The sequence below is a fragment of the Candidatus Zixiibacteriota bacterium genome, from assembly GCA_040752595.1.
Lineage (GTDB): Bacteria > Zixibacteria > MSB-5A5 > WJJR01 > WJJR01 > JACQFV01.
In genome coordinates this window covers 1-57,671 of the sequence record JBFMGX010000040.1, presented here as the reverse complement: position 1 = coordinate 57,671, position 57,671 = coordinate 1, and the positions used below count along the sequence as shown (strand labels likewise).

Genomic DNA, 57,671 nt, shown 5'->3' with positions numbered 1-57,671 from the left:
CCTCACCCGTTTCGGCCTGAAGGCCGAAACACCCTCTCCCGGAGGGAGAGGGTAGTGACTAACCTCTCCCCTTGGGAGAGGTCGATCCGGCCGGCGGCCGGATCGGGTGAGGGAGCGCCCCCGTTTTCCATTGACGGAGTTCGACGGTTTCGCGTACGTATGATTATGACAACACGAATCGCTGGCCGGCGATGGCTGGAGATGGGCGCGATGCTCGCCGTCCTATGGGTCGCTCTGATGGTCTCTTCCGCGGACGCGGTCGTTGTCGACGTCATGCGGATTGATGGGCCGATCGGCCCGGTGGCCGCGACGGCGGTCGAGAACGCCGTCGAAGACGCGGAGGAGTCGGGGGCCGAGGTCCTCATCGTGGAGTTGGACACACCGGGCGGGTTGATGGCGACCACGCATGACATCACGCAGGAGATCCTCAACGCCAATGTGCCGGTCGTCGTCTATGTGTCGCCGTCGGGGGCCAGCGCGACCTCGGCGGGCGTCTTCATCCTCGTGTCGGGGCACTTTGCCGTGATGGCGCCGGGGACCAATGCCGGCGCGGCGCATCCGGTCACGTTGGAAGGGAAGATGGACTCGACGATGTCGGAGAAGGCGGGCAATGACGCCGCCGCCAACATCCGGGCCATCGCGCACCGGCGGGGCCGCAACGCCAACTGGGCCGATCGGGCGGTGCGGAAATCCGAGTCGATCACCGCCGATGACGCCGTCGACTCCAACGTTGTCGACTTCATCGCCGCCAACATCTCCGATCTGCTTGACTCGCTCGATGGCCGCAAGGTGGCGCTCCCGCGCGGCGAAGTCACGCTGGCGACCAAGGGGGCACATATCAACCGCATCCTGCCGACCTGGCGGGAGAAGATCCTGACTGTGCTGACGAACCCCAATATCGCGTACATCCTGATGTCGATCGGCTGGATCGGGATTCTCATGGAACTGTACAATCCCGGCTCGATCTTCCCCGGCGTGATCGGGGCGATCTCGCTGATTCTGGGTTTCTACTCGCTGCAAACGTTGCCGATCAATTACGCCGGTCTGTCACTGATCGTCCTGGCGATCATTCTCTTCATCCTCGAACTCAAGATCGTCAGCCACGGGCTTCTGACCGTCGGAGGGGCCATCGCCATGATCATCGGCTCGCTAATGCTGATTGATTCGCCGGATCCGGCGGCGCGCATCTCATTCACCGTCATCCTTGCGGTGGTCGGCACGACCGTGGCCTTTTTCGTTTTTGCATTGGCGCTGGCCGTCAAGGCGCGTCTGCGTAAGCCCACCACCGGTGTGGAGGGGCTGATCGGGCAGTTCGGCACGGCGCGGGAGGCGTTCGAGACGGAGGGGATGGTCTATCTGCTGGGTGAGTACTGGAGCGCCCGCACATCCGCTCCCGTGGCTGCCGGAGGACGAATACAAGTGACAGGCAAGGAAGGAATGCTGCTGCTGGTCAAACCGGTCTTATAGGATGTTGATGTAGGTCAGGTGCCCTGTGCACCTGACAAAACCCGCTGGCCAAACCGGTCTCATAGGAGGGGATATGCAAGTGCCTGGTCTGGGAACACTGACCGTTGTCATCGTTGTCCTGATCATTCTGGCCAACGCGATTCGCATTCTCAAAGAGTATGAACGCGGCGTCATCTTTCGTCTGGGGCGCCTGATCGGCGCCAAGGGGCCGGGCCTGATCCTGCTCATCCCGATCATCGACAAGATGCAGCGCGTCGATCTGCGCACCGTCACCTTCGATGTGCCGCCGCAGGATGTGATCACGCGCGACAACGTCACCATCAAGGTCAACGCCGTCGTCTACTTCCGTGTCATCGATCCCAACATGGCGATCGTCAATGTCGCCAACTACATGATGGCGACCTCGCAGATTGCGCAGACGACCTTGCGCTCGATCCTCGGCCAGTTCGAGCTGGATGACCTCTTGTCCAATCGAGAGCACATCAACCAGAAGCTGCAGCACATCATCGACGAGCAGACCGAGCCGTGGGGGATCAAGGTCTCCGTGGTCGAGGTCAAGAACGTCGATCTCCCGGTCGAGATGCAGCGCGCCATCGCCCGTCAGGCCGAGGCCGAACGCGAACGCCGCGCCAAGGTCATCCACGCCGAAGGCGAATTCCAGGCCTCCGAAAAGCTGGCCCAAGCGGCGGAGATCATCGGCAAGAACCCGGCCGCCATCCAACTGCGCTATCTGCAGACCTTGACTGAGGTCGCCACCGAGAAGAACTCGACCACGATCTTCCCGGTGCCGATCGACCTCTTGACGCCGTTCGTGCGCGCGATGGAGCGGACGAACCCGTCGCGAGTTGATGCATAGGAGTGTGCCCGCGATCTGTGATCGCGGGCGGCCGGCGTGGCCCTGACGTTCGTCAGGGTGTGAAATCACTGACCAAGGTCAGTGCCACACGGAGATAGCACCATGGACTCAGCTCCAATCGCCGTCGTCCACGCCTTCATCGCCGCGATCAATGAGGGCGATGTGAACGGACTCTCCCGTTTAATGGCCGACGACCACACGTTCGTCGATTCGCTGGGCCATGTGGAGACCCGGCGCGACAAGATGACCGCCGGGTGGGCGACGTACTTCGGCATGTTTCCCGACTACAGGATCGAAGTCGAGACCATCTTTGAGCATGGGGACATGGTCGCGGTCTTCGGGCGCGCAGTCGGGACGTACAATGGGAAGCGCGGTTTGGTCCTGGCGAACCGGGTCGTTATGCCCGCTGCCTGGAAGGCCATCGTGGCGAACGGGAAGATCAGGCATTGGCAGGTCTACGCGGACTGGTCGGAAGGACTCAAAACAATCGAAGCAGACAACGCGCAGATGTAGCCCGTGCCACTGACGTTCGTCTGTGGTCGGTCTCGTAGGGTGCGTGCTTTGCACGCACCACTGCGCAGAGAAAGACCGTGCGTTTGGAGAACGCACCCTACGGGCTGACCAAGGTCAGGGCCACGAGACCGCGATCGGAGATCGCGGGCACGCAGGACAGAATACGGAGAACACGGTGAACAAGAAAGACGCTGCGGTATCATTCCTGCGCCTCGCGGCTTCCGGAAAGGCGCGTGGGGCATACGAGAAATACGTCCATCCCGATTTTCGGCACCACAACGTCTACTTTCGCGGCGATGGAGAATCGCTGCTGGTCGCGATGGAAGAGAATGCGCGGCAATGCCCCGACAAAGTCTTCGAGCCGATCCGCGCATTTGAAGATGGGGATTTCGTGATCGTGCACGGGAAGGTCCGGCTCACCCCCGGCGGCTCCGATTATGTCCTGATTCACATCTTCCGTTTTGCCGGCGACCTCATCATCGAAGAGTGGGAGGCCGCTTCAGAAGTGCCGAAGGATTCCCCGAATGAGAACGGGGCGTTTTGAAATCCCTGGTACAGCAACAGCAGATTCCTCACTTCGTTCGGAATGACTCATGAGAGTGCAATGGGGCGGGGTTTGTCACCCCGAACGAAGTGAGGGGTCTGCTATTCACTCCCATGCCGCGTATTGTTACGCCACGTCCGAGTGAACTGGGACTCCGGACGCCGAGTTCATGTGAGGCAATGAGTTGAGATACATCAGGCCGTGTCAGACTCGGACGCGCATATGGTTGGCCGATGTGACATTCACAACTCCTTAGCCCATCGCCCCTTACAAAGATTCCTCTTTCGGTCGAAAATTGCCGTTGACTTGTGGGGCGCTGCCCCTTGATTGCGGCCTTTTCCGGGGGGCGGGAAGCCACGATCAACCATAAGGGAGCCGGGAGATGGTGAAGACCAGAGACGACATTCTCGCCACCTTGGATGCCAACAAAGTCGGATACATTCGCCTGCTGTTCACCGACGTCCTCGGGCAGATGAAGGGGATGTCGATCACCCGCAGCGAAATCGAGGCGGTGCTTGATGAAGGGCAGGGATTCGACGGCTCCTCGGTCGAGGGGTATGTCCGCATCGAGGAATCGGACCTGATGGCGATTCCCGATCTGCGTTCGTTCCGGATCATCCCTTGGGAAGTCGCCGGCGAACGGGTCGCCTGCATGTTCTGCGACATCCAGAATCCCGATGGCACCCCGTTCGAGGGTGACCCGCGCCATGTGCTGAAGCGCGCCCTCGCCAAGGCGTCGGAGAAGGGATACACCTTCTACTGTGGACCGGAAATCGAGTACTTCTACTTCCGTGGACCCCGCGGCACCGAGTTGCTCGACAGCAATGGGTACTTCGACTACTCCACGGTCGATGAAGGAACCAAGCTGCGCAAGAAGGCGGTGGTTTCCCTCGAACAACTGGGAGTTCCGGTCGAATGCTCCCATCACGAAGTCGCGCCGTCACAGCACGAGATTGACCTGCGCTACCAGGAGGCGCTGGTCATGGCCGATTTCGCGATGCTTTACCGCTTCCTGATCAAGGAGCTGGCGCTGGCCTCCGGGGCCTACGCCTCGTTCATGCCCAAGCCGATCTTCGGGCAGAATGGCTCCGGGATGCACACCCACCAGTCGCTGTTCGCCGGTGGGCGCAATCTGTTCTTTGACGCCGCCGACCCCTACCATCTGTCCAAGCTGGCGCGCGGGTACATTGCCGGGATTCTCACGCACATCCGCGAGATCACACTGGTGCTCAATCAGTGGGTCAATTCCTACAAGCGGCTGGTCGTGGGGTACGAGGCGCCGGTGTATATCTCTTGGGGACGACGCAATCGTTCTTCGCTTGTGCGCGTCCCGATGTACCGGGTCGGCAAGGAGAAGGCCACCCGGATCGAGCTGCGCTCTCCCGATCCGGCCTGCAACCCCTACCTGGCATTTGCCTGCATGCTGACCTCCGGGTTGGCGGGCATCGACAAGGGGTACACTCTCCCCGACGCTGTGGAAGAGAACATCTTTCACATGGGCGACGAGGAACGCGCCCGGCGTCGGATCGCATCGCTGCCGTCCTCGCTGGCCGAGGCGTGCGATATTGCCGAGCAGTCGAGTCTGCTGCGGGAGGTCCTGGGCGAACACATCTTTCGCACGCTTCTGGCCAACAAGCGGCTGGAGTGGGACCGCTACCGCATGGCGGTCACCGATTTCGAGGTTCGCGAGTACCTGCCGCTGTTGTAACAGCCGTTGAGCTTTGCACGGGACTGACCGTGCGCACGGATTTGTCATCCCGAGTGAAGCGAGGGATCTGCTGTGTGGCAGGTAGAGTGAACAGCAGATCCTTCACTTCGTCCCTGCCCTTCGGGCACGGACTCGTTCAGGATGACATGGCTGAGCTTTGCTGCGAATCCAAACCCAGCCGCCGCCGGAGCACATGCACGTTTGTCTTTGGCGGCATTGCGTGCTATCATGGAGGATGATCGGTCCGCCGACCCATTGGTCCGTCGCGCAGACGGTTGACCGGATTCGCCGGGGGGTCGTTTCTGCCCTTGAGGTCACCGAGGCGCATCTGGCGCGGATCGAATCCCGCCAGCACCTGAACGCGTTCATCAGCACTACGCCCGATGAGGCCCGCACGACCGCGGCATCCATCGATGCCGCGCGGGCCGGTGGCGAGTCCCTCGGTCCACTGGCCGGTGTGCCGATCGCCATCAAGGACAACATCCTTGTCTCGGGGGTGCCCTGCACCTGCGGGTCGCGGATTCTGCGCGGCTGGATGCCGCCGTACGAGGCGACCGTGACCGAGCGGCTCCGGCGGGCAGGCGCGGTGATCGTCGGGAAGGCGAACTGCGATGAATTCGCCATGGGCTCGTCGACCGAAAACTCCGCGTATGGTCCCTCGCGGAATCCCCACGATCCCACACGAATCCCCGGTGGGTCTTCGGGCGGATCGGCGGTGGCGGTGGCCGACTTCCAGTCGATGGCAGCTTTGGGCTCCGACACAGGCGGTTCGGTACGTCAACCGGCCGGACACTGCGGCATCGTCGGGCTTAAGCCGACGTATGGTGCCGTGTCGCGGTGGGGATTGGTCGCGTTCGCGTCATCGCTGGATCAGATCGGTGTCTTCGGCCGCACCGTCGCCGATACCAAGTCGGTCTTTGATGTCATTCGCGGCCACGACCCACATGATTCGACCTCGATGCTTTTGCCACCTGAACGTCCGATCCCGGAGCGCCTGACCGTCGGAATGCCGAGGGAGTGTTTTGGGGATGGATTGGATGCGGATGTGCGGACGGCCGTAAAAGGGGCCGCCGATGCGCTGAGGCAGGCCGGTCACAGCATCGTCGAGGTTTCTCTCCCGCATTCGCAGTACACGATCGCGGCCTACTACATCATTTGTACCGCCGAGGCCTCGTCCAACCTGGCGCGCTATGACGGCGTCAAGTACGGCCATCGCACCGACACCGTCGATGACCTGTTTTCGATGTACCGCCGCACCCGGGCGGAGGGTTTCGGCGCCGAGGTCAAGCGGCGCATTCTCCTTGGGACTTATGTGCTTTCGGCGGGGTACTATGAGGCATATTATGGCACGGCGCAGAAGGTGCGCGCCAGAATCGCTGGCGACTTTGCCCGCGCGTTCGAAACGGTTGACTGTCTGTTGACGCCGACATCGCCCACGGTGGCGTTCCGTCTGGGGGAGAAGGTCGATGATCCGCTGGCGATGTATCTGTCGGACATCTATACGACATCGATCAACCTGGCCGGTTTGCCCGGAGTGTCGGTCCCATGCGGGACGTCATCGGCAGGATTGCCGATCGGTGCACAGATCATCGGCCGCCCGTTCGAGGAGCACATAATCCTGGCAACAGCGGAAGTGATCGAGCGGACAACGAGTCTGGTGGGTAAACAAGGGGCTTAAACCCCTTGTCCGCGTGACAACGTCGGCATGTGGCGGGCATGACTTCCAAACAGCGATACGAACCGGTCATTGGGTTGGAGGTGCACGCTCAGCTTCTGACCGATTCGAAGATCTTCTGCGGGTGTCGTTCCGCCTATGGCGGCGTGGCCAATGCGCAAACCTGCCCCGTTTGCCTCGGACTGCCGGGAGCGCTCCCAGTGCTCAATCGCCGGGCAGTCGAATACGCCACGCGCACGATTCTGGCGGTCGGCGGTCGAGTGAATCCACTATCGATCTTCGCGCGGAAGAACTACTTCTATCCCGATCTGCCCAAGGGATACCAAATCTCACAATATGATCGTCCACTGGGTGCAGGCGGCACGATTGCCATCACTGAGGATGGCAACGGGATTTCGATCGGACTCATCCGCATCCATGTCGAGGAAGACGCCGGCAAGTCATTTCATCCCGAGAACGCCGGGGATGAAGATACTACTCTGGTTGACATGAACCGCTGCGGCGTGCCGTTGATCGAGATCGTGAGCCGCCCCGACATCCGGTCCCCGCGTCAGGCCGGGCTGTATCTGACCCGGCTCCGTCAGATACTCGAATACCTCGAAGTGTGCAGCGGGAACATGGAGGAAGGGGCGCTGCGTTGCGACGCCAACGTCTCGGTGCGGCCGGTGGGCGAGAGCGCCTTCGGCACGCGCACGGAAGTCAAGAACATGAACTCGATCCGCGGCGTGGAGCGGGCGCTGGCATTCGAGATCGAACGGCAGACGCGGTTGCTGCAGTCCGGCGGCACGGTGGTTCAGGAAACGCTCCTTTGGGATGAGAAGGCGCAGACGGCACATCCCATGCGCAGCAAGGAAGAGTCTTCCGACTATCGCTATTTCCCGGAGCCTGATTTGTTGCCGTTGCGGATCGCGCCGGAATGGATTGAGTCGGTCCGCGCGTCCTTGCCGGAGATGCCGGAGGCGCGGGCACGACGGCTGGTGCAACAGTACGGGATCACCACCTACGATGCCTCGGTTCTGACGGACACCAGGGCGCTGGCGGAGTACTACGAAGCGACCGTGCGGCACTTCGCCGACGGCAAGAAGGCGGCGAATTGGATCATGACTGAGGTGCTGCGGGTCATCAAGGAACGTGGAATCGGCATCGGTGACTTCCCGGTCAAGCCGGAGGCACTGGCCGAATTGCTCGGAATGGTCGAGGCGGGCACGATTTCCGGCAAGATGGCCAAGGATATCTTTGAGCGGATGGTCGCTTCGGGGCAACGGGCCTCCGAGATCGTCAAGAGCGAAGGACTTGAGCAACTCTCGGACGATGGCGTTCTGATTGCGGTCATCGATGCTGTCATTGCCGACAACCCGGGGCAACTGGCGAAATACAAGGCGGGCAGGGCACAGCTCCTCGGTTTCTTTGTCGGTGAAACGATGAAACGCACGCAGGGACGCGCCAATCCGCAGCGGGTGAATGAACTGCTTCGGGAGCGGCTGGGTGCCCCGGGTGGCTGAGAAAGAATGAGCGACGGCACCGATCGCGATGCCGGTCCCCTGCGGGTCGGCGTGATGGTCTCGGGAAGCGGGACCAATCTCCAGGTGATCTTGGACCGGATCGCAGCCGGCAGCCTTGACGCTATCGTCACGATCGTGATTTCGAACAACCGCGATGCGTACGCGCTCGAACGCGCCCGTCAGGCCGGGGTGGAAGCGGTGCACTGGTCCGAGAAGAAGGCCGGATCGCCGGAAGCATTTGTCTCCGGGTTGCTCGACTTGCTCGCCTCCGCCCGCGTGCAGTTGCTGGTTCTCGCCGGGTACATGAAGCTGGTGCCACGTCCGGTCGTGGAGGAGTATGCGGGCCGGATCATCAACATCCATCCGGCGCTCCTGCCGAAGTTCGGTGGACCCGGATTCTACGGGATGCGGGTGCACGAGGCGGTCATCGCCGCCGGGGAAACCGAGAGCGGCGCCACCGTGCATTTCGTGGATCCGATCTACGATCATGGGGAGATCTTCTTGCAGCGCCGCGTCCCGGTTCACCCCGGCGATACGCCCGAGCAATTGCGCGACCGGGTCTTGGCCGTTGAGCATGAGTTGCTGCCCGACGCGATCGAGGCGTTCGCGCAGCAGCGCCGCCGGCAACGCTGATCGCGGCCGGATGTTGCCCTTGTCGTAAACCGAGCGCCACTCGTATCTTGCCGGCTCGGAGGTGTCATGAACCCTGTGGCTGCCGACCCCATGGATGCCCTGACCAAGACCGATCTCGGGACGGTGCCGGTCTATGCGCGCGGCAAGGTCCGCGACGTCTACGATCTGGGGACCGAGCTTCTGATTGTCGCCACCGACCGGTTGTCGGCCTTCGACGTGGTTCTGCCCACGCCGATCCCCGGCAAGGGGCGGGTCCTGACCCGGATGTCGCAGTTCTGGTTCGAACACACGCGCCCCATCGTGCCCAACCACCTGATCGGGACCGACGTGTCGGCGTATCCCGACCCATTGCCTCGCTACCGCTCCCAATTGGAGGGGCGGTCGATGCGCGTGAAGAAGTGTCGGCGTATCGACTATGAGTGCGTCGTGCGCGGCTACATCACCGGCTCTCTGATGAAAGAATACAACGAAATGCGTGCATCAGCCAGGAGCGGGGGTGTGCATCTCCACGGCTTTGACTTCCCAGACAATCTCGTCGAGGCACAGAAGCTCCACGAGCCGATTTTCACCCCGGCGACCAAAAGCGACGTTGGCCACGATGAGAACGTCTCTCTTAAACGCGTGGCCGATGACCTGGGGTCGGATCTGGCGGGGCGCTTGCGGGATGTCTCACTGGCACTGTACCAATCCTGCGCCGACTATGCCCGCGCGCGCGGGATCATCATTGCCGACACGAAGTTCGAGTTTGGGTTTGATGGCGACATGCTGACCTTGATCGACGAAATCTGCTCGCCGGATTCGTCGCGGTTCTGGCCGGTCGATGGGTATCACCCGGGCCGTGTACAGCCGAGCTTCGACAAGCAATACGTCCGGGACTACCTGCTGTCAATCCATTGGGACAAACGACCGCCGGGTCCAAAGCTCCCCGATGAGGTCGTGCGTAACACGGCGGCCAAGTACCGGGAAGTGCAGCGTCGACTCGTGGGCGAGTGACGGTTGATCGCAACGGCGTGTGAGGGTGAGTGTGATTCCCAATACTGAGACAAGCCACGCGGTGTCCCACGGCGGCACCACCGATGCCGATGGCCGGGTCCGCGTGCGTCGGTCGGTTCTCTCGGCCTACGACAAGAGCGGACTGGTTCCGTTGGCGCAGGCGCTGCACCGTTACGAAATCGAAATCGTCTCCACCGGGGGGACGCTGGCCGTACTGCGCGAGGCGGGGATTCCAGTCACCGCGGTCGAGTCGCTCACGGGATTCGGCTCGATGCTGGGCGGGCGGGTCAAGACGCTCCATCCGAATCTCATGGGCGGCATCCTGGCCCGCACGGCACGGGAGGAGGACCGCCGTGAGTTGGAGCAGGCCGGGATCGCACCGTTCGAGCTCGTCGTCGTCAACCTGTACCCTTTTGTGAAAGCGGCGGATGATCCGCATGCCACCTGGGACGAGGCCATCGAGTTGATCGACGTCGGCGGTCCGACCATGATCCGCGCTGCGGCGAAGAACCATGACTCGGTCGCGGTCGTCTGCGATCCCGACGACTACGACCCGCTGCTTCATGAACTGAGCGAACACAGCGGCAGCACGACGCTCGCGCTACGGGCGAGACTGGCGGCCAGGGCCTTCGCCGTCACAGCGGCCTACGATGCCCGGATCGCCACCTACCTGGCGGGGCAGACGTCGGCGCGTGGCCAAGGTGACTTCCCGGAGATTCTAATCCAGAGATTCGCCCGGATATCCATGCTGCGCTATGGCGAGAACCCTCATCAGCAGGCAGGGTTGTATGCGGCCGATGGCGCGGCCGTCTCGCTGGCGCGCGCGGAGGTCCTCGGCGGCAAGGAACTCTCCTACAACAACTACGGCGATCTCGATGCCGCCTGGCGTATGGCGGCCGATTTCACAGAGCCGTTTGCGGCGGTCTTCAAGCATGCCAGCCCTTGTGGGGCTGCCGCCGCCGGCAATCTCCGCGATGCCTATCTGGCGGCGTATGCGACCGACCCGGTCTCGGCCTATGGGTCGATCATTGGCCTCAATCGCACCGTGGATCTCGATTGCGCGCGCGCTTTGGACGAGACGCCGTTCATCGAGTGCGTCCTGGCGCCGAGATACGACGGTGACGCTCTGGAATTGCTGCTGCGAAAGAAGGCACGCCGGTATCTTCGCGTCCCAACGATGGACTTGAAGGCCGCAGCGAAGACCCGTTGTCGCGAGATTGTCGGTGGTCTGCTAATCCAGGATGAAGACTATGCCGAGTTGACCCCTTCTGATCTGCGCGTGGTGACAAAGTCGCAGCCGACGGCCGACCAAATCGCTTCGCTCCTGTTCGGTCGCAAAGTGGTCAAGCACGCCAAATCGAATGCCATCGTATTAATACAAGGGACAGCGGCCGTCGGAATCGGCGCCGGGCAGACGTCGCGTGTCGATGCCGTGCGTCAGGCCGTGGAGAGGGCGGGTGATCGCGCCGCCGGGGCGGTGCTGGCCTCCGATGCGTTCTTTCCGATGGCGGATGGCCTGGAGGTCGCCGCACGCGCCGGCATCTCGGCGGTCATTCAGCCCGGCGGATCAAAGCGCGACGCCGAGGTGATTGCGGCCGCCGATGCCTTCGGGATCGCGATGGTGTTTTCGGGTCTGCGCAATTTCCGGCATTGAAGGGCATCTGATGAGTTCACTCGAGGGCAAACACATCCTTCTCGGCATCTCAGGCGGGATCGCCGCCTACAAGTCGGCCTTCCTGTGCCGTCGTCTGAAGGAAGCCGGTGCCGATGTCTGGGTGTCGATGACGCGCAATGGGGCCCGCTTCATCACGCCGTTGACGATGGAGACGCTCTCCGAGCGCGAGGTCCTCATCGATATGTTCCCGGAGCAGCGGTACGTGGGCACGCGCCATATCGACATCGCGACGTGGACGGAGTTGGTCGTTGTGGCTCCGGCGACGGCCGACTTGATCGGGAAATACGCCGCCGGGCTCGCCGACGAACTGCTGACGACGCTTCTGATCTCCACGCCCGCGCCGGTCATGCTCGCGCCGGCGATGAATACGGAGATGTTCCGCCACGCCGCCGTGCAGGAGAATCTGGCGACCCTGCAACGGCGCGGTGTTATCATCATTGCTCCCGGCGTCGGCGAGTTGGCCTGCCATACATACGGTGTCGGACGCATGGCCGAGCCGCACGAGATCGTCGCCGCCATCGAGCGGTTCTTTGCGGCGTCGCGCGACTTGCAGGGCGTCCGCGTGCTGGTCACGGCAGGACCGACGGTGGAGCCGATCGATCCGGTGCGCGTGTTCACCAATCGGTCATCGGGGAAGATGGGATACGCCCTGGCCCGTGCCGCGGTGTCTCGCGGCGCCATTGTGACATTGATCTCCGGCCCGACGGCCTTGCCGCCGCCGGTCCACGTGGAGCTCGTCACGATCGAAACGGCCGAGGAGATGCTCCAGGCAACGCAGACACGTTTTGCCGACAGCGATGTCACCATCGCGGCCGCCGCGGTCAGCGACTGGCGCGTTGCCGCACCGGCACGGCAGAAGCTCAGCAAGGAATCCGGCCCGCCCCAACTCGTGCTGGAGCCGGCACCGGATGTCCTGGCGACGCTTGGTCGTGCAAAGAGGCCCGATCAGTATCTGGTGGGGTTTTCACTGGAGACCGATTCGGAGCGGTTGACATCGCCACGCAAACTGGACCAGAAGAACCTCGACCTGCTGGTTGCCAACAATCCCACCGCGCCGGGCTCTGAGTTCGGCGGCGACACGAATGAGGCGACCCTGATCACTCGCGCCGGGGAGGTCACTCCTCTTGGGCTGCTCACGAAGGAGACCCTGGCGCATCGGATACTTGATCGGATCGTGCAGTGGCGACAGACACAAGGACGTGCGTCGGCTGAGCGCTGATCGGCATCGCGGATCACAATGGCACCCATGGATGAAGCCACCGTATCAATCAGCCGTGCCTTGCGTCAACTCCTGGTGACCGAGCCGTCATTGGAGTTGTTCGGTTCGACGCGGCCGCCGGGCGCACGGACGCTCGACGAGTTGCATGACAGGATCCACACCTGCACGCGCTGTCCGCTTGGGTTCACGCGCACGAAGTTCGTCTTTGGCGTGGGGAATCCGCGCGCTGAGATCCTCTTCATTGGCGAGGCACCGGGGCGCGAAGAGGACCTGAAGGGCGAGCCGTTTGTCGGTCGCGCCGGGCAATTGCTGGACAAGATGCTGGCCGCCATCGATCTCACCCGGGACGATGTCTACATCGCCAACATTCTCAAGTGCCGGCCGCCGGAAAACCGCGATCCGCAGCCCGAAGAGTCGGGGGCGTGCCTGCCGCACCTGGCCGAGCAAATCCGGCTTTTGGCCCCGATGTACATCGTCGCCCTCGGCCGCATCGCCGCCCAGATCCTTCTCGACACAAAGACGCCGATCTCGAAACTGCGCGGGCGGTTCTATGACTTCGGGGCGGCGCGTCTGCTGGTGACATTTCATCCCGCGGCGCTCTTGCGCAACCCGGAATGGAAGCGGGATGCTTGGGAGGACTTGAAACTCCTGCGTCGGGACTATGATCGTGCCAAAGGGCGGCCTTCGCGCTTCTGACGGCCAACGTGGGCACGGCAGAAGCTTCTTCATATCGTGGGACAGTGGTCGACGCCCGGCAACATTCTGCGCGTAGAGGATTCTGATGGAACATGCGGTCATTCTCGCTGGCGGTCACGGAGAGCGCTTCTGGCCCCTGTCGCGGCGTCGGCGTCCCAAACAGCTTCTGCCCATCCTGGGATCGCAGTCGCTCTTGGAGGCGACGATTGCGCGCATCCGTCCCGACTTTCCCCCGGAGCGGATCTGGATCGTGACCGGAACGGAAATCGCCGAGGCGGTACGCAGCAAAGTCACGTCGATACCCGCGCAGAACATCCTGGTGGAGCCGAAGGGGAACAACACCTGCCTGGCCGTTGGTTGGGCGGCCGTCGAACTGGCGGCGCGTGACGCCGAGGCCGCGATGGTCGTGCTGTCAGCCGATCATGCGATCGAACCGGACACGATGCTGCGACGCGTGCTGCGCGAGGGTGTGCGCCTCGCCAAGAACGATGACGTGTTGATTACGATCGGGATCACGCCGACGCGCGCTGAAACCGGCTACGGATACATCGAGCTGGGGGCGAATTTCGCCACGTCCGATGGGATCAATTCCTACCAGGTCGAGAAGTTTCGCGAGAAGCCCGACCGCTCGACGGCCCAGGACTACTACTTCGACCGTCGTCACCTGTGGAATGCCGGCATCTTTGTCTGGACCGCGCGGACGATCCTGGCCGCCCTGGATCAGCACGCGCCCACTGTCGCCGTGCCGCTGCGCGCTTACGCCCGGACCATCGGATCGGAGCGTGCGTCGACGGCACTGGCACAATTGTACGCGACGGCCGACTGTGTCTCGATCGACGTCGGTGTCCTCGAGCGGGCCGACAATGTCATCGTCATCAAAGCCGACCTATCCTGGGACGACGTCGGTAGTTGGCTCGCTTTGGGGCGTCTGGAGAAGGCCGACGCCGACAACAATCTTCTCACCGGTCCCGTCGTCACGCTCGACACGTACGACTCGACCGTGTACAACGATACACAGGAGCTGGTCTGTGCGTTCGGCGTGTCGGACCTGGTCCTGGTGCGGACCGAACAGGCCCTGCTGGTCGTACACCGGAGCCGCATTGATGATATGAAGATGTTGATGGAGAAGCTGAAGTCTGATGAACGGTGGCAGAGTTACCTCTGAGCGATGCCTGGTATGTGTCATCGTTTCGGTGGCGCTGGCCGTTGCGGCCATCGGCGACGTGGCGGTGGCCGGGCGGCGCGATCGACGACCGGGCAGTCACTTCGACCCGCTGGGCTTTCCGGGTGATGACTCCGTTATCACCAATCGGATCGCCGCTTCAAAACCGACAGCGGTCGTGCCGCCGCAAACCAGGGGTCTGATGGCGGCCGAGGACTCGGTTCCAGCGGCCATCTGGCAAGTGCAGTTCTTCGCGACGACGGATTGGAGCGAGGCGAACGACCTGCGTGAGCGCGCGGCCGCCGGGTTGGCCGACACAGTGACGATGGAGTTCGAGACACCGTATTACAAGGTCCGGGCCGGCCATTTTGCCGATCGGGGAGAGGCAGAGGCACTCATGATCCGACTGCGCGCCATGGGATATGAATCGGCGTGGATTGTGCGACGGCCTGACGACTGACCGGGAACCGGGCAACCTCGTTCTTCGATGGCAAGCAGATCATATGGGTGGCGCAGTTTGCACGCGAAGACATGCCTCCGTGGAAAATGGGCGGGTGAGATCGTATCGTTCAATCGCCGCCGTCCGTCGCCCGGTCTCGTGGCGCGGCTGGGCGATCGTCTGTTGCACGGGGGGATCGTCATAGCGCCCACGGAGACCCGTTACGCCCTGCTGGCCGATGCCACTTCAGCGCCCGCCGTCCAGGCCGTCCGGGAGATCAAAGGGCGGTCCCGAATGCTGCCGTTCTCGGTGTTTGTACTGGACGTATCGTGGTGCCACGCGTGGGGCATGCGGCTCAACACCGTGGCGCGTCATTTGGCCGGAGAGTTCTGGCCGGGACCGATGACGTTGATCCTGCCGGTGCGAGACTTTCGCTTTGCACTTCCTGGTGGCCGTCGGGGAACGATTGGCATACGGGTCACGCCTGAACCGATCGTGAAGAGATTGCTGGCGCTGATGGGGCGTCCTCTGATCGCGACCAGCGCCAACCCGTCCGGCCGGATACTCTCCTGCAGGGAGGAGAATCGCTGGCTGTCCGGGTTGGTCGCACGATGGGGTGTCATATGGGCACGCCCGCGCCGGTACGTCCGGAGGGATGCCTCGACCGTCGTGGACTGTGCGGCGGCCGGGGCACGTCAGCTCCGCGCCGGGCCGATATCACCGGAGCAGTGGATGATGGCCGCTGGTCGTGGAAATCGAGGTGAGTGACCGGAGATGAGCGTACCGATCGACGATAGCGGAACCTACGCGGACCGCAATTCCTCATCCGAGGCAGGGAGACCGTATCACGTCCTGTTCGTTTGTACGGGCAACACGTGTCGCAGCCCGATGGCGGAAGGGGTGTTCCGAAAGCTGATCGGCGATCTCCCCGCGGGATCGCCGATGGAGGCGATTTCGGCTGGGACGATGGGTCTGGCGGGAATGCCTGCGACCGAACTGGCAATCGAAGTGGCAGGCGCCTACGGGGTCGATTTGCGTCTGCATCGCTCTCAGGCGCTCACGCGGCCGTTGTTGTCGCGGGCCGATCTGGTGCTGGCACTGGCCGCGGAGCATTACGAGATTTGCCAGAACTGGGGGAAACCGGGAGAGCAACTGTATCTGTTGCGCGCGTTTCCCCAGCGACCCTCCGACTTGCGCGCGCACTCGATCCCGGACCCGATCGGAGGGGATCGGCGCAGGTATGAGCAGGTGTTTTTCGACATCGACGAGGCGGTCCGCCGGATCTTTCCGGCAATCTCGCATCGGGCCGGGATACGGCACCGGAGGTCGGATTGACGCGGCGTCCGTTGACGGGTGTCTGGCGGAGAAGCTCTTGTGCCCATGATTGTTGTGCTCCGATAATGAAACGGAATCAGGGGGGGCGATGCCGCTGCTGCCGTTTCGATCACGTTTCGATCTGACATTCCCGCGCTATCTGGGCGTGTTGTGGCTGGGATGTCTCCTTGGGAGCGCCGTCCTTTCCCTGGGGCAGACAGCGCCTGACGACGCATCCGGGGCAACAGACCCGCTGGCGGCGATCACACCCCGCGACTCCAGCGACTTCGGTGCGGATGAGCGGGACAGCACTTTGCGGCCGACAGGCCCATGGGCGCCGCGACCGATCACCAATTGGGCGTTCGGGGTGGGAGAATCACTGTCCTACTCGATCGGCTGGGAGAAGATCGTCGCCGGACGGGGCGAGATGATCGTCGGCAACGTGGTGGACACGTTGGGGCGTCTGTGCTACCCCGTTCTGTCAACCGTGCGCTCCACGCCTTTCTTCTCGGCGTTCTACAAGGTCGATGATCGCGTCAGCACATTGATGGATGCCCGGGAGCTGTTCCCGCTTCGGTTTGAAAAGCACCTGTCGGAGGGGCGCTATCGCCAGAACCGCAGAGTCGAGTTCGACCCCGAGTTGGGTGTGGCGCTGACGTCCGCGGACACATTTGCCGTGCCCCCGTATGTACTCGACGATCTCTCCCTGCTCTACTATGTCCGCACGCTGGCCATGACGCCCGGTCGGGATATCGAATTGGACATCTATTCCGGTAAGAAACTCTACCGCCTGACCGTCCGGGTGATCCGCAGGGAGAGAATCGCAGTGGCGGCCGGGACATTCAGCACGATCGTTGTCGAGCCACTGCTCCAGGCGGCCGGATTGTTCAAGCACGAGGGCAAGGTCACAGTCTGGCTGACTGACGATCGTCTGCACCTGCCGGTGCTGATGAAGAGCAAGGTCGTGGTCGGCTCGATCATCGCGGAGCTGGAGGAGTACCGACTGGGGCAGATCAGGCAGTACTGAGTGCCAGTTCATTGTTTCGAATCTGAGGAATGCCTGTAGGGGCGCTTCGCGAAGCCCCCGTTGCAAGTGAGTCATGAATGAGAGTCCATCATAAGACGAGTGACAGACGCCACCAGCCGGCGGACTTGCGGACGTTGCGACGGGTGCGGGCAGCATCACGGCATTCTCTGGTCGATATGAGGTGCTTCGCGAAGCCGCCGTCGCGCGACGATGACATCGTGCGGTTCCTCGACAAACTCCCCGGTGTTCTCAAGGCCACCGACTGGCGTGCTCTGATTGAGGCAATTGCCGCCGCGCATGCGGCCAGGAAGCCGATCTTCTGGTTTCTGGGCGCGCACGTGCTCAAATGCGGGCTGTCGCCGCTCATCGTCGACCTGATGAACCACGGCCTGGTCGACCTGTTGGCGTTCAATGGTGCCGGTGCGATCCACGATCTTGAGACGGCGTTTATGGGCAGGACGTCCGAGGACGTTGCCGCCGGGCTGCGCAATGGCCGCTTCGGGATGTCCGCCGACACGTCGAAATGGTTCGCCGGCGGCGTGCGGACCGCACAGCGGTCGCGGCTCGGCCTGGGTGAGGGAATCGGTCGCTACATCAACCGTCAACGCGCGCCGCACCGAGAGTTTTCGCTGTTGGCGTCGGGGACTGAGGCCGGCATCCCGGTGCTGGTCTTTCCCGCGATCGGAGCGGAGATCGTCGCGCAGCATCCGGAATTCGATGGGGCGGCGGTCGGTGCCGCAGGGCATCTCGACTTTCGCATACTGGCCAACCAGTGCCGCCGACTGCATGCGGGAGGGGTTGTTCTGCATTTCGGCTCGGCGGTGATCCTGCCTGAGGTCTTCCTGAAGGCGCTCTCGGTGGCACGCAATCGTCAACGTGTCGAACGGTTTGTCACCGCCAATTTCGACATGATCCAGCACTATCGTCCGAATACCAATGTCGTTTTGCGTCCCACACTGCATTCCGGCAAGGGGTATTCCTTCACCGGGCATCATGAGTTGATGCTCCCCCTGTTGGCATGGTCGATCAAGGCGCGGCTGGGAATCTGACGTTGCGCGCTGTCCCCTTGAGGGCACGGCACGCCGTGCCCCAATGCATCATGATCTGTCACCCTGAGCGGAGCGAAGGGTCTGCTTTGGGCATGATCACGGAGTACAGCAGATCCCTCACTTCGTTCGGGATGACAGGAGGGGCGGTCTCAGACCTATCCTCAGGCCTTCGCTGCGTAGGGCCGTGGTCTCCGCACCCCTGCGGACGGAGTCCGTGGGAAACGCTGTCCTGTCACTGTTTCTCCACGCCCCGTTGTGCCGACGCCGGGAAATCCGTATCCTCCGGCGTTTCCAAAGAGAATGAGAGAGGACCTTGGTAATGGCCGCAATCGTCGAATGTGTACCCAATTTCTCGGAAGGCTGTCGGCCGGAGATCGTCGATGCGATCGTCGCCTCGGCGCTGACCGTGGACGGCGTCACCCTGCTCGACAGGGAGATGGATGCCGACCACAATCGCTCGGTGGTCACACTGGTCGGTGGCCCGGAGGCGACCAGCGAGGCGGCATTCCGCGCGGTGCAAAAGGCCGCCGAGTTGATCGATATGCGCACGCACAAAGGCGAGCACCCGCGCATGGGTGCGACCGATGTCGTGCCGTTCGTGCCGATTGCGGGGATCACATTGGCCGAATGCGCCACGCTGGCCCGCCGACTGGGGCAGAGGATCGGCGGCGAGTTGGCCATCCCGGTCTACCTCTATGAGGCGGCGGCGACCCGACCCGATCGCGAGAACCTCGCCGACGTGCGCCGGGGTGAGTACGAGGGTATCCGCGACACGATCGAGACAGACCCCTCGCGTCGCCCGGATTTCGGACCGGCGAGCATGAATCTCAAGGCGGGTGCCACCGCGGTCGGGGCCCGGATGCCGCTGGTGGCGTTCAATGCCTACCTCAGCACCGACCGTCTGTCGGTGGCGCGGTCGATTGCCAATGCCATCCGGTTCGCATCCGGGGGATTGCGCTACTGCAAGGCCCTCGGTTTTGAGATCAAAGACCGTGGCTGTGTGCAGGTCTCGATGAATCTGGTCAATTATGAAAAGACACCGATCTTTCGCGTCTTGCAGATGATTCGCTCCGAGGCGGAACGCTGGGGTGTGCGGGTAACGTCCACCGAAATCGTCGGTCTGACGCCGGCGAAGTCGCTGTATGACACGGCAGAGCACTTTCTGCAACTGGAGCGGTTCTCGCCGGAACAGGTGCTGGAAGAGAAGCTGCGGTCCGCCATGGCCAAACAGGCCGAGAGGTCGGGATGGGGGCTTTTTGTGGACCAAGTCGCCTCCGCAGCACCGGCTCCGGGTGGCGGTGCCGTATCAGCGGTGGCGGGGACCTTGGCGGCGGCATTGAGCGGTATGGTCTGCCGGCTGACGATCGGGAAGAAGAAGTACCTGGCTGTTCAGCCGCAGATGGAAGCGGCGCTGGAGAAGACCGAGGAGCTTCGTCGACGCCTGATGTCGCTCTCTGAGGCCGACACGGTCGCCTTTGACAAGCTGATGGCGGCGCGCAAGCTCCCAAAGGACACCGAATCGCAGGTGGCCGCCCGCGATGCGGCCGTCGACCAGGCCACCCGCGAGGCGGCCCAGGTGCCCTTGGCGGTCATGCAGGCCGCCTCCGAGGTCATGGAGTTGGCCAGATTGTGTGCCGAAAATGGCAATGTGAATGCCGTTTCCGATGCCGGTGTCGGCGGCCAGATGGCCCGGACGGCGATCATCGGTGCCGGGTTGAACGTCAAGATCAACATGGCGGGATTCGCCGACACGGCTTTCCGCGATGAGATGCTCAATCGCGTGCGGGAACTGGAGACCGACTCCGAGCGTTTAACGGAAGAGATCATGCGGATTGTCAACCTGCGCATCGACAATCCCGACACCCCAGTCTGAACCCAGCAAAAGAGAGAACCCCTTGCGTTCCCATTCGGTAGTCCTCCTGTGTCTCGCGGCGTCGGTCCTGATCGGGACGGCGCCGGCGTTTGCCGGCAACCCTGCCTATGAACAGGACCTGATCAACCGGGTTACGATGGCGTTTGGGGCCGGCATACGCCCCGAGCCTGTGCCGGAGCCCGGACCCCATCGGCGCTGCGGTTCGCCACTACTCTTGGAGGTCAGGATCGCCTGGCCGGAGTTGTCCGAGTCGGCCCGGCAGGCGATCTCCGTGCAAGTTCAAACAACACGCCCACAGTTGAGTGAGTACTATGACACCCAAGACGGACGCTTCCGGCTGCATTTCAATCGCACTGGCCCGGATTCGATCGACATGGTCTACGGCGTGGGGCCGGGGAACGTGCCGGTGTACATTCTCAAGTGCGACAGTCTTCTCCAGCGAACTGTCGCGGAGGAGATTGATACGCTCGGTTTCCGGTTCCCGATTTCCGATGCCATCGGGCGGTCGGGCGAGGATCCTCGCTACGACATCTATTTCTTCAAGTTCTCCGGCTACATGGCCGACTACTACGGGCTGAGCGAGCCGGACACTGTGTACTTCAACACGACGAGCGGGACCTATGTGGCGTCCAGTTGGATCGCGTTACGGAGCGAGTATTCCAGTCTGTACGGATACGCCACCCGGCCCTTCGATGCCATGGCCGTGACCATCGCCCACGAGTTGAATCACGCCTGTCAGTGGTCGTACGACGCGCTTGAAGCCGAGGCGCGGCGCTCCGGCTCCGATGACTTGCCAACGCTCTATCCATGGTGGTTGGAAGTGACGGCGGTCGCGATGGAGGACATCGTCTTTGACAACGTCAATGACTATGTTGCCTATCTGCCGGCGTTCTTCAATAACCCGTGGATGTCACTGCGGGCTTACGCCAACAACAGCGGTCCTGAGGGACTGCACCCATACGCGTCCGGGATCTGGGCGCTGTTTCTGGCGCAACGTCATGATCCGGTGATTTTGCGGGAGATTTGGGAGGAATGCGGCCAGAAGTCTGGCTTCAACACCTTCGAGGCGTTTCGCACCGCGCTGGAGCGTTCCCCTTACAACTCGTCGCTGGACGTGGAATGGGCGGCATTTCTGGTTTGGAACTACTTCACCGGACGGAATTGGGCACCTTGGTCCTATGAGGAAGGTCGAGACTATCCGGAGTTGGCGGGGCTCGATTCAGTCGTGTACAGTGAGTACCCGGCCGGGGACACCAGCTCGATTCTGCATTGGCCACGCAGCCCTGACGAGGAGGCAGCCTCGTATCTCCGGTTCGTGCCGGTCTACTCCGATACGGTGACCACGTTCACCTTGCAGCTATTCCCCGAGGGGATCGAAGAATGGATGGTCGTCACGGCGGGAATAAATGGTACTGCCCAGCCAACGATCAACTTCACGCGTAGTGTCTTCGACCCGATCCGCGTCGAGCATTGGGATGCGTACGAGGAGTTGCTGGTCATCGTCTCGCCCTTCAAACTTGATCCCACGCAGGACAGGCTCGATCGTCGCCTGCGCTTCAGCTTCGCCGTGCAGGACACGTTGGTCGACAACCGCGTGACCTCGATCCACAAGGTTTACTCCAATCCTCTGGTTCTGGCGGATGAGGGTGGTGGGGACGCATTCCGCGTGCAGGTGCTCCGGGCCGAGTCGGTCCCGGTGTCAATGCACATCTTCACGCTGGCGGGGCAGGTGATCCGCGGGGGCGCCGAGGACGATATGTACCGCTCGCCCGGCCGGACCGCCGTGACGCTGTCATGGGATGGGACCAACCGGCAGTCGCGCCGGGTGGCCAGCGGTGTCTATCTGGCGTTGATTCAGTACGGCGACAAGAGAGAAGTCGTCAAGGTCGCCGTGAAGAACTACGGCCCATGACGCCGGCCAACGGAATCGGAAACTCGTCGCCCCACGTTGTGGTCGCACTGCGACGCTTGGCGCGCAGCGGCGGCATCGTGGCGGCGGCATTCGCCCTCAAGCTGCCGCTCTTTGCTGTGCCCAATGTCGAGCCGCTGACGCTGGCCTTTGTTCTGGTTGGATATGCGTACGGCTCGGTCTGGGGCGCCATGGTCGGCACCCTGAGCATGGCGGTTTACGCCACCTTTAATCCATGGGGTGCAGCGATTCCCCCGGTCTGGGGCGCCCAGATCGTGGGGATGGGACTGGCCGGACTGGTCGGCGGCCTCGCCCGTCCATTGCTGGGCCGGATGGGGACTCCGGGTCGTGCCAGTGCCGTCGCCGTGGGAGTGGCTGTGACCTTGGTGTACGACGTGCTCACCAATCTCGCCTTTGCGTTCGCCATCGGACCCTTTGTGCCGGTAATGATCGCCGCGATTCCCTTCAGCGCGCTACATGTCCTATCAAATGCATTGCTGTTCGGCGCGATCTTCCCGATTCTGGGGCGATGGTTGACGAGGCCCGCCGCTTCGGTCGCTGCACCCTCGTGATCGCCGCTCTTCGTCTGCGGCCCGTCATGGCAATCGTTTTCGCGCTTTCGGCGGCGTACGCTGTAGGCCGTGATCGTTCTGACTGCCGAGCCGCAGCGACAGATTCAGGTGAGCTGCGAGTCTCCGATGCCGATACGGCATTTGACACGACCGGTCAGAAGCCTTTGCCCATCGACTCGACGCACCCTGTCGGTGGCCGGGTCGACTCGATCCCCGAGCGCCTCTATGTGCCCGTTCACCGTGCCTGGAGCACGTCGCGACGGGCGTACGATCGGACACTGGATGGTCCGACCTGGCCGATGCCGCCGGTCAAAGTCGCAGCGGCGGCGGATCTGGCCGATTGGATGCTCCTTGATCCCCGGTGCGATGTCGATGATGCCCCCGGCGCCGGGCAAACCCGCCTTTTGACTCACTGGGGATTGGTGCCGCCCTCCGGCCGTTGGTGTGTCGACAACCGACCGATGGTCTGGCAGCGATTGACCTTCCCGCAACGGCCGGGATTCGATGTCGGCACCCTCCCGTCGTTCGCATTCTCGGACTACCGCGTGGCAGAGCGTGTGCGGTTGGAGCGCGACACGCTCTGGGGCGTGCGACCGCAATCCTCGTACTTCGCCCGTCAGGGGGACTTTGCGGAGACATACTCCCAAGCGGAATTTCGCCAGACGATCCGCAACCGGATGGGATTCGATTTCACCTTCGCCTTCTTCGGCGGCGATGGGCGGTTCGCCTCCGATCAGCGCGATCTCCGCCACATTGATCTGCGGTTGGGCGGGCATCTCCATCAGAACTACTTCTGGAATTGGCGCTACACGCAATTCCGCGACAAAACGACCGTCCTCACCCCCGCACCGTTCGATGTCGTGCACCCGTTACGGGATGACCTGCTCTGGCAGATGGAAGCGACCGTGTATCGTCCCGCCGTCAGCAGCGCGGGTTGGATCGCCGGTGCGTCTGTGCAATCGGGGAAGCAGAAGCTGACCGACGGCACGCAGGGATACAGACTGAAGAGCCGCGATCGTCTCTGGACACTATGGGGAAACGGATCACGACGCGGCTGGTTCTTGGATGGGAGTGCCTCGTGGGAAGAGCTGTTGATCGCCGGGGTCGAACCGTCGCGCTGGAATCTTGCGTTGGCCGCAGGCCGACAATGGTCACTCCGCGATTTGGCCCGATTCACCGCGCAGGCGACCGTATCCGACGCGGACCATGATGCCCCGGCGGTCGGCGGCACGCTGGTGCTGGCTCCCGATTCCGCGCGGATGCCTTTGCTCCCCGTCGTCCGATTGGCTCGGGAACGAGCGATTCCGTCGCTCCTGGACCGCTACCGTCCCCCAGTGGAATACGCCTTTCTCACGGCCGGGCAGTCGGGTGTCTTGTATGCCGAGCAGGGGGATCCCGGCCTGCCGGCGCAATGGACCAACGTCGCCCTGCTTCACTGGGGTACGGAACATGCCTGTGCTGGAGACCAGGTTCGTTTCACAGCGGAACTGCGCTGTGCCTATGTCGAGCACTACTTCCGTTGGGATGGGCAGGAGACTGTCGACACGGTCCTCGGCGAGCCGATCACACGCCAGTCGTATCGCCCGACGTCTACTGATGCACGCACGGTCGGGATGGCCATCGGGATTGATGGGCCACGGTTGGGTCGCTTCGTCGGTGCGATCAGTTACGCGGCCAAGTACGCGGAGACTCTGGAGCATGCGCGGCTGACGGGGTACTATCCGCACAAGGGAGTGGCCATGCTCTCCTGGGTGGCGCCGCAACTGGGATATGGCGCGGACGTGCGCATCGATGCCACCGGCATATGGTGGTATGGCGATCGGCGCATCGATCCGACCGGATACTCGTCCCCGCATGCCTTTCGCTTCGATCTGGCGGGGACGGCGACGATCAAGGATTTCACGTTGATTGCCCAGATGCAGAACGTGGCCGGATTCCCCTATCGGACGCAGGCGGGCTACCCGTTCACCGGGCGGACGCTGCGCTTCGGGATTGACTGGCGTTTTCTGGATTAGGAGACTGGTACATGGCAGTCAGAGGAATCCGCGGGGCGATACAGGTGCCGGAGAACACGGCGGCGGCGATCGCTGCCGCGACGCAGGAACTGCTGCAGGCCATCGTTGCGGCCAATGAGCTGTCGCTTGCGGACATCATCTCAATCTTCTTCACTGTCACTGTAGATCTCAACGCCGATTATCCGGCGGCGGCCGCCCGGGCGATGGGATGGACCGACATTCCACTTCTCGATGCGCAGGAGATCGAAGTGGAGGGTGGGATGCCGCGTGTGATCCGGGTGCTCATGCATGTGGAGAGCGAACGCAGCCGCGCGGACATTCAGCATGCCTACCTGGGGGCGGCAGCGCGACTTCGGGTCGACATCAAAGGTCGATGAATCCGGCGCCGACACACAGGGTCACACCGCGGCCGCGAGTCCTGGCCGGATGTTGCGTCGGGATCGTCGGCCTGGGGCAGATCGGCGGCTCGATGGCGCGGCGGCTGTCGCGCTTCCGGCCGTCGCTGATACTCTATGGGACGGACACGCGTCATGCGGTGGCGCGGTCGGCGTCACGATTCTGCGCTTGGCGCGGATCACTCGCGCGCCTTGTGGAACAGAGCGATCTCGTTGTGCTGTCGGTTCCGGTCCCGGAGATTCTGCGGCTTCTGCCGCAATTGACCCTGTTGGCGGCCAGGCGCAGTCGTCGTCGCCGGTTGCTTGTGGTTGACACCGGCACAGTGAAAGCGGCGATCATGCGAGCCGCGCAGCGCCAGGCGCACGTGTTCGATTTCGTCGGTATGCATCCGCTGGCTGGGACTGAAAGGCGGCGCTGGGCCGCCAGTGACGCCGGCCTGTTCCTTGGCCGCCCGATCGTCTATTGTCCCTGCCGTTCAGCTCGGGCAACGGCGCGAGCACGCGAGTTGATTGGCCTACTCGGTGGCCGGCCTGTGCGAATGGACGCGGCCACTCACGATCGTCTGGTTGCCACGACCATCGGTCTGCCGCACATTCTGGCATACGCCGCCGGCGGGCTCGCATTGTCCGGTCGTAAGTCGAATCCGCTGCGCGGTGGTTCCTGGAGTTCGCTGACACGGGTGGCAGCGTCCGATCCGGCCATGGTGGCCGGGTTTCTGGCGTACAATGCCGGGATGCAACGGGCTGTCCTGGCCCGTCTACTCAGGCGGGCGCGTACGATGGATGAAGCCCTGGCGCGGTCACCGGCAGACGTTGAGAGTGTGTTGCGACGATGGACAGCCACGAGCAAACACACGCATCGTGCGACCCACAGGGATTGAACTGATGGCTTACGTGTACTTCGATGGCGATTTCGTCGATGAGTCCGTCGCGCGGATTCCCCTCATGACGCATGCGCTACATTATGGCACCGGCGTCTTCGAGGGAATTCGCTCGTACGGTGACGGAGAGCGGGCGTGGATCTTTCGACCGGGTGAGCATTTCGCGCGCTTCCGACGGAATGCCGCCCTGTTGGATATGTGTTTGGAGCCGACCGACGCCGTACTGGTGTCTCTGACGATCGAGTTGTTGCGCTGCAACGGTGCCTTCGGTGACACGTACATTCGCCCGCTCTTGTTCAAATCGTCCGCCCAGATCGGCGCCGGACTGCCGCCGGGGGAGACGCTGGCAATCATCGCGGTGCCCATGGAACGGGGTCCGGTGCCTCCCAAGCCCGTGAGTGCGACCTGGTCCCGATGGCGGCGCTTCCCCGCTGCGTCCTGCCCGGCCGGGGCGAAGATGACCGGGCTGTATATCAACTCGTCTCTGGCGCGAGCCGATGCTCTGGCGCGCGGGTACGACCAGCCGATCCTGCTCACAACCGGCGGCGATGTGGCGGAAGGGTTTGGGGCAAACATCTTCGCGGTTTTTGGACGTAAGATCGTCACACCTCCTCCGGAAGCGGACATCCTCCCGGGGATCACACGTCAGACGCTACTTGATCATTGGGCGCAGCTCGGTCACGCCGTGCGCTCCGAGACATTGGCACCGGAGCAGTTGCTCAAGGCAGATGAAGTGTTTTTCTGCGGCACCGGCATGGAGATCGTTCCCGTGGGGCGGATTGAGGATCGCGTAATCGGCGATGGTCAACCCGGCCCGATCACCCGGGCAGTCTCGCAATGGTACCGTGAGCTGGTGACTGGGCAGATTGCCGCCCCGGACGGATGGCGCATTTCCGTGGCCCCCGGCGAGCGATCCGCAATCCCCTGAACCCATGATTCCCCGCTGGGCCAGAAGCCGCACCATCGTTTCGTGGTGCCTGTACGATTTGGCCAATTCGGTCTATGCCGCCGTCATTCCGGCGACGGTCTGGTCCGCGTACTACGCCGGTGTCATTGTCGGCAGCGCCGGTGAGGGGGCGCGCTGGTGGGGACGCGCCGTCTCGGCCACGATGGTGTTCGTTGCCGTCACTTCCCCATTGACCGGGGCGATGGCGGATCTGGCGGGCTGGCGCAAGCGTCTCTTAATCATCTACACGCTGGTGTCGATCGGCGCCACGGCACTGTTGGCGACGGTGGCCCCGGGCATGGTTGTCTATGGGTTTGCCGTCAGCGTCGTGGCCGGGATCGGATTCGAGGGCGCCATGGTGTTCTACAACGCCTTCCTGCCCGGGTTGGTCCCGCCGGACAAGCAGGGACGGCTGTCTGGGATGGGCTTTGCGGTCGGCTATGCCGGGTCCTTTGTCGGTCTGGTTGCGGCACTACCGCTGGTGCGCACGCAACGTTACCCGGAAGCGTTTGCCGTCGTCGCGGCTCTCTTCTTGCTCTTCGCCCTGCCGGCGTTGCTGTGGTTGCCGCGAGATGCAACAGCCCGCGAGAGTCTCTGGAAGGCAGGACGTCTTGGCTGGCGAGGGACAATGCGGACGCTGCGGGAGATTCGCAGCACGCCGGAGCTGCGACGCTTCCTTCTCGCGTTCCTCCTCTATGACGACGGCGTCAACACGGTGATCGCCTTCTCATCGATCTTCGCCCGCGAAGCGCTCGGCTTCGCCATGACCGATCTGATCCTCGTGTACATGTGCGTGCAACTGTCGGCGCTCATCGGTGCGGCTCTGTGGGCGCGCCCGACCGACACCAAGGGGCCGAAGTTCGTCGTCATGACGACCATCGTCCAGTGGATCGTTGTGGTGGCGCTGGTGTACTTCGTCCGGACGCGGGGACAGTTCTTCCTCGTGGCGGCGCTGGCCGGCACCGGTCTGGGCGCGATCCAGGCCGCCAGTCGCGCCTTCATGGCCACGTTGATCCCCAAGGGACACGAGGGAGAGTACTTCGGATTCTACTCTCTCTGCGGCAAGAGTGCGGCCGTCCTGGGTCCGCTGGTGTTCGGCGAGATTGCTGCGGCAACGGGAGGAAACCTGCGCTTGGCGGCGCTCTCCGTCCTGGTGTTGTTCGTGGCCGGCGGGGCCGTGCTGTTGGGGGTCAAAGCCGGGGGCAGGACGACTACGCCGACCCCTCGCCCGGCCCATTCGGGCGGGGAACCGTGAACTTGTACTTGTTGATCTTGCGGTAGAGAGTCGACGAATCGATGCCGAGAATCTGCGCCGCGCGGGCCTTCTGCCATTCCGTTTGGTTCAACACCCAATAGATATATGCCTTCTCGATCGACTCAAGCGTCGGCGAGGCGTGTGTTGTCTCACCGACTGAGGCGACATCCAACGGCTGTGCCAGCCGGGCCGGGAAGTCACCGACATCGAGCGTGGCATCATCGGACAACACGACGGCGCGTTCAATGACATTCTGCAACTCGCGCACGTTTCCCGGCCAGGGGTACTTCTTCAGTAGCTCCAGCGCGGCGCGGCTTAAGTGCTTCGCCGCACAACCGGCCCGCGTGCAGCTTGCCTCGATGAAATGACGGCTCAGGATTTCAATGTCATCGGCCCGCTCCCGGAGCGGGGGGAGGTGAATCTGGATGACATTGAGCCGGTAGTACAGGTCGGCACGAAACCGGCGCGTGGCGACCGCCGCTTCGAGGTCGGCATTGGTGGCGGCAATCAGCCGCACATCGACGGTGCGCCCCGAGGTGGCGCCGATCGGCGTGACCTTCTTGTCTTCGAGCACGCGCAACAGCTTCACTTGGATCGCCGGCGTGATCTCGGCGATTTCGTCCAGGAAGAGCGTGCCCCCTTCGGCGGCGCGGAACAGACCCTCGTGGTCGCGGATCGCGCCGGTGAATGATCCCTTGATGTGGCCGAACAACTCACTTTCCAGGAGCGTTTCCGGCAGAGCGGCACAGTTGACGGTGATGTAGGGGCGGTCATGCCGGGGCGAATGCTGGTGAATGGCTTGGGAGAGCAGATCCTTGCCGGTGCCGCTTTCACCCCGGATCAGGATCGTGGTGTCGGAGACCGCCGCTTGGGCGGCGACTCTCTTGACCTCATCGATACGGGGGTCAGTCCCGAGAAGCCGCTCAAAGGACAGCGACTCCTCCAGACGGGCCTTGAGTGCCTGATTCTCTCGCTTGAGGTCTGATGTTTCGAGCGTCTGACGGATCGCCAGCTTGATTTCGTCGATCTTGAACGGCTTCGTGATGTAATCGGAGGCGCCCTTTTTGAGGGCCTCGATGGCCGTGTCGACCGAGGCGAAGGCGGTCATGACGATCACCGGGAGGTCATTCTCCTTCTCGCGGGCGCGGTCCAACAACTCCAGTCCTGACATCTCGGGCATCTTCAGATCGGCAATGACCAGGTCGTAGTGTCTTCCGGACAGGCGTTCGATCGCCTTTCGGCCGCTCAGCTCGGTATCGACGTCGTACCCCTCCTTGGTGAGCATGATCCGCATCATCTCACACAACGAGTGCTCGTCGTCGACGACCAGGATGCGCTGGGCCGTGGGTCTGGTACCGTTCGCCGTCTTCATAGTGTTCGTTGTAGATATCGGCTTGTCGCACCGTCACGTTGAGATTCCGACGACTGCGCACGACGGGCGAACAACGACACGATCGCTGAGGGGGCGGTCCCCTCAGCGGGGGGCGCAAGGTGCGCTGTCCATTGGGTTTAGCGGTTGACAATTGGAGAGAAGCCGCTTTATTAGGCTGGGGGGTAGTACATCTGGTTTCATGCCGTTCCGTTGGGCGCAAGCAGGTAGTGACAGTACAAGCGGGTCGGGGATTCCCGGTGGGATCAGAAGAGGAGCGTCTGTGCGTGTGCGTGCCTTGCTAATCGGCTTGGTTTTGACAGCGGTTGTGTCGCAGGGTCCCCTGCCGGGCCATGCGGCGGATAATGCCCTCCGGCTCTACCTCGTCGGCGGGGAGCGGGTGCCGGAGACGAAGGAGATCGAGGCGTTCTTTACGGCTTCGAAAATGTCTACGGTGCCGCGGCGCGGGGCGCTTTTGCAGTTCGAGTCACTCCCCACGGATGCGCAGCGTGAGACGCTGAATCGTCTGGGAGTCTCGCTGTACACGTACATCCCCGATCGTGCCTTCCTCGCTGCGATTCCGACGACGGCCAGTTGGTCCGACTTGCGCGCGACAGGCGCCCGCTGGGTGGGCTTGCTCCGCCCCGAGGACAAGACGGCGGAGGTTCTCGTGGGCATGACCGGTGCTCCGAATTGGTCGCGCGATTCCAGCGGACTGGCACGGTTCACCGTCTTGGTCTTTCCTCACATAGACTTGGATGATGCCTCTGGATGGCTGACCGACGAATACGGTGCTCGCGTGCTGGCGGCTTCCTCATTGGCGCACTCCGTGGAGGTCGGGCTTCCGGCAGAGAACTGGTTGGACGTCGTTCGCGACGAGCGGGTGCTTTGGGTCGAGCCGTTCTTGCCGCGTCGGGAGGACAACAACTCAAATCGCACCAACGTCCGCGCCGATGTGGCCCAAGCGCCGCCCTACTCGCTCACCGGTGCCGGCGTCATGATCGGCGAATGGGATGGTGGGCGAGCCGATCCCAGCCACCCGGATTTCGGCGGCCGCGTCCTGGCAGGTGATGGTGCCGCGATCGCGACGCATGCCACGCACGTGGCCGGCACTGTTCTCGGCTCCGGGGTCGGGTCGGGCGGGACTTATCGGGGCATGGCGCCATCGGCCGTGATCGTGTCCCAGTTGTGGTGGACCTCCTCGGCGGAATTGCAGAGCGAGTACCAGAATGCCATCAACGACTATGAGATGGACATTACCACCAATTCATGGAGTGTGGGGATCACCCCGCCGTCGCAGTCCAACTGCCAGGCGTTTCTTGGCAACTACTACTCGGAATGCGGTACGCTCGACAATCTCATTCGCGGGGGGGCGGGAAAGACCGTCGTGGTCAGTTGGTCGGCCGGGAACCAGCGCTCCACCCAGTCCGACTACTGTGGTTCCGTCGGCTTCACGTGGGGCACGGTGACTCCCTACGGTACGTCGAAGAACGTCATCACCGTCGGCGCCATCAACTCCGACAACTCGACGATGACCAGTTTTTCCAGTTGGGGCCCGACCGACGATGGGCGACTCAAACCGGAAGTCGTCGCCCCCGGATGTCAGGCGGGGGGACCGGATTTCGGCGTCACCTCGACGAAGCTGACCAGCGGCTACACGGTCATGTGCGGCACCTCGATGTCGGCACCGACGGTCACCGGCTGCGTTTCGCTCTGGCTTGAACGATACCACACGCTTCATGGTGGTCAGACGCCACTGGCTTCCACGGTCAAGGCGGCCTTCGTCGAGTCCGCGGATGACCTCGGCGATGCGGGACCCGAGTATGACTGGGGGTACGGACGGGTCGATGTAACCAGCGCCGTCGACCTGCTCAACGCCGGCACTTTGCTCGAAGACCAGGTGTCAAATGGGGGAACCCGCTCCTGGCAGTTTATCAACGACGGCTCGCTGTCGCAGATCTCCTTCACACTGGCATGGGATGACCCCGGCGCCGCCGGCGGTGCGTCGGTGACGTTGATCAACAATCTCGATATTGTCCTGCGTCCCCCGTCGGGAACGCCGGTGCAATATCCCTGGGTGCTGAACCCTGCCAGTCCGGGCGCCAATGCGACGCATGGCGTCAACAACCGCGACAACCTGGAGCAAGTTCGCATCAATGCTCCGTTGGAGGCAGGGACCTGGACGGTCGAGGTGAACGGCACCAGCGTGCCGCAAGGTCCACAGCCGTTCTCGTTGGCCTACTCGCCGAATATCGTGCTTCTCGGCGGGAGCCCATACGCCGTGATGCTGACCGCTGCGGTCGACACGAGCGTTGTTCCCGGTGCCATGCCGGCCCGGTTTCACCTGAGAAACGTCGGTTCGCAGAGTGATGCGTATGATCTCACACTGACCAGCAAACGGGGCTGGTCGATCACGCCCAACCCCGTGATCGTTGCGCTTCCCTCGTTGGCCGATTCAAACCTGACGTTCACTTTGACGATCCCTCCGTCGGCACCGCTGGGCACGCTGGACACGATCATTGGTGTCGCTGTATCGCAGGGCAACGGGAGCGTGTCGGATCGCGACACGATGCGCGTGATGGTGCTATCGGGCCGCGCCGTCAGCGTGGACGCAGGACGGGACACAATGGGAGTCCCGGGTCACCAAATTGCCCAGCCGGTACACCTGTCCAACACGGGAGTGGTGGATGACAGCATCGATTGGTCGGTGACCAATCAGGCCGGATGGGCGGTGGTTCCGGCGACGGGCACGGTCTGGGTGGCAGCGGGTCGAGATACGGCCCTGCTGGTTTCGGCGACGATCTCGGGGGGAGCCGTCCCCGGGACGAGCAACCGACTGATCGTCAACGGCGTCACGCTCGGCGACATTGAGGCCACCGACGCCGACACGGCGTTGATCAGCGTCATCAACTTCCCGCCGCTGTCCGTGTTGGTGTCTCCCGCTGATGGGGCGCTGACCAACAATCCGCGGCCGGCACTGCTGTGGAGTCATGTTCCGTATTCGCCGCCGCCGCCGGGATTCGATGTGTTTTCGCACGTCGTGGAGACCGCCGATGATTCCGCATTCGCGCTGGGCCGGTACCGCTACGGCCCCGTGGCGGAGACGACCTTGACGGTCACAGATTCACTGACCGACGGTGTCCATTACTGGCGCGTTCTGACACTGAATGCCGTGGGCGACTCCAGCGGTTTCACCGCGCCTCGGTCCCTGGAGATCGATACAAAGGCTCCCGATGCACCCGTCCTCCTGTCGCCGGCGGACGACACCGCCGATGCCGACTCAACACCGCTGTTCACTTGGGCGCCGGTTACCGACACGAAATCGGGACAGACTGCCATTGCCTACCGTTGGCAGGGCTCAACGGATGCCGGGTTTGGCGGCGCGGTGGATTCGATCTGGACAGACGCCACCAGTTACCAAGTCCCGCCCGAGGCGGCGCTGCCGACCTGCAGCACGACCGTCTATTGGCGCGTACTGGCACGCGACGCCGCCGGCAACACGTCACCGTCGTCCCCCGTCTTCCATTATGAGCTCTACCGGCCGGGTGACGTGCATTTCGATTGCATCTACGACATCCTCGATGTGGTAGCGTTGGTCGAATTCGTCTTCCGCGGCGGATCGACGCCCGTGCCTCCCGGCCGGGCCGAAACCAACTGCCAGCCGCCGTCGGACATCCAGGACCTCGTGCGCCTGGTCGACCATGTGTTTCGTGGCGGCGCCCGCCCCTGCGGTCCGTCCTGAGCAATCATTGAGGAGTCGACCACGATCTCCTCGGGTGGCACGCGCAAGCCCTCGGAGCGACGCTCCGGGGGCTTGTGCGTGTCCTGCAGACACTCGGGCGCGTGTCGGGGGAGACGCGCGGAATGCTTCGTACCCTCCATTTGTCATCCCGAGCGAAGCGAGGGATCTGCTTTTCCCGCCCGAATGAGTCCGCCACAGCATCTCCATGATGATCCGGTAAACACGGGCTTCAGCCCCTAGCCCGCCAATTGTGGAGCCGACCGGGACTCACCGACGGTAGTCCGGCGACATTTGGTGCAGGATCGCGGACGAGGGTCGCCTTCCCGCGTCAACTTCACGCCCCATCGTCCGATAACCCGATTATACGGGTCGGTCTTATGGTCAACGGAGGATGCGCGTGAGCGAACGTCGTCTCAAGATCGTCCTGGTGGACGATGATCCCGAAATCGCACAGGCAGTTAGCAACTATCTGTCTCCGGAACGCTATCAGATCGACGTTGTCGGCGACGGTGCCGATGTCATGCCAGCGGTTCGTGCCTCCCGTCCCGATGCCATCATCCTGGACGTCCATCTCCCCTCAATGTCCGGCTTGGAGCTGCTGCGACAGATCAAGGCCGACCGGCCCGATACTCCGGTGATCATCGTGTCGGGGTACGTGTCCACCGACAACGCGATCGAGGCGATGAAGGAAAAGGCATTCGAATACCTGGCCAAGCCGTTCCGCCTGGCCCACTTGGAGCAGATCCTCAACCGGGCCATCGGCAACACCAGTCCTGTTTCTCCGAGGGCGGATGACGACGTGCCGTTGGCCAAGGATCAGATTCTCGGAAAGTCCCCCGAAATCGTGGCTGTGGCGAAGCTGATTGGTCAGATCGCAGAGAGTGATGCCCCGGTTCTGCTTCTGGGGGAGACGGGGACCGGCAAGGAACTGGTGGCACGCGCCATTCACCGGAACTCGTCCCGTGCCGATGGTCCCTTCTTCTCCGTGAGCTGCAACGCCACGTCGCCCTCGCACCTCGAGTACGAGTTGTTCGGCGAGCCGCTCGACAACAGCGTGCGCTCCCCGGCCACGGGCCGCGGCAAGCTGGAGTTGGCCGACGGGGGCACGGTCTTCTTGGATGAGGTCGCCGATCTGTCGCCTTTGGTCCAGAGCCGCCTCTTCCGTGTCTTGGAGGAGGGACGCTGCGAACAGCCGGGCGGCGGCGGCTTCATCGCCCTCGATGTTCGTATCATCGCCGCCTCGAGTCGCAGTCTGGTGGATGCGATGAAGGAGGGGCGCTTCCGCGTGGACCTCTTCTACAAGTTGAAAGTCGTATCTCTGTTTTTGCCGCCGCTGCGCGAACGCAAAGCGGACGTCCGGCTTCTGAGCGACTACTTCATCAGGAAGTACTCCCACCTGGAGCATCGCGACCCCAGGCCCCTGTCGGCGGCGGCCTATGAGAAACTCCTGCACCACCATTGGCCCGGAAACGTCCGTGAGTTGGAGAACACCATTCACATGGCGGTCGTCCTGTCGCGCGAATCGGAGCTCATGGGTGATGACTTTCCCAGCTTGGACGATGTGCCGGTGTGCGCCACGCTGGACATGTCGGAGGCGCATCGGGAGTACCGCGATCTTTTCGCGCGTGTCGTGGACCCGGTCTTCGCGCAAGTGGCGGCGGCCGCACCGGGGCAGGTCTATGCGGGGATGACAGCGGCGCTGGAGGAGGTGTTGGTCGAAACCGCGCTGAAAGCAACCGACCAGAATCAGGTGCGCGCCGCGCAACTTCTGGGGATCTCGCGCAACACCTTGCGGGAGCGCATGAAGCGCGCCTTGGAATTGACGGGTCGGCAGGTCGGCGCGTTGCGCCCCGATGATGTCTGACCGCCTGGTTCGATTGTGCCGTAAGATGACATGAGTGTGGGACAGATCCCGCACTGGGCTGGGTGGGCAAAAAAACCCCTAAAACACACACGGCACACAGCCGATGCAGTTAGAGACAGTCGCGGACTTGGCGGGAAAGGGCAAGCGTTGGCGACAGCGCCCGCCGACTCGCACCGATGAACGGATCATGACGCGAAGCGGCCGCTGGCCGCGGTTTCTATGGAGGCGGAACTCTGATGCAACTGCCATTCCGGCGCCGTGCCAAGTCGGTGGCGGCCCTCGACATTGGCGCCAACGCGCTCAAATTCGTGCGGCTCGACCGACACGCCGACGGCTATTCGCTGTCGGCGGCGGGAATCCGCGAGATGCCCACGGAGGCCATGGTGTCTCACGAGATCAAGGATCGTGACGCCATCATCCTCAACATCCAGGGCCTCATCGACCAGTGTGATCCCCGCACGACCGACGTGGCGGTCTCCATCGCCGGGCATGGCGTGATCACCGACAAGTTCGAGGTCGATCACCGGACCGGCAGCGAGGCCGAGGAGACGATTCTGCTCGAAGCCGATCAGCGCAGCCCGTTCGATGTCGACGACGTGTCGATGGACTATCACATCCTCCGCACCGATCCCGACCGGGGCAAGATGGAAGTCCTCCTGGTCGCCGCGCGACGGGAGTTCCTCTCGGAGTACCTCCACCTGGTCGAGGACGCCGGATTGAAGGTGAGTCTGGTCGACACCGACGCGTTCGCCGTCCTGAATTCCTATGTCATCAACTACGATATCGATCCGGAGCGCGTCACCGCGTTGGTGAACATCGGCTTCGACACGACCAACGTGATCTTCCTGAAGGACGGGGCGTATCACTCCACCCGCGACGTGTCCGCCGGCGGGCGCATGCTCTACGAGGTCATCCAGCGCGAGTTCCGCCTCAATCAGGAACTGGCGTTGAAGGTCCTCAAAGGGGAACTGGAAACGTCGGTCGATCAGGACATGCTGCGGGCGACCGTCCGTTCGGCGGCGGCGGAACTGCTCACGGGTCTGGAAGTGGCGTTCTCGTACTTCCGCACACTGGCCAAGACCGACTCCGTCGATTGGATTGTCCTCTCCGGCGGCGGGGCGCTGATCCCGTTTCTGCCCGAGTGCGTGCAGTCGAAGCTGAACGTGCCGATTGAAATCGCCAATCCTCTACGGAACATCGAATACGATCCGGAGTTATTCGGCGGCATTGATCCGGAGAAGATCGCGCCGCTGTTGGCCGTGGGCGTGGGGCTGGCGTCGCGTGAGGTCTGACAGACTATGGCAATGATCGAGATCAACCTGTTGCCGCGGGAGATGCGGCGTAGAACCGGCGCCCTGGCGCTGCCGCGCGCGGCGCTGATCGGCGTGGGCGTGGCGGCGATTTTCGGGGGGGCGCTGATCGGTCTGACGTTGATGCAGACCTGGCGATATGCCCGCGTGAATGCCGCGATTGAACGTGCCAGGGAACGCGCCGATGGCATGCGCGACGACATCGCCGTGGTCGACCGCCTGACGACGGTCAAGTCCAGTATTATGAGGCGGCTCGAAGCGATCGAGCTGCTCGACCGCGACCGGGGGGACTGGGTGCGCAACCTCGAGGACGTTGCCGCCGTCATCCCCGACTATCTGTGGCTCACCTCCTTCCGCCGCGATGAGATGAAGGCCAAACCGGATACCAAGGGCAAGGGCGCGGCGGTGGACTCGTCGGCCGCGCCGGTCCGCAACGACTACGTGCTGGAAGGGTACTGCTACTCGATCAGCAGTCTGGCGAATATGATCCTGAACATGCAGGACTCGCCGCGCTTCAGTCACGTGGGATTGCGGCGCGCCCAATTCACTGATGTGCAGGGGCGACGGGTGTATCAGTTCGCCGCCGTCTGCAGCCTGGAGCCGGTGGATCATTCACCGGAAGGAGTCGGTGATCAGGGAACGCCGACGAAGCTGAGCGAGTTGCCCGCAGAAGACGTGAGTGAGCCGATCTCGAATCGTGACGAAGAGCACACCGGGGAGGTCGCCCCGTAGACGGCGTTTCTGGGCGCCGATGGATGGATGGCTATGGACCTGAGGAATCCTCAGACACAAAAATGGCTCTTGGCGGCTCTCGCCGGGTTCGTGGTGGCCTACTTCTGGTACGCCAAGGTCTACAGCGGCTATCAGGAGAAGATCGATGGCGGCTACACCCGGTTGGAGGCGCTGGAAACTGAGCTGAAGAATGTGGAAATGAAGTTCCGGTCCCTCGAGACCTTGAAGGCGGAATACGCCGATTTGACCCGGCGATATCGCACGATCTCTCAGCTCCTTCCCGAGGATGATCAACTATCACCGCTGCTGAGCAAGATCCACGCCGCCGCCTTGGAGACGTCATCCCGGGTCGGCGCGATCGAACCGCTTCCCGGCGTCTCCGAGGGATTTTACGATCGCCAGAGCTTCAAGCTCCTGGTCCATTCGACCTATCATGATCTGGGGGATTTTGTCTCTCGGATCTCCAACTTGCCGTTCATCGTCGGCGTACGCGAGTTGGAACTGTCGATGGTGACCGACCGCGACAACCCGGAGGCGGCCACGGGGGGATACACGGTGAGTGCGACCATGTTGATCTCCACCTATCGCGTCAAGGAATCGGAACGCCTGGTGTTGCTGGATGAACCGACGACCGAGGGAGCGACAAAGGAATGAGTGCCATGAATGCTCCGATTCGCAAGATCCCGGCGGTCGCGACGGCCTGCACGGTCCTCATGCTCGCCGCCACGGGTGCCGTTCACGCCGCCGACGTGCGCAACCTCAGTTTGCGCCACGTCGGTGACTTCACGGAACTGTCGGTCCCCGTGCCGGCGCGCATGCTGTGTGACCATTTCAGCCAGCCCGCCGAAGCCGACCGGCCGTTCCGGATCGTGTTGAATTTCTGTGGCGCCAAGCACGCGTTGCCACAGAAGAACTTCGGGCAATTGCCCGCGTGCATGGTGCGGGAGATCCGCACGAGTCAATATGCTGTGGAACCGGAACCGATCGTCCGGGTCGTGCTCGATTTGGCCGGTTCCGCCACCTACTCGCTGAGAACCGGGGACGATGCCCTGACTGTCGTCATATCCGATCCTCGAGCATCTGCATTTGCATCGTGGGAGGCGGTCCCGACGACTGCCCCGCGGATGGTCGAGCACGCTGAACCCGCGCCCATGGCTGCTTCGGTCGTCGCCACCGAGAGGCAGACGGCACCGCCCTCGCCGCGACGCGAGCGGTCGATGCGCCCCGAGAGCGACGGTACAAGGGCAGCGGTCCCGGCACCGGCCCCCGCCGTTGACGCGGAACCGACCGTCGTTGCGACGGCCCCACCAACCACTGAGAACGTAGCGGATCCCTACCTCATTCCCGTCCCGGGAGAGGTGTCGGTACAACCGAGCCCGCCGGTGTCTACGAGCAGCGAGGGAGCCGTTCTGGTGTACGGTCCGCCGGCTCCTATGGCTCCGACAGAGACCACACCGTTCGAGTTGCCTGCACATCCGCTGGTCTTGGCACCGGAGTATCTTGACGCGATCTCGGCTGAACCGCCGGCCATGTCGGCCCAGTCCGATGCGGCCGGAAGTGTGGTCGCGTCGGTGCCGGAGACGAATCCACCGAAGACAGACGACAAGCCCCAAGTCTGGGCGTCAGTCGAAGGGCCCGCGACAGAACCAGCGCTCGCCGAGCCCGGTGGTCCCAAGGCCGGCCAGCCGGCCACGGAGTCATTGGTGGATCGTCTGAAAGCCAAGTTCTTCTCGAATGGTCCAGCGCCGCGTCCCTATACGACGGCAGATGTCGTGCCGGATGAGCAAGGCGTCGTTCCCACCGACCCAATGGTACAAGGTCCGCCCACGCCGGCCGGGTCGCTCGACCGTGAGGCCCTCTTGGAGCGCATCCGGCTGGCCGGTCAGCAAGCGGCCGTCCCGACGACGGTCGTCTCTGCCGCGGTCGGTACGGAACGCGCGGAAATCTACTACAGTGATTTGGGGCGCCGCGACCCGTTCGAGCCGCTTCTCAAGGGACTGCGCTCGGGATTCCTCTCCGACGATCTCCCCAGCGTGGAGACATTGCGGATGGTCGGCGTCCTGCGGGATGAACAGGGGGCGATGGCGCTTCTGGAAGACATGGAAGGTCACAGCTATATCATGCGGGCCGGCGATGCCGTGGCCAATGGCCGCGTGCTGTCGGTCGGCGATCAACGCGTCCTCTTTACGGTTGATGAGTATGGATTCACGCGCACGGTCGCGTTGCAGTTGAGCGCGCGCGGCAGCGATCCGTCGAAGTCTCTGGGTGCGGCGACGCAAACCACCGAGCCAGTCCCGGCGACACTGCCGGAGTGAACAGGAAGGGGAAGGGATGAGCATGCGACTCGATACAGACCACCGGTTTAGACTTGGGGCGTGGACGGCGGCGTGGCTGGCCTGTCTTGTATGCCTCTTGGTGACCGCCACCCCATCCCCGGGCTCCGAGCCGATCAAGAACATCAATTTCCAGAATGCCGACGTGCGCTCGGTGCTGAACTTCCTGGCCGAATACGGCGGCGTCAACCTGGTTGCCGCCCCGAATGTCCAGGGACAAGTCACGCTCAACCTGAAGAACGTCGAATGGCGCCAGGCGCTGGAGATCCTCGCCCGTACCTACAATCTCAAGGTTGTGGAAGAGGAGGGGTTCCTGCGCGTCGTGCAACTCACGGATTACCTCAGGGATCAAGCGGATTTGGAGCGCCACAATTCCGAGCAGCGGCAATTGGTGGACCTGGAGACCCAACTGTTCAACATCAAGAATGCGAACGCCAAAGACATGGTCAAGCCGCTAAGGTCGCTGACCTCGACACGCGGCAAAGTCGACGTCGATGAACGCACAAACACGCTTCTGGTCTCCGATGAGCCGGGAAACCTCACGCGCATCGAGAAGTTCGTGGCCGAGCTGGATCGGGAGACCCGCCAGGTCAAGATTTCCGCCAAGTTGCTGGAAGTGTCCTCCGATTTCGTCGACGAACTGGGCATCAGTTGGAGTGGGACAGGTGACGGTCGGGACAAGCGCGGGTACGAATACCACAACGAGCTGAAGACCGACGGGGCCGAACGCGTGTTGACGCCCTACGGGCAGTACAAATTCTCGTTCATGCCCAATGGGTGGAATCTCGATGCCACGATCTCGGCCCTGGTCTCTTCGGGCAAGGGGAAGGTCGTGGCCCATCCCGAGATCACCACGGTCGACAACAAGGAAGCCAGGATTCAGGTCGGCCAGAAAGTGCCGATCAAGCAATTTTCCGCCTCGGGCGACGTCGTCATCACGTTCGAAGAAGTGGGGACGATCCTGCGCGTCACGCCGCACATTACGTCCGAAAACAGGATTCTCCTCTACATGAAGCCGGAGCGTTCAAACTTCCTCTTTGCCGAGGCGGGCGTGATCATCAACACGAACAACGCCGAGACGAACGTGGTGGTCGAGAACGGCCAGACCGCGGTCATCGGCGGCCTGACGACGCAGGACGAAGTCGTGACGACAACGGGGATCCCGGTGCTGAAGGATGTGCCGCTTCTGGGAGCCCTGTTCCGCTACAAGAAGACGAGCAACGAATCGCGCGATCTGGTCATCTTCGTGACACCGACGATTGTCGAGTCGGCGCTGATGGGCGCCGCCGACACACCGTCCTTCCCGGGCAAGTGACATCCCACGTCCATGCAGATTGGAACGCCCCGGCCTTGGCCGGGGCGTTTTTGCATTCCTGCATCGGTTGGCAATGCTGTAAGAGCGTCTAGCAAAATGAGAGGTTCAACGGGCGATGTGGCTTCGGCATGTGTCATGCACCGGCAACAGCCCCTCACCCTGCCCTCTCCCCAGAGGGGAGAGGGGAAGTCTAACCTCTCCCTCCGGGAGAGGTCGATCCGTCCGGAGGACGGATCGGGTGAGGGAGTTCTTTCGCCCGCTCATCTTGTCAGAGGCCCTAAGGAACATGATGCAAGAGAGCAAGAAGGGGCGTATCGCAATGCTCCCCTACAGGCGTCACCCAATGCAGGTACTTCTTTACTGGTGTACGCAGCACGGAGGACGCGGTGGTGCTCCGCGAAACGCTTCATTCACGCAGAGGACGACGTCCTGTACCGAGGCCACACCATCGCAGTTCAGGTCCGCTGCTGTGAATGGGCATGCCGCCGGCGGGTTGATACAGACGTCATCGTACCAAACAGAACCTTCTTGGGCCGAGATATCGAAGTAGGCCGGCGCTGCCATCCATGGTTCCTCTGGCCACAGAAACTCTCCCAGATACTGGCCGTCGAGCCAGAACATCACATGGAGTTTCGCATCACCTGGAGTCTGGAGGTAGCATTTCACTTCATGCCAAACCTCGAGGTCATAGCCGGGGAACGTTGTAGGACCGTCGGGATTGGACACCTGGAAGTCTCCGTTGGCAAGGAATCTGAATAGCTCCGGACAGGGGCAACACCACCAATCCTGACACCCCGTTCGAAGACCCATGGCGGCACGATACGGATGACAGCCGGACAGTGCCTCCGACCCGTTGCGCACGGCCATCGAGACGAACAGCGGCAGGCCAGAATAGGAGCGGTTGACTAACGCACCCCAACAACCTCCGACCTGCCCATACAGCTTCAACGATTTCGCGCCGATCTGAAACACGCCGTCATCGACTCCAATTCCGGCAGTGTTTCCCGTGCCGTACCACGGGGGAACGGGAGCTGCCCCAGTCGCATACGTATCGAATCCGTCACACAGGACAGGCCTTGTCCCCAAGCAGCTGTCCCGCCCAATGTCGCAATCAGCGATAGGGCAAGCGCAGCAAGCGACAGCAGTCTCGCGATTCTCATACATCCTCCTCCTGGCCTTTGAAGGCCATGTGCCGGTACGTTGTAGGTCGATCAACAGTACTACGGTGGACTAACCGCGACTCCGTGAGAGCATAACCCTGACAGGGGGGGGGCAAGTCAAGGACAATTCGTGAAGTATCTTTTGCAGAGTGGACTAAGGTAAGTGTGGCTCAGGCTTTAGCCAGGGTGTGCCGAGCTGTCACAAGCGATACTTTGCTTGACGGAAGACCGTCGGGCTCTGGCCCGCGGGGTGGGACATGGCTACAAAACCCACGAGATCCCTGCCGTACCGAACGAAGTGAAGCATTTCCTGTTGCTCTCTGAAAGGCTCAACAGCAGACCCTTCGCATCATCCCCGTCCTGACGGGCGGGGATTCGCTCAGGGTGACAGGGTGTTGTCTGGGAGCGGTAGGGGCGTATTGCCATACGCCCCTACGTTTGCTGTACTGGGTGCGCCACCCTCAATCCTGCATCGTCTCAAACGGGATCACAACGCCGATCGAAAAACCCTGGAAGCGCGAGGTCAGGTGCGCGCTCTCTTTTCCCTCGGTTTGATTCAGCCGCCAGACCTGATCGTAGAGCAGATCAACGGCGATGCCCCACTTGGGCGAGAAGAAGAAGTCGGAGCCGAGTAGACCACGCCAGCCGAAGCGCCCCTGTGAATCGGTTGTCTCCTCAGCAATGGGATCATCCTGGTTCATTCCCTTCCAGTTCACGTCCGTCGCAAAGACGTAGATGCCTATGCCAATCGCCGCACGGGGACGGAACAGGCCGAGCCGCGACGGATTCCCGGTCTGCAGGCCCAAGTGGAATGAAACGGCGTATTGGCTGGTGTTCTGATCAACCGGGATGTCGCGCCCGCCATAAACATCGATATAGGCGCGCTGGGTCTCGCTGGAGAAGAGCGTGGCATTGACATCGCCCCAGAGCATGACGGTGCGCAGTTGTGGAATCTGGTAGTTGGCCCGTAGCAGGAAGTTCGGACCGGGATCGGAGTACTGGGTCAACGACCCCTGTGGCCACATGCCGCCAATCCCAAGCGTCAGATCTCCAAACGCGGTCGCCTGAGCCGGCGCCGCCATGATTCCGGTGGTCAGGGATGCGAGTATCGGGAGTGTTCTCGACCAAGTACGTGCCGTCATCGTTCGCTCCTCTATAGAGGCGGGCAGGCGCTTCATGAAATCCACTGAGAACGACCGTGTCAAGCGCCGTTCGTCATCGCGGGTCGGCGCCGTTATAACATGCTGGGCTACAGGACAATACGGGACCCCGTTCATCGGCAGGTTCTTCTCGCTGCCCGTCGACATGGTGGTGGTCTCGCAAGCCACTTCACCCCAAGAGGATAAGGGCCATCATGCCGATCTTTTCTATTGACAGGAATCACGCGAAGTCATACACTCGTACTCGTTGCCCCCCTTGGGGTTTGGTGCGGCTTGCGAGCGTGTATACAAAGAGTCCGACAGGCCCGGGTGACCGTCGGCGAGGAGACTGTCGGCGAGATCGGCCCCGGCCTGTGCGTGTTGGTCGGCTTCAAGATTGGGGATGGAGAGAATCTCATTGCGCCGATGGCGCAGCGGATCGCGCACCTGCGCGTGTTTGAAGATGACGCAGGGCGTATGAATCTGTCGCTGACTGATCTCGGATTCTCTGTGCTCGTTGTTTCGCAGTTCACGCTCTACGCCGACACTCAGAGGGGACGTCGCCCATCCTTCACGGACGCGTTGGCGCCCTCGCTGGCGGAGAAATACTACTTGAAGATGGTCGAGACGTTTCGGAGTATGGAAATTCCAGTGGCGGCCGGGCGATTCGGCGCCAAGATGCTGGTGGAGATTCACAATTGGGGCCCGGTGACTTTGATCCTGGAGTCGTAGTCAGCGAATCGTTGGATGATCAAGGGGATTCAGCCACGGGGGAGCGGGCGCATTCATGGCGCTATTCGATCCGGGGATCGTATGCGCTTGCGGCGCGTGATGGCGGGGCGAACCGTGTGGCTGGCCTCGGCCTCGCCGCGTCGCCGGGCGATCCTGCGCGCCTGTGGCATCAGGCATGGCACCATCGAGCATTCCCTGCATGAGCCGGCACCGCATGGCCCGGATTGGCGCGCATGGGTACGCACATGGGCCCGTCGCAAGGCCGCGCATGCGGCGCGTGCCATCGCCGGGGGTTGGGTGATCGGATCCGACACCATCGTCGTCAGCGGCGGCAAGGGGTTGGGAAAACCGAAAGACAAAGCGGAAGCGCAGGCGATGCTCCGTCGCTTGTCCGGACGTACCCATCGGGTGTATTCCGGTGTGGCCATCGTGGATGCGGGCACGGGGAAGTCCGGTGCCGGCTCATCGTGCACCCAGGTTTGTTTCCGTCCCTTGGCCGATCATGAGATCGCGCATTACGTTCGCACCGGTGAGCCGCTTGACAAGGCGGGGGCCTACGCCATTCAGGGAGGCGCGCGGGCATTCGTCACGAGCATCGATGGCCCGCTGGATGGAGTGATCGGCCTACCAATTGGGACACTGGTGCAGATTGCGGGGCGTCTGTCGTGGTGAACAGTCGCCCCATGAAGAACGGCCGCACGGCCGGTTCGCGCAATGGGGCCACGTCGGAACCCTCAGCGGTCCATCCAGTCGGGACGCGCATCGACATCGCCCCGCCGGAAATCGACATCGCCAAGGATCGTCTCGGCGCGACGCTCAGCGCCCGGCGTTTGGCCCTCGGCCTCAGAGTGGAAGACATCGCCGAGGATATCAAAGTCCGCCAGGAGTATATTCGCGCGCTCGAGCAGGAGGAACTGCACCGGCTGCCGACCCCGCAACACGCGCGCCTGTTCGTCAAAGCGTATGCGGAACGGCTGGGATTGAACGTGGCGGAAGTGTACGCGTTGCATGATCTTTGTGAAAGCCCGGTGAAGGTGAAGGCCGCGGCCGAAACGGCCCCGTCACCCCCGAAAGAACCGAAGGAGCCGACCGGCGGACGGGTGACTCCGACATGGATCTGGGTGGCCGGATCGATAGTCATCGTCGTAGCCGTCCTCTCCGCATGGTTCTTCTCCCGCGGGCACGGTGACACAGAGCCGGCGCCGGAGGGTCGTGGCGCTGCACCGGTGCACTCTGATACTGTCACTGCCCCGGTCACCGAGCCGACCGTCCCGGCACGGCCGGTGGTTCCACCCCTGCGGCTTGTTCTGGATCTGTCTCGCGATACGTGGGTGAGAGTCGTTGCGGATGGAGATACGATTGAAAGCAGGATCGCGAGGGTCGGCGAACATATCGAAGCATCGGCGCAGGTGCGCCTCGAGTTGTCCCTGGGCCATGCCGTGGGTGTTGCGGCGGCCGTCAATGGTGCGGCCGTGACGCCCGTAGTGGCACGAGCCACCGCTCCGGGCGGGTTGGTCATTACGCCCGATTCGTTGGTTGCGTGGTTTGGTCCGAACGGAGCCGTCGGCCGGTCGGATACCGTACTGGTTCCGGCCGAACAAGAGACCACCGGCTCCGGAGGCCCCTAAGCGACGTGAGCGTCCCTGCGATCTCGGAGGGCATATCGACATGATCAAGCAATGGATCATCCGTTGGTGGGCACGCCACGATCGTCCGCGGGAGTTCACCTTTCCGGGCGACCTGCAACAGGCCCGACGGGTCCTGGTGATGATGCCGACCGATATCGAAGCGATGCGCCAGTCCGAGTTCTTCCTGGCGCGCCTGCCGCAGGCGTTTCCCAAGGCCAAGGTTTCCTTGTTGTATCCGCCGAAGAGCCTGGCGCCGCGCTTCTACAATCCCTATGGATTCGCGGCCGTCGTTCCCACTTCGTCGCACGTCGGCTGGTGGGGGATGCCCCGGCGCCCGTTCCTCAACGAATTGTTCCACGAGCCGTACGATGTCCTCATCTCGCTCAACAAAGAACTCACCGTATTTCATGCGGTGGTGGCCGTCGCCTCCCAGACGCCGGTCCGCATCGGCCTACCCGACGGTATGGGCCATCCGTTTGTCACCGTCGAGTTGCGCCATGGCCGGGTGGCCGCCGACGTCAAGACGGAGTTCATACTGTTCGTGGAGATGATCCGAAAACTCGCGGCCACGCCATCACCGACGGCGGTTTGAGACCGGAGAATTCAATCGCGCTCGTCCATCGCGCAGATCGGCAGACATCATGTATTTGAAACGGATTGAACTGGCCGGCTTCAAGACCTTTCCGGACAACATGGAGGTTGTCCTCTCCCCCGGTGTGACCGCGGTCGTCGGGCCCAACGGCTGCGGGAAATCCAACCTGATGGACGCCGTGCGCTGGGTGCTCGGCGAGCAGCGGCCGCGGATTCTGCGCGGCGGGAAGATGGAAGAGGTGATCTTCAGCGGCACACCGCAGCGGGCCGGATTGTCCGCGGCGGAAGTGACGTTGATCATTGACAACCACTCCGGTCGTCTTCCGACCGAGTTTGCCGAAGTGGCGGTGTCGCGGCGGATCGATCGCTCCGGCGAGAGCGAGTACCGTCTGAACGGGACGCCCTGCCGGCTGAAGGACTTTGCCGATCTCTTCCTCGACACCGGAATGGGATCGCACGGCTATGCCGTGATCCAAGCCGCGATGATCGATGCCATTCTCTCCGAGAATCCGGATGAGCGGCGATTTCTGTTCGAGGAAGCGGCGGGCGTCTCCAAGTACAAGCTGCGTCAGCGGGCGGCGTTGCGCAAGATGGAAGCCACCGAGCGGGACCTGGTGCGTCTGATCGACCTGAAGAACGAAGTGGCGACCCGTGTGCGCTCGCTGGCACGTCAAAAAGGAATGGCGGAGCGGCACCGCACGCTGCGTGAGGCGCAGCGGACGATTGAGGTCATCCTGGCATCGCGCGAGTATCGTCTGTTGCGCGCGCAGGCAACCGACCGCGAGCGGGAGCACATGTCGGCGCGCGAAAAGGCGCTGGCGGCGGCGGCGCAGTGCGATGCCCTCGACCTGGAGGGACAGAAACTCCATCTCGCGGTCGATGAGGCGGAACGGATCGCCCAAGCCGTCAATGATCGGCTGGCCGAGGTCACGGGGCGCTGGCACACGCACGAAACGGAGCAACTGCGTCGCGAAGACCACAAACGGCATTTGCAGGAGGAACGCGAGCGTCTTGCCGAGCGACAGAATGTGATCCGCGCGCGTGCCATCGAGGCGGAAGGGCGCGTCACCGAGGCCACCAGACGGCACACGGACACGGGCGCCGCCTACGACGATATCGTCCGACGGGCCGTGGCCGCCGAAGAACAATTTCGGTCTATCCAACAGGAAGCGCAGCGATCGGCCAACGACGTGGAGCGGCGCCGTCTCGAGTGGCAGGTCACTCAGGAGAGACATGTTCGTTTGACGTCCCAGCGTGACGCTGCCAGTCAGCATCGGGCGGAAGCCGAACAACGCCGCCGGGTTCTGGAGCAGCGCCTGGACCAGTCGTCGTCGTCGATTTCACAGGCCGCGACGGAGCTGGTGCAACTGGAGTCCGAGCTCTCCGACGTGCGGGTTCGGTTGGATGCGGCCCGCGCTGAAGTCACAACCGCCGAAGCGGCGTTGGCCGAGCAAGAGACGGCTCGGACCCAGAGCGTCGAAGAGATGCATCGCCATGGCGAGCGGGTGGCCCACCTGCAATCCGGGCGGGATATGCTGGGGGCGGTGATCGCGCGGGGTGAAGGACTGGGGCGGGGAGCGGCGTGGATCCTGTCGGATGCGGAGCGCTGGTGCGGCCGTGTCGTCGGCTGGATCGATCGGCTGAGACCCGCAGCGGAGTGGCGACATGCCGTCGAGGCGGTGCTCGCCGATAAGGTTGGTGCCCTGTGGTGCGAGGATCCCGAGGTCGCGCGCTCGCTCGTCGCTCATTTGTCGCAAGGATCCTTCGGACGCGCCACGGTCCTGGATTCCGCGCTGCTGTCGCCGCAAGGCACGGCGCATCCTCCGGTGACCGATCCCGGCTTCGTCGGGTGGTTGGTGGACCAGATCGAGTGTGACGATCCTGACCGGCCGTGGATTGAGGGGATCTTCGGCGGTGTGGCGTTGGCCGACTCACTGGAGAGCGCCCGGCGGTTGTTCACGGCGTTGTCGGGCCGGCACAGTGTGGTGACGCGCGACGGCGTGCTGATCGCACCGCCGGGGAGTGTCTCGGCCGGAATGGAGAGCGCCGAGCCTATTGTTGGCCGCGCGGAGCGGCTTCGCGATCTGGATGCTGAACTCGCATCGGCGGAACGAGCGCTTGGAGCAGCCCGAGTTCGCATCACAGACTTGGATGCGCGTCTGTCGCAGGAGCGCGAGACCTGCGCGCGGCACCGTTCGCGGGTGTCCGAGTTGGAAAAAGAACTCTCGGCGCGGCTGCTGGCCTACGAGCGTGAGCGGACGCGTCTGGACGAAAATCGACGCCAAACGGAGGAATTGGCCGGAGAACTGAAGGTGATCACCCAGGAGTCCGGCGACAGTGCGACGATGGATGATGACTCCCTGACCAAGCTCAAGGAGGAAGTCGATCGCCTGGCGGCTGAGCGGCAGAATGCGGAGGACAAAGCCGCAGACGCCGAGCAACGGGCCCATGCCGCCGCGGCATCCCTGAATGCCATCCGGGTCGAGACCGTGGAGGCGCAGGCACGCCGCGATGCCGCCGCCACGGAAATCCGGCGATATCGCGACATGGCAGCCGAGCTCACAGCCGAGGAGGAATCGACCCGCGACCGCGATCGGCTGATGACCGAGGAGATCGCGGCGTTGGATCGCCGGATTGTCGAGGCGGTCTCCGAGCAACAATCGCTGGGAGCCGAGCGGGAACGGCTCGACAGGGAACGCCTCGACGCCCGCACGCTTGTTGCCACAGAAAAGGAAAGACTGTCGCACCTTGAGCAGAGACTGCGGGAATTCCGGCATCAACGCGAACAACTCGAGTCGCAACGGGCACAGATGGAGTTGGAGCTCTCCGGTCTGCGCTTGGGCGCCGAGCAATGCCGCCGTCGTATCCTGGAGGCGCATCAGATCGACTTGGAAGCCGCCGCCATCGATGACCCACCGGAATCAGACGAGGAGTTGCAACGCAAGTCCGAGTCGCTGGCCCAATCGATCGAGCGACTGGGGCCGGTCAATCCGCTGGCGCTCGAGGAGTATCAACGCGAGAAGGAACGCTGGAGCTTCTTCGAGCATCAAGTGGGAGACTTGCGGCAGGCGAAGGCGTCGCTGACCGAAACGATTGCGGAGTTGAATCGAACGGCCGGGGAGAGGTTCGCCGAGACTTTCGCGACGGCTCGGGCTCATTTCCAGGAGGTATTCACCGAACTGTTCCGGGGCGGCGAGGCCGATGTGCGGCTGTTGGAGCCGGAGCGACCGTTGGAATCACCGATCGAGATCTTTGCGCGTCCCCGTGGCAAGAAATTCGTCGGTATCCGGCAACTTTCGGGCGGGGAACGCGCTCTGACGGCGCTGGCGTTGCTCTTCGGTCTCTATCTGGTCAAGCCGAGTCCCTTCTGCATCCTTGATGAAGTCGACGCGCCTCTGGATGATGCCAACTGCGGTCGCTTCCTGCGTCTGGTTGACCGCTTCAAGGTCCGGACACAATTCATCATCGTAACCCACAACAAGCTGACCATGGAAGCCGCTGATGTCCTCTATGGTATCACAATGGAAGAGCCGGGCATCTCGAAGATCGTCTCGGTGCGTCTCGACCGCGCCGGCGAGGACGGCGGCGAGCCGGGATTGGCCGAGCCGCGCTTCGCCATCGCCGCCAATGATCCCGAGGCGACAGAAGTCGATTCTGCCGTCGAAGCGACGCGACCGGAGTGACCCCGGATCATTCATCTGTGCCACACCCGAAGGGTGGAATCAGCGCCACGAATATCACGAGTCATATCAGTGCGTAGTTTCTTCCAACGTCTCAAACAAGGACTATCCAAAACCCAGCGGGGGCTGACCGAACGGATCAAGGAAGCGGTCGGGCTGGCGCCCAAGCTGGATGACGATCTGTTTGCCGGCCTCGAATCGGCGTTGATCGCGGCCGACTGCGGCGTTGATTTGGCGGCCGAGATGACGGCGACCGTCAGGGAACAGTGTGCGCAAGATCGTCTGGTCGATCCGGATGCCATCACCGCCCGGTTGAGAGCGGTCATGGCGGACGTGCTACGCCGTGTGGAACGGAAGCCGGAGTCGACCATGGGCCGTCCCCGTGTGACGGTCTTCGTGGGCGTCAATGGTTCCGGGAAGACGACGTCCATCGGCAAGATCGGGTGCCATTATGCGCGGGCCGGACGGCGCGTCATGTTCGCCGCCGCCGATACGTTCCGTGCCGCAGCGGGCGAGCAGTTGGAGATTTGGGCTCAGCGTGCCGGGGCACAACTGGTGAAGTCGGCGCCCGGGGGCGATCCGGCAGCGGTCGCCTACGATGCGGTCGTCGCGGCCACCGCGCGGCAAATGGATGAGGTCCTCATCGACACGGCGGGGCGTCTGCAAAACAAGGCCAATCTCATGGCCGAGCTGGCGAAGGTGAAACGCTCGGTCGACAAGGCACGCGGCAATGCCGCCCCACCGGCGCACGTTCTCTTGGTGATGGATGCCACCACTGGGCAGAATGGCTTGTCGCAGGCCGCCGAATTCACCCGCGCGGTCGGCGTCGACGGCATCGTCCTCACCAAACTCGACGGCACCGCCAAAGGGGGCATTGTGCTGGCCATTGCCCACCACCTGAAGATCCCCGTTCTGTGGATCGGTGTCGGCGAGACGGTCGATGATCTGGAGACCTTCGACCCGGAGGAGTTCGTCGCCGCGCTGTTCGACTGATGGCACGACCCTCACCGATCGCGGACAAGGGGTCAAGCCCCTTGTTTACCATGGATATGATCTCCACGCCCAGGACGACGGAATCGTGATTCCCTCTGTAGGGGCACGGCCTGCCGTGCCCGAGACCTCGCATTTGCTGAGGACAGGGGGCTTTGAGCCCCCTGTCAACGCACCATGAAGATCCTCTTCGTCGCCGTCGGTTCACCTCGCGCCCAGTGGGCCAAGGGCGCGCTCGAACACTACCAGCGTTTCCTTGCCAAGTACGCCACCTGCGAATGGCGATTCGTCCGCGCCGCGCCGTCGAGCGCGTCGAATGCGGTTGAGATTCGCCGCATCGAGGCTGAGCGAATCTTGGAAGTAGTCGCCAACGCCGATGGCTTCAAAGTCGCGTGTGATTCCACCGGACACGCACTCGAGACCGACGCCTTTGCCCGCCTGTGGCAGAAATCAACCGACACGCGCAGGGGCCGGGCCGTGGTGGTCGTCGGCGGTGCATGGGGATTGGACGCGAAGGTGCGCCAGTGGGCCGATTGGGTTTGGTCCTTCGGGCCACTCACGCTGCCGCACGAGGTGGCGCTCATCGTGGCAGCCGAACAGATCGCCCGCGCCCTGTCCATCCTGCGCGGCGATTCCTATCACAAGTAGGGGCGTCCCACCATGCGCCCCAGACGTTCATTTAGTTGTTTGAAGCGGTCACCGCTGCCGTACGAAGCCGGCGCCAGCGGCCCAACTGGCGCGACCAAATACTGATCAAGGCCACCAGCAAGAGCGCCGCGCCGACCCAGTGGAGGACTGTGAAGGTCTCGGGAGATTCAAAGTGTGCGATCTTTGGCGTCCAATCCATAGAACCGAAGGCGGCATTGACGATGAGCCCCAGCGCGACACTCGTGACGATAAGCACGGCGAGATAGATGACGGTCTGGCGCCGTCCCAAAAGGCGCGCAATGGCGAGCCACGAAGCAATGTTCGTAGCGGGGCCGACCAGCAAAAAGACGAGCGCTGCGCCGGGGGTCATCCCCTTGGCCAATAAGACGGCTGCGATCGGTGTGGATGCCGAGGCACAGATATAAAGGGGCACACCGAGCCCGATGACCATGGCCATCTGACCGAGTGTTCCTGAACGGACGAAGATGTCATTCGGCAGCACCGTCGCCAGCGCACCGGAAATGACCATCCCCAACACCAGCCAGTTGGCGATGTCCGGGAAGAAATCCCGCAGCACGTAGCGGAATGACCCGACCAGACGCGACCACCATGAGTGACCGGTCTCGCAGTTGTCCTCACCGCACACGGCGCACGATTCGACTTCAGCCGACACCGTCTTGTCAGCGCGGCGCGGCAGCAGTTCCACCAGCAGGCCGGTGCAAACGGCGGAGATGAACGCCGCGATCGGACGCAGGATTGTCATCAGCGGGTTGATCAGCGCATAGGTGACCGCGATCGAATCCAGACCGGTCTCCGGCGTCGAAACGAGGAAGGAGATCGTGGCGCCATCCGAAGCGCCGCGTTTCTTGAGCGACAGTGCCATTGGCACGACCGCGCATGAACAGAGAGGAAGCGGAATTCCCGCCAAGGCGGCCTTGATGGTGGAACCGATGCCGCGCCGCCCGAGGATGCGTTCGATACGCCCTTTGGGAAACAGAGCATGGACACCGATCGCCGCCAGAAGCCCCAAGACGATGAAGGGCGCCATCTGCAGCGCGATGCGCGAAGTCTCCCGCAGGAAGATGATGAACCAGGTGTCGGTCATGGCACCAGCACTCAAGTCAATACGCGTCGGCTGCGTGTGACCGTTGACCTATAACCCCAGCAGCTTCCGGTCGCCGCCGTGGTTCTCTGTCAGTCGTCATAACACATTATGTTCAAGTGGCTTAATCACGTCTTCCTGTGCCGTTTTTGCGTGGCAGAAAGAAATCTGCAAGCGGTCGGAAACGACCTGCGTAGCATTATGCGGTGATTGGCGAAATACCGAAGGACGCCGACGTGTCGATTAATGATATCTTCAAAGCACTGGGGGACCCGACACGACGAGGGATTCTGGGCCTGCTTCGCCAAGGTGACATGACGGCCGGGGAGATCGCCGAGCGATTCCCGCTGGCGAAATCTACGTTGTCGGGTCACTTCAATGTCCTGAAACACGCAGGCCTCATCGTGCCGGAGAAAAGAAGCACGACCGTCGTTTACAGTCTGAACGCGTCGGCATTCGATGAAGCCGTGGCAGCGATTATGAAGCTGTTCGGCGTCGGCGAACGCCTCGCGCCCAAGTCGGAGGAGATGGAATCATGAGGACTCTGGAGACGCATTGGCAGACGGAACTGCCCATGTGGCTGGTCTTGGCGGCGATGTTCGCGCTGGCACTGGTCACGTGGTCTTGGGCTCCGGAACGGATCCCGATGCACTGGAATCTGCAGGGCCATATCGATCGCTATGGTGGAAAGCTTGAGGGATTGTTGGCCATCCCGCTTCTGGCCATTGGTATCTATCTCTTGATGCTGCTCCTCCCGCGGATCGATCCCGGTCGTGCCAACTACCCGCTTTTCAGCGGTGCCTATCTTGTGATCCGTACGGCGATGGTCGTGTTCCTGGCGCTGATCTACGGTGTCATTCACCTGTGGATCAGGGGGCATGAAGTCGCGGTGCAGACGGTCGTGCCGATTCTGGTTGGCGGCTTCTTCATCGTGATCGGCAACCTCCTGGGCAAGATCCGTCCCAACTGGTTTCTCGGCGTGCGCACTCCCTGGACTCTCTCGAGCAAGACGTCCTGGTCCAAGAGCAACCGTTTGGCCGGGTGGCTGCTGATTACCTCCGGGCTGCTGACCGCCGCGGTGGGGATTCTGCAACCGACTTGGGGGATATGGCTCATCATCGTCAGTCTGGCGGCACTTGTCCTGATCGTGACCCCGTACTCGTACTTCGTCTGGCGTCATGATCCCGAGAGAGTCCCACCCGCGGGATCGTCGCCCGCGGAAGAGAGATGACGTCCCGCCGTTGAGCTTCTGGGGCACGGCATGCCGCGCCCTGCATTTGGGCGTGTGATTGCGTCGGGGAGAGCCGCTGTCTCGCCCGAGGCAATTCGGCAGGTTCCCTATCTGACTGAAATGCAGAGGCCAGGGCCGCAGCGGCGTGCCCGCTGCTAACGCAATAGCACCATCTTGCGCGTCACGGCCTCCCGGTCGGTGACCAGACGGAAGAAGTAAACGCCTGTTGGAACGTTTCGGCCGTCTGCATCGGTGGCATCCCAAGTGACATGGTGACGACCGGACGAGAAATAGCCGCTCTCCAGGGTGCGCACGGTCCGGCCCAGGATGTCGAAAACCGCTACTTGGGCCGTGGCGTCGATTGTTAGGTCAAAGTAGATTTCTGTGGCTGCGTTGAAGGGATTCGGGTAGTTCTGCTCCAGCGATGCTGTCCGCGGCAACGGGTCCCCGGACTCCCCACCGCCGATGGCGGCTGCCCGGTCCACAGTGATCGTGCCGGTCATGCCGAATTCACAGTGGGGGATGCAGTAGTAGGGAAAGGTCCCGACTTGGGAGAACTGGCGCTGGTATGTCGTGTGCCCGGCGTCGATGACCTGGCTCCAGAGTCCGTCGGGCGAGCAGGGCGATCCCGAGGTCGTTGTGTGAGTTCCGCCGACGCGTTGCCACCTGACCGTGTCTCCCTGCATGACGGTGAGGTTCTTGGGGCTGAAGGAGAAGTCCTGCACGTTGACGACCCAGACGGTCGCCGACGCCGGGATGGCAAAGAAAAGAAACCCCGCCGCGGCGAGACTCAGACGCATGATCTTCATCGTTCCTCCGGATGTGTCGGTTCCCACGCCCCCAGATGGGCGTCTGACGATGCAACCGCAGATACGCGACTTTTGTTCTCTTTATTCTGTCCGGTGGCAAAGCGGACCGTCGTTCCGGGGCCGATGCACCCATCGGTGGCTTGACAACGATGTCGAGTCGGGTTAAAATATTTCGTTTGAATCGGCGGCGGTGCTGAAGCCGGTTGGTCTTGTTGTCGACGTAGTACCGACGGAATGGGGAAACAGGTTCTTCGCCGGCGTAACTCAGATGGTAGAGTAGCTGATTTGTAATCAGCCTGTCGGGGGTTCGAGTCCCTTCGCCGGCTTGGGTTTGGGTTGCCACGGGCTTGTGGTGTGAGTAGATTCCATGTCTGGGTGAACAGGGGGCTTAAGCCCCTTGTCCTCGCTTAGAACTGGGTGGGCAAGGGCATCGGACCCTTGTCTCTCGTACGGAGAGGTACCCAAGTGGCCAAAGGGAGCAGACTGTAAATCTGCCGGCGGACGCCTTCGGAGGTTCGAATCCTCCCCTCTCCACCATCGTTTAATCCGCTACAGCACAGCCCCTTACATCGCCAGCGACGCTCGCAGTGTCTCCGAACGCGCGCTATTGGTGCGCGCGTCGCGACGCCCAATCGTTTCCGTTCTTCGAGGATGGTCCTCGTGAGGACGGCGCTCGTCCGGGAGCGACGCTGGGCAATCGGGGTTGTCGCACGGGGTGGGCAGCGGTACATTGGTGTCCGTTCGAGTTGACCTGCGCCGGCACTGGTCACGATTGGCCGAACAATCGTCACTCAGGTTCACCATTGAGCCATGAAGCCATGAAGCTACCCTCCATTCAACAGGTTGCGCGAGAGTCGATCGTCGCGGTCCGGCGCTTTCCTCTTGTTCTCATCGCTGCGGTTGCCGCAACCGTGTCGGCGCTGATGATTGTCGATTACGAAGGGCCGCCGACAACCAGTATCCTCTTCAAGATCCTGTTCGCGTCAATCCTGGGATTCCCGCTGCTGCTCGCGTCCGCTCTGGTCGCGGAAAGGCGGGAATGGCCGAAGTCCATGGCGTGGGGAGTTCCAGTGATCTGTGTGGTCCTGCTGGCCGCCTATGCTCTGACTGTACCCGCGAGCATCCCCACCGCGCCGCAACTCCATCTTCTACGGCTTCTGATCCTCTTCCTGGCATTCTGCCTGCTGGTGGCGACCGCCCCGTACGCCCAAGTGAAGCAGTTGAACGGGTTCTGGCAATACAACAGGTGCCTTGTGCAGCGCATCCTCCTCGCCGGCCTGTTTTCCCTCACGCTCTACTTGGGTCTGGCGCTGGCGTTGGCGGCGGTCGATCAGCTTTTCGGGATTGATGTTCCCGAAAGACGCTATGGCGAGCTGGCACTGGTCATCCTCGGCGTTTTCGCCACTTGGTTCTTTCTGGTCGGGGTGTCCAAGGACTTGGATGCTCTGGAGACTCTGACGGACTACCCTCGGGTACTCAAGGTCTTCGGCCAGTACATTCTCTCACCGCTGCTGGTTGTCTATCTCGTCATCCTGTATGCGTACATTGTCAAGATCATTGTCGAGTGGAGTTGGCCGAGAGGCATGGTGAGCGGCCTCATCTTCGGTTTTGCGTCAACCGGCATTGTCGCCTACCTGCTGCTCCATCCCATCCGCCATGAGAGGGAGAACCGTTGGATCACGGTTGCCGCACGGTGGTTCTGGATCGCCATGATCCCGATGATCGTTGTGCTCGAACTGGCGATCTGGCGGCGGGTGTCGGAGTACGGGATCACGGAGAACCGGTATTTCGCTCTCGTCCTGGGCGGGTGGTTGGCGGCGATGGTGGTGTACTTCTTGGCCGCCAAGACCAAGAGCATCAAGGTCGTCCCGGCCTCGATCGGTGTCCTGGCGCTGCTTGTGAGCTTCGGTCCCTGGGGCGTGTTTCGTATCTCTGAGCGAAGCCAAGTTGGACGTCTTGAGAAGTTGCTCACGCAGAATAATCTCCTGATCAAGGGGAAGGTGCAGAAGGCACAGACGGCCATTGCCCAGGCCGACGCGGCGCAGATCAGCTCGGTTGTCCGGTACTTGCAGCAGAATCACGGATACGCGCAGATCCAGCCGTGGTTCAGTCAAAGTCTGAAGCGGGACTCGGCCGGTATCGGACTGATTGACCAGCCGCCCGCGAACGTGGTCGCTTATCTCGGCGTCGAATACTCGGAGGCCCCGATCTTCTGGGGTGGCAGATCCCGCAGACTGCGGGCGAACATGAAGCAGGCGCTCAGTATCGGGGAGTACGATCACCTGATGGTGGTGCAGCGATTGGGCGCCCTGACGCCTGATACCACCCATGTGGAGGAAGGTGTCACCTGCGTCATTGACTCAAGTCTTGAGGTGATCACCGCGAGACTGGTGGATGGCGGGGCCATCGTCGATTCGGTGCAAATCAGACTGCGACCCTTGGTGGATTCACTGCTGAGAGAGTATGGCGCGCTCGGCAGGGACGACATACCGGTTGAGCGAATGTCCGTCGAAGCAGCAACGGCGGCGATGAAACTGAGAGTCGTTCTCCTGAGCATAGAGGTTCGCAGAGACGGTGACGATCTGAAGCCCATCGCCTATGACGCCCTGACCCTCTATTCGCGGACCCGGCAATAGCCATGCCACAGTTCCATCGAGGTTGTTCTGACTCAGCAGGTTGCTGAAAGACGCAGAAAATGTGGATCGGTCCCACCATTGTCATCCTGCGAAGCGAAGGATCTGCTGTTTCTCCCTACGACACCAACAGCAGATTCTCCGCCCCGCCCAAGAGCGGCGGGGCTCAGAATGACATGGATGGGCCTTTTTCAGCATCCTGTTAGATTGGCTTGAAGTGACCCTCCCCCGATTCGGTTGACACCTCATAAGCGCGGTTGGATACTACCGCAGGAGGTGTTCGATGACCGGGAAGCGTCGGAAGTTCACGGCGGAGTTTAAGGCAGAGGCGGTCCGGCTGGTGGC

The 57,671-nt window shown here is 62.6% G+C and carries 48 protein-coding genes and 2 tRNA genes; 45 read left to right on the top strand and 5 right to left on the bottom strand.

The genetic code is table 11. The features are described 5' to 3' along the window. Positions 1-210 precede the first annotated feature (210 nt). From AB1792_09860 to AB1792_09735, 26 genes are all read left to right on the top strand, one after another. Positions 211-1,467, top strand: coding sequence for a nodulation protein NfeD (locus AB1792_09860; protein MEW5702521.1), 1,257 nt, complete (start codon positions 211-213; stop codon positions 1,465-1,467). Positions 1,468-1,540: 73 nt separating this feature from the next. Next, positions 1,541-2,323 carry a slipin family protein gene (locus tag AB1792_09855; GenBank protein MEW5702520.1) on the top strand — a complete coding sequence of 261 codons (783 nt, stop codon included), beginning with the start codon at positions 1,541-1,543 and terminating at the stop codon, positions 2,321-2,323. A 102-nt stretch (positions 2,324-2,425) separates the two neighbouring features. Then, positions 2,426-2,836 carry a nuclear transport factor 2 family protein gene (locus AB1792_09850; protein MEW5702519.1) on the top strand — a complete coding sequence of 137 codons (411 nt, stop codon included), beginning with the start codon at positions 2,426-2,428 and terminating at the stop codon, positions 2,834-2,836. A 175-nt stretch (positions 2,837-3,011) separates the two neighbouring features. Further along, the gene (locus tag AB1792_09845) at positions 3,012-3,380 is read left to right on the top strand and encodes a nuclear transport factor 2 family protein (protein ID MEW5702518.1); all 369 of its coding nucleotides are present in this window, start codon (positions 3,012-3,014) and stop codon (positions 3,378-3,380) included. Positions 3,381-3,762: 382 nt separating this feature from the next. Continuing rightward, the gene (locus tag AB1792_09840) at positions 3,763-5,088 is read left to right on the top strand and encodes a glutamine synthetase family protein (GenBank protein ID MEW5702517.1); all 1,326 of its coding nucleotides are present in this window, start codon (positions 3,763-3,765) and stop codon (positions 5,086-5,088) included. 235 nt (positions 5,089-5,323) lie between these two features. Next, positions 5,324-6,766 carry an Asp-tRNA(Asn)/Glu-tRNA(Gln) amidotransferase subunit GatA gene (gatA, locus tag AB1792_09835; protein MEW5702516.1) on the top strand — a complete coding sequence of 481 codons (1,443 nt, stop codon included), beginning with the start codon at positions 5,324-5,326 and terminating at the stop codon, positions 6,764-6,766. Between the two features lie 38 nt (positions 6,767-6,804). Then, positions 6,805-8,265 carry an Asp-tRNA(Asn)/Glu-tRNA(Gln) amidotransferase subunit GatB gene (gene gatB, locus AB1792_09830; GenBank protein MEW5702515.1) on the top strand — a complete coding sequence of 487 codons (1,461 nt, stop codon included), beginning with the start codon at positions 6,805-6,807 and terminating at the stop codon, positions 8,263-8,265. A gap of 6 nt (positions 8,266-8,271) precedes the next feature. Further along, positions 8,272-8,898: a phosphoribosylglycinamide formyltransferase gene (gene purN / locus AB1792_09825; GenBank protein MEW5702514.1), complete on the top strand. Its 627-nt coding sequence runs from the start codon at positions 8,272-8,274 to the stop codon at positions 8,896-8,898. A 66-nt stretch (positions 8,899-8,964) separates the two neighbouring features. Beyond that, the gene (locus AB1792_09820) at positions 8,965-9,891 is read left to right on the top strand and encodes a phosphoribosylaminoimidazolesuccinocarboxamide synthase (GenBank protein MEW5702513.1); all 927 of its coding nucleotides are present in this window, start codon (positions 8,965-8,967) and stop codon (positions 9,889-9,891) included. 31 nt (positions 9,892-9,922) lie between these two features. Beyond that, entirely contained in the window at positions 9,923-11,545 is a 1,623-nt protein-coding gene (gene purH, locus AB1792_09815) for a bifunctional phosphoribosylaminoimidazolecarboxamide formyltransferase/IMP cyclohydrolase (protein MEW5702512.1), read from the top strand. Between the two features lie 10 nt (positions 11,546-11,555). Continuing rightward, complete coding sequence (gene coaBC / locus AB1792_09810; protein ID MEW5702511.1) at positions 11,556-12,785, top strand: bifunctional phosphopantothenoylcysteine decarboxylase/phosphopantothenate--cysteine ligase CoaBC; 1,230 nt, start codon at positions 11,556-11,558, stop codon at positions 12,783-12,785. Between the two features lie 27 nt (positions 12,786-12,812). After that, a complete protein-coding gene (locus AB1792_09805) occupies positions 12,813-13,481 on the top strand; it encodes a uracil-DNA glycosylase (protein ID MEW5702510.1) in 669 nt (222 codons plus the stop codon). 85 nt (positions 13,482-13,566) lie between these two features. Beyond that, complete coding sequence (locus AB1792_09800; GenBank protein ID MEW5702509.1) at positions 13,567-14,646, top strand: sugar phosphate nucleotidyltransferase; 1,080 nt, start codon at positions 13,567-13,569, stop codon at positions 14,644-14,646. Beyond that, positions 14,621-15,103, top strand: a complete 483-nt coding sequence (locus tag AB1792_09795; GenBank protein MEW5702508.1) for an SPOR domain-containing protein — start codon at positions 14,621-14,623, stop codon at positions 15,101-15,103. The genes AB1792_09800 and AB1792_09795 overlap by 26 nt, the downstream gene beginning before the upstream one ends. A 57-nt stretch (positions 15,104-15,160) precedes the next feature. Then, positions 15,161-15,850 carry an L-threonylcarbamoyladenylate synthase gene (locus AB1792_09790; protein MEW5702507.1) on the top strand — a complete coding sequence of 230 codons (690 nt, stop codon included), beginning with the start codon at positions 15,161-15,163 and terminating at the stop codon, positions 15,848-15,850. Positions 15,851-15,856: 6 nt separating this feature from the next. Next, positions 15,857-16,417, top strand: coding sequence for a hypothetical protein (locus AB1792_09785; protein ID MEW5702506.1), 561 nt, complete (start codon positions 15,857-15,859; stop codon positions 16,415-16,417). An 88-nt stretch (positions 16,418-16,505) separates the two neighbouring features. After that, positions 16,506-17,423: a DUF3108 domain-containing protein gene (locus tag AB1792_09780; protein ID MEW5702505.1), complete on the top strand. Its 918-nt coding sequence runs from the start codon at positions 16,506-16,508 to the stop codon at positions 17,421-17,423. A 77-nt stretch (positions 17,424-17,500) separates the two neighbouring features. Next, a complete protein-coding gene (locus tag AB1792_09775) occupies positions 17,501-18,472 on the top strand; it encodes a hypothetical protein (protein ID MEW5702504.1) in 972 nt (323 codons plus the stop codon). A 319-nt stretch (positions 18,473-18,791) separates the two neighbouring features. After that, positions 18,792-20,345, top strand: a complete 1,554-nt coding sequence (ftcD, locus tag AB1792_09770; protein ID MEW5702503.1) for a glutamate formimidoyltransferase — start codon at positions 18,792-18,794, stop codon at positions 20,343-20,345. A 22-nt stretch (positions 20,346-20,367) separates the two neighbouring features. Continuing rightward, positions 20,368-22,257: an MXAN_6640 family putative metalloprotease gene (locus tag AB1792_09765; GenBank protein MEW5702502.1), complete on the top strand. Its 1,890-nt coding sequence runs from the start codon at positions 20,368-20,370 to the stop codon at positions 22,255-22,257. Next, positions 22,254-22,826 (top strand): hypothetical protein, encoded by a 573-nt coding sequence (locus AB1792_09760; GenBank protein MEW5702501.1) that lies wholly within the window; start codon positions 22,254-22,256, stop codon positions 22,824-22,826. Before AB1792_09765 ends, AB1792_09760 begins: the two co-directional genes overlap by 4 nt. Beyond that, positions 22,784-24,841, top strand: coding sequence for a hypothetical protein (locus AB1792_09755; protein ID MEW5702500.1), 2,058 nt, complete (start codon positions 22,784-22,786; stop codon positions 24,839-24,841). Before AB1792_09760 ends, AB1792_09755 begins: the two co-directional genes overlap by 43 nt. An 11-nt stretch (positions 24,842-24,852) precedes the next feature. Continuing rightward, positions 24,853-25,218 carry a chorismate mutase gene (aroH, locus tag AB1792_09750; GenBank protein ID MEW5702499.1) on the top strand — a complete coding sequence of 122 codons (366 nt, stop codon included), beginning with the start codon at positions 24,853-24,855 and terminating at the stop codon, positions 25,216-25,218. Then, positions 25,215-26,117 carry a prephenate dehydrogenase/arogenate dehydrogenase family protein gene (locus AB1792_09745; GenBank protein MEW5702498.1) on the top strand — a complete coding sequence of 301 codons (903 nt, stop codon included), beginning with the start codon at positions 25,215-25,217 and terminating at the stop codon, positions 26,115-26,117. Before aroH ends, AB1792_09745 begins: the two co-directional genes overlap by 4 nt. Before the next feature lie 4 nt (positions 26,118-26,121). Next, complete coding sequence (locus AB1792_09740) at positions 26,122-27,045, top strand: aminotransferase class IV (GenBank protein MEW5702497.1); 924 nt, start codon at positions 26,122-26,124, stop codon at positions 27,043-27,045. A 4-nt stretch (positions 27,046-27,049) separates the two neighbouring features. Beyond that, positions 27,050-28,318, top strand: a complete 1,269-nt coding sequence (locus tag AB1792_09735; GenBank protein ID MEW5702496.1) for an MFS transporter — start codon at positions 27,050-27,052, stop codon at positions 28,316-28,318. Here the strand turns inward: AB1792_09735 and AB1792_09730 are convergent. Beyond that, a complete protein-coding gene (locus AB1792_09730) occupies positions 28,275-29,690 on the bottom strand; it encodes a sigma-54 dependent transcriptional regulator (protein MEW5702495.1) in 1,416 nt (471 codons plus the stop codon). The two genes, AB1792_09735 and AB1792_09730, sit on opposite strands and share 44 nt — an antisense overlap. Positions 29,691-29,970: 280 nt before the next feature. Between AB1792_09730 and AB1792_09725 the strand changes: the two genes are divergently transcribed. From AB1792_09725 to pilQ, 7 genes are all read left to right on the top strand, one after another. Further along, a complete protein-coding gene (locus AB1792_09725) occupies positions 29,971-33,429 on the top strand; it encodes a S8 family serine peptidase (GenBank protein MEW5702494.1) in 3,459 nt (1,152 codons plus the stop codon). 397 nt (positions 33,430-33,826) lie between these two features. After that, complete coding sequence (locus tag AB1792_09720) at positions 33,827-35,293, top strand: sigma-54 dependent transcriptional regulator (protein ID MEW5702493.1); 1,467 nt, start codon at positions 33,827-33,829, stop codon at positions 35,291-35,293. Between the two features lie 236 nt (positions 35,294-35,529). After that, positions 35,530-36,585: a type IV pilus assembly protein PilM gene (pilM, locus tag AB1792_09715; GenBank protein ID MEW5702492.1), complete on the top strand. Its 1,056-nt coding sequence runs from the start codon at positions 35,530-35,532 to the stop codon at positions 36,583-36,585. A gap of 6 nt (positions 36,586-36,591) precedes the next feature. Beyond that, on the top strand, positions 36,592-37,335 hold the full coding sequence (locus tag AB1792_09710) for a PilN domain-containing protein (protein MEW5702491.1): 744 nt from the start codon (positions 36,592-36,594) through the stop codon (positions 37,333-37,335). A 27-nt stretch (positions 37,336-37,362) separates the two neighbouring features. After that, complete coding sequence (gene pilO / locus AB1792_09705; protein ID MEW5702490.1) at positions 37,363-37,989, top strand: type 4a pilus biogenesis protein PilO; 627 nt, start codon at positions 37,363-37,365, stop codon at positions 37,987-37,989. A 5-nt stretch (positions 37,990-37,994) separates the two neighbouring features. Further along, the gene (locus AB1792_09700) at positions 37,995-39,650 is read left to right on the top strand and encodes an AMIN domain-containing protein (protein ID MEW5702489.1); all 1,656 of its coding nucleotides are present in this window, start codon (positions 37,995-37,997) and stop codon (positions 39,648-39,650) included. Between the two features lie 22 nt (positions 39,651-39,672). After that, positions 39,673-40,983: a type IV pilus secretin PilQ gene (gene pilQ / locus AB1792_09695; GenBank protein ID MEW5702488.1), complete on the top strand. Its 1,311-nt coding sequence runs from the start codon at positions 39,673-39,675 to the stop codon at positions 40,981-40,983. A gap of 357 nt (positions 40,984-41,340) precedes the next feature. Here pilQ and AB1792_09690 read toward each other — a convergent pair whose 3' ends face one another. Next, positions 41,341-41,955: a hypothetical protein gene (locus AB1792_09690; protein MEW5702487.1), complete on the bottom strand. Its 615-nt coding sequence runs from the start codon at positions 41,953-41,955 to the stop codon at positions 41,341-41,343. Positions 41,956-42,604: 649 nt separating this feature from the next. Next, on the bottom strand, positions 42,605-43,450 hold the full coding sequence (locus AB1792_09685; protein MEW5702486.1) for an outer membrane beta-barrel protein: 846 nt from the start codon (positions 43,448-43,450) through the stop codon (positions 42,605-42,607). 126 nt (positions 43,451-43,576) lie between these two features. Between AB1792_09685 and dtd the strand changes: the two genes are divergently transcribed. The 7 genes from dtd to AB1792_09650 all read left to right on the top strand — a co-directional run bounded on the left by dtd (position 43,577) and on the right by AB1792_09650 (position 51,551). Next, positions 43,577-44,014 carry a D-aminoacyl-tRNA deacylase gene (gene dtd / locus AB1792_09680; GenBank protein MEW5702485.1) on the top strand — a complete coding sequence of 146 codons (438 nt, stop codon included), beginning with the start codon at positions 43,577-43,579 and terminating at the stop codon, positions 44,012-44,014. A gap of 81 nt (positions 44,015-44,095) precedes the next feature. Further along, a complete protein-coding gene (locus tag AB1792_09675) occupies positions 44,096-44,686 on the top strand; it encodes a Maf family protein (GenBank protein ID MEW5702484.1) in 591 nt (196 codons plus the stop codon). Positions 44,687-44,697: 11 nt separating this feature from the next. Next, positions 44,698-45,642, top strand: a complete 945-nt coding sequence (locus AB1792_09670) for a RodZ domain-containing protein (protein ID MEW5702483.1) — start codon at positions 44,698-44,700, stop codon at positions 45,640-45,642. 40 nt (positions 45,643-45,682) lie between these two features. Further along, positions 45,683-46,234, top strand: a complete 552-nt coding sequence (locus tag AB1792_09665) for a hypothetical protein (protein MEW5702482.1) — start codon at positions 45,683-45,685, stop codon at positions 46,232-46,234. 49 nt (positions 46,235-46,283) lie between these two features. Continuing rightward, complete coding sequence (smc, locus tag AB1792_09660; GenBank protein ID MEW5702481.1) at positions 46,284-49,916, top strand: chromosome segregation protein SMC; 3,633 nt, start codon at positions 46,284-46,286, stop codon at positions 49,914-49,916. A gap of 69 nt (positions 49,917-49,985) precedes the next feature. Then, a complete protein-coding gene (gene ftsY, locus AB1792_09655; GenBank protein MEW5702480.1) occupies positions 49,986-50,906 on the top strand; it encodes a signal recognition particle-docking protein FtsY in 921 nt (306 codons plus the stop codon). Between the two features lie 174 nt (positions 50,907-51,080). After that, complete coding sequence (locus AB1792_09650) at positions 51,081-51,551, top strand: 23S rRNA (pseudouridine(1915)-N(3))-methyltransferase RlmH (protein MEW5702479.1); 471 nt, start codon at positions 51,081-51,083, stop codon at positions 51,549-51,551. A 31-nt stretch (positions 51,552-51,582) separates the two neighbouring features. Here AB1792_09650 and AB1792_09645 read toward each other — a convergent pair whose 3' ends face one another. Beyond that, positions 51,583-52,656, bottom strand: coding sequence for an SO_0444 family Cu/Zn efflux transporter (locus AB1792_09645; GenBank protein MEW5702478.1), 1,074 nt, complete (start codon positions 52,654-52,656; stop codon positions 51,583-51,585). A gap of 233 nt (positions 52,657-52,889) precedes the next feature. Between AB1792_09645 and AB1792_09640 the strand changes: the two genes are divergently transcribed. Together AB1792_09640 and AB1792_09635 are read left to right on the top strand one after the other, a co-directional pair. Then, positions 52,890-53,192, top strand: coding sequence for an autorepressor SdpR family transcription factor (locus AB1792_09640; GenBank protein ID MEW5702477.1), 303 nt, complete (start codon positions 52,890-52,892; stop codon positions 53,190-53,192). Further along, complete coding sequence (locus AB1792_09635; protein MEW5702476.1) at positions 53,189-53,884, top strand: SdpI family protein; 696 nt, start codon at positions 53,189-53,191, stop codon at positions 53,882-53,884. Before AB1792_09640 ends, AB1792_09635 begins: the two co-directional genes overlap by 4 nt. A 155-nt stretch (positions 53,885-54,039) precedes the next feature. Here the strand turns inward: AB1792_09635 and AB1792_09630 are convergent, their stop codons facing one another. Next, a complete protein-coding gene (locus tag AB1792_09630; GenBank protein MEW5702475.1) occupies positions 54,040-54,693 on the bottom strand; it encodes a FlgD immunoglobulin-like domain containing protein in 654 nt (217 codons plus the stop codon). Between the two features lie 253 nt (positions 54,694-54,946). On the opposite strand from AB1792_09630, the gene AB1792_09625 reads away from it, so the two are divergent. The 3 genes from AB1792_09625 to AB1792_09615 all read left to right on the top strand — a co-directional run bounded on the left by AB1792_09625 (position 54,947) and on the right by AB1792_09615 (position 57,329). Beyond that, a tRNA-Thr gene (locus AB1792_09625) sits at positions 54,947-55,019 on the top strand. 125 nt (positions 55,020-55,144) lie between these two features. After that, a tRNA-Tyr gene (locus AB1792_09620) sits at positions 55,145-55,230 on the top strand. A gap of 281 nt (positions 55,231-55,511) precedes the next feature. Further along, positions 55,512-57,329 carry a DUF4153 domain-containing protein gene (locus AB1792_09615; protein ID MEW5702474.1) on the top strand — a complete coding sequence of 606 codons (1,818 nt, stop codon included), beginning with the start codon at positions 55,512-55,514 and terminating at the stop codon, positions 57,327-57,329. Positions 57,330-57,671 lie beyond the last annotated feature (342 nt).

Excerpts from the sequence above, each read along its gene's own strand:
- AB1792_09860 (MEW5702521.1), top strand. The coding sequence starts at position 211 with ATGCTCGCCGTCCTATGGGTCGCTCTGATGGTCTCTTCCGCGGACGCG.
- AB1792_09855 (MEW5702520.1), top strand. The coding sequence starts at position 1,541 with ATGCAAGTGCCTGGTCTGGGAACACTGACCGTTGTCATCGTTGTCCTG.
- AB1792_09850 (MEW5702519.1), top strand. The coding sequence starts at position 2,426 with ATGGACTCAGCTCCAATCGCCGTCGTCCACGCCTTCATCGCCGCGATC.
- AB1792_09840 (MEW5702517.1), top strand. The coding sequence starts at position 3,763 with ATGGTGAAGACCAGAGACGACATTCTCGCCACCTTGGATGCCAACAAA.
- gatA (MEW5702516.1), top strand. The coding sequence starts at position 5,324 with ATGATCGGTCCGCCGACCCATTGGTCCGTCGCGCAGACGGTTGACCGG.
- gatB (MEW5702515.1), top strand. The coding sequence starts at position 6,805 with ATGACTTCCAAACAGCGATACGAACCGGTCATTGGGTTGGAGGTGCAC.
- purN (MEW5702514.1), top strand. The coding sequence starts at position 8,272 with ATGAGCGACGGCACCGATCGCGATGCCGGTCCCCTGCGGGTCGGCGTG.
- AB1792_09820 (MEW5702513.1), top strand. The coding sequence starts at position 8,965 with ATGAACCCTGTGGCTGCCGACCCCATGGATGCCCTGACCAAGACCGAT.
- coaBC (MEW5702511.1), top strand. The coding sequence starts at position 11,556 with ATGAGTTCACTCGAGGGCAAACACATCCTTCTCGGCATCTCAGGCGGG.
- AB1792_09805 (MEW5702510.1), top strand. The coding sequence starts at position 12,813 with ATGGATGAAGCCACCGTATCAATCAGCCGTGCCTTGCGTCAACTCCTG.
- AB1792_09800 (MEW5702509.1), top strand. The coding sequence starts at position 13,567 with ATGGAACATGCGGTCATTCTCGCTGGCGGTCACGGAGAGCGCTTCTGG.
- AB1792_09795 (MEW5702508.1), top strand. The coding sequence starts at position 14,621 with ATGAACGGTGGCAGAGTTACCTCTGAGCGATGCCTGGTATGTGTCATC.
- AB1792_09785 (MEW5702506.1), top strand. The coding sequence starts at position 15,857 with ATGAGCGTACCGATCGACGATAGCGGAACCTACGCGGACCGCAATTCC.
- AB1792_09780 (MEW5702505.1), top strand. The coding sequence starts at position 16,506 with ATGCCGCTGCTGCCGTTTCGATCACGTTTCGATCTGACATTCCCGCGC.
- AB1792_09775 (MEW5702504.1), top strand. The coding sequence starts at position 17,501 with ATGAGAGTCCATCATAAGACGAGTGACAGACGCCACCAGCCGGCGGAC.
- ftcD (MEW5702503.1), top strand. The coding sequence starts at position 18,792 with ATGGCCGCAATCGTCGAATGTGTACCCAATTTCTCGGAAGGCTGTCGG.
- AB1792_09760 (MEW5702501.1), top strand. The coding sequence starts at position 22,254 with ATGACGCCGGCCAACGGAATCGGAAACTCGTCGCCCCACGTTGTGGTC.
- AB1792_09755 (MEW5702500.1), top strand. The coding sequence starts at position 22,784 with ATGGTTGACGAGGCCCGCCGCTTCGGTCGCTGCACCCTCGTGATCGCC.
- aroH (MEW5702499.1), top strand. The coding sequence starts at position 24,853 with ATGGCAGTCAGAGGAATCCGCGGGGCGATACAGGTGCCGGAGAACACG.
- AB1792_09745 (MEW5702498.1), top strand. The coding sequence starts at position 25,215 with ATGAATCCGGCGCCGACACACAGGGTCACACCGCGGCCGCGAGTCCTG.
- AB1792_09740 (MEW5702497.1), top strand. The coding sequence starts at position 26,122 with ATGGCTTACGTGTACTTCGATGGCGATTTCGTCGATGAGTCCGTCGCG.
- AB1792_09735 (MEW5702496.1), top strand. The coding sequence starts at position 27,050 with ATGATTCCCCGCTGGGCCAGAAGCCGCACCATCGTTTCGTGGTGCCTG.
- AB1792_09730 (MEW5702495.1), bottom strand. The coding sequence starts at position 29,690 with ATGAAGACGGCGAACGGTACCAGACCCACGGCCCAGCGCATCCTGGTC.
- pilM (MEW5702492.1), top strand. The coding sequence starts at position 35,530 with ATGCAACTGCCATTCCGGCGCCGTGCCAAGTCGGTGGCGGCCCTCGAC.
- AB1792_09710 (MEW5702491.1), top strand. The coding sequence starts at position 36,592 with ATGGCAATGATCGAGATCAACCTGTTGCCGCGGGAGATGCGGCGTAGA.
- pilO (MEW5702490.1), top strand. The coding sequence starts at position 37,363 with ATGGCTATGGACCTGAGGAATCCTCAGACACAAAAATGGCTCTTGGCG.
- AB1792_09700 (MEW5702489.1), top strand. The coding sequence starts at position 37,995 with ATGAATGCTCCGATTCGCAAGATCCCGGCGGTCGCGACGGCCTGCACG.
- pilQ (MEW5702488.1), top strand. The coding sequence starts at position 39,673 with ATGCGACTCGATACAGACCACCGGTTTAGACTTGGGGCGTGGACGGCG.
- AB1792_09685 (MEW5702486.1), bottom strand. The coding sequence starts at position 43,450 with ATGTCGACGGGCAGCGAGAAGAACCTGCCGATGAACGGGGTCCCGTAT.
- AB1792_09675 (MEW5702484.1), top strand. The coding sequence starts at position 44,096 with ATGCGCTTGCGGCGCGTGATGGCGGGGCGAACCGTGTGGCTGGCCTCG.
- AB1792_09670 (MEW5702483.1), top strand. The coding sequence starts at position 44,698 with ATGAAGAACGGCCGCACGGCCGGTTCGCGCAATGGGGCCACGTCGGAA.
- AB1792_09665 (MEW5702482.1), top strand. The coding sequence starts at position 45,683 with ATGATCAAGCAATGGATCATCCGTTGGTGGGCACGCCACGATCGTCCG.
- smc (MEW5702481.1), top strand. The coding sequence starts at position 46,284 with ATGTATTTGAAACGGATTGAACTGGCCGGCTTCAAGACCTTTCCGGAC.
- AB1792_09650 (MEW5702479.1), top strand. The coding sequence starts at position 51,081 with ATGAAGATCCTCTTCGTCGCCGTCGGTTCACCTCGCGCCCAGTGGGCC.
- AB1792_09645 (MEW5702478.1), bottom strand. The coding sequence starts at position 52,656 with ATGACCGACACCTGGTTCATCATCTTCCTGCGGGAGACTTCGCGCATC.
- AB1792_09635 (MEW5702476.1), top strand. The coding sequence starts at position 53,189 with ATGAGGACTCTGGAGACGCATTGGCAGACGGAACTGCCCATGTGGCTG.
- AB1792_09630 (MEW5702475.1), bottom strand. The coding sequence starts at position 54,693 with ATGAAGATCATGCGTCTGAGTCTCGCCGCGGCGGGGTTTCTTTTCTTT.
- AB1792_09615 (MEW5702474.1), top strand. The coding sequence starts at position 55,512 with ATGAAGCTACCCTCCATTCAACAGGTTGCGCGAGAGTCGATCGTCGCG.